At 71.7% G+C, this 47,422-nt stretch carries 47 protein-coding genes and 2 pseudogenes; 28 read left to right on the plus strand and 21 right to left on the minus strand.

Annotated features, from left to right (window positions below; all coding sequences use genetic code 11):
* The 6 genes from GEV07_19230 to holA form a co-directional block, all read left to right on the plus strand.
* Nucleotides 1-118 (plus strand): IS982 family transposase (locus tag GEV07_19230; GenBank protein MQA04757.1); only part of this gene is annotated, 118 nt, incomplete at its 5' end.
* 46 nt (nt 119-164) lie between these two features.
* Complete coding sequence (locus GEV07_19235; protein ID MQA04758.1) at nt 165-962, plus strand: pyridoxal-phosphate dependent enzyme; 798 nt, start codon at nt 165-167, stop codon at nt 960-962.
* 671 nt (nt 963-1,633) lie between these two features.
* Nucleotides 1,634-2,920 carry a ComEA family DNA-binding protein gene (locus GEV07_19240; protein MQA04759.1) on the plus strand — a complete coding sequence of 429 codons (1,287 nt, stop codon included), beginning with the start codon at nt 1,634-1,636 and terminating at the stop codon, nt 2,918-2,920.
* Nucleotides 2,917-5,292, plus strand: a complete 2,376-nt coding sequence (locus tag GEV07_19245; GenBank protein MQA04760.1) for a DUF4131 domain-containing protein — start codon at nt 2,917-2,919, stop codon at nt 5,290-5,292. Before GEV07_19240 ends, GEV07_19245 begins: the two co-directional genes overlap by 4 nt.
* Before the next feature lie 50 nt (nt 5,293-5,342).
* Nucleotides 5,343-5,870, plus strand: coding sequence for a pyridoxamine 5'-phosphate oxidase family protein (locus GEV07_19250; GenBank protein ID MQA04761.1), 528 nt, complete (start codon nt 5,343-5,345; stop codon nt 5,868-5,870).
* Between the two features lie 50 nt (nt 5,871-5,920).
* A complete protein-coding gene (holA, locus tag GEV07_19255; GenBank protein ID MQA04762.1) occupies nt 5,921-6,901 on the plus strand; it encodes a DNA polymerase III subunit delta in 981 nt (326 codons plus the stop codon).
* Nucleotides 6,902-7,436: 535 nt separating this feature from the next.
* Here holA and rpsT read toward each other — a convergent pair.
* The 3 genes and pseudogenes from rpsT to GEV07_19270 all read right to left on the minus strand — a co-directional run bounded on the left by rpsT (nt 7,437) and on the right by GEV07_19270 (nt 9,487).
* On the minus strand, nt 7,437-7,706 hold the full coding sequence (gene rpsT, locus GEV07_19260; GenBank protein MQA04763.1) for a 30S ribosomal protein S20: 270 nt from the start codon (nt 7,704-7,706) through the stop codon (nt 7,437-7,439).
* Between the two features lie 754 nt (nt 7,707-8,460).
* A pseudogene (locus GEV07_19265) lies at nt 8,461-8,553 on the minus strand (peptidoglycan-binding protein).
* Nucleotides 8,516-9,487 carry a phosphotransferase gene (locus GEV07_19270; GenBank protein ID MQA04764.1) on the minus strand — a complete coding sequence of 324 codons (972 nt, stop codon included), beginning with the start codon at nt 9,485-9,487 and terminating at the stop codon, nt 8,516-8,518. The pseudogene GEV07_19265 and the gene GEV07_19270 overlap by 38 nt, the downstream one beginning before the upstream one ends.
* A 7-nt stretch (nt 9,488-9,494) precedes the next feature.
* Between GEV07_19270 and lepA the strand changes: the two genes are divergently transcribed.
* Nucleotides 9,495-11,459, plus strand: a complete 1,965-nt coding sequence (gene lepA, locus GEV07_19275; protein MQA04765.1) for an elongation factor 4 — start codon at nt 9,495-9,497, stop codon at nt 11,457-11,459.
* 40 nt (nt 11,460-11,499) lie between these two features.
* Here the strand turns inward: lepA and GEV07_19280 are convergent, their stop codons facing one another.
* A complete protein-coding gene (locus GEV07_19280; protein ID MQA04766.1) occupies nt 11,500-13,596 on the minus strand; it encodes a DUF839 domain-containing protein in 2,097 nt (698 codons plus the stop codon).
* A 136-nt stretch (nt 13,597-13,732) separates the two neighbouring features.
* On the opposite strand from GEV07_19280, the gene GEV07_19285 reads away from it, so the two are divergent.
* A complete protein-coding gene (locus tag GEV07_19285; protein MQA04767.1) occupies nt 13,733-14,953 on the plus strand; it encodes a coproporphyrinogen III oxidase in 1,221 nt (406 codons plus the stop codon).
* 17 nt (nt 14,954-14,970) lie between these two features.
* Here the strand turns inward: GEV07_19285 and GEV07_19290 are convergent, their stop codons facing one another.
* From GEV07_19290 to GEV07_19305, 4 genes are all read right to left on the minus strand, one after another.
* Nucleotides 14,971-15,477, minus strand: coding sequence for a DUF4870 domain-containing protein (locus GEV07_19290; GenBank protein MQA04768.1), 507 nt, complete (start codon nt 15,475-15,477; stop codon nt 14,971-14,973).
* A 67-nt stretch (nt 15,478-15,544) separates the two neighbouring features.
* Entirely contained in the window at nt 15,545-16,393 is an 849-nt protein-coding gene (locus tag GEV07_19295; GenBank protein ID MQA04769.1) for a DUF3097 family protein, read from the minus strand.
* Nucleotides 16,394-16,446: 53 nt separating this feature from the next.
* The gene (locus GEV07_19300; GenBank protein ID MQA04770.1) at nt 16,447-17,217 is read right to left on the minus strand and encodes a DUF4870 domain-containing protein; all 771 of its coding nucleotides are present in this window, start codon (nt 17,215-17,217) and stop codon (nt 16,447-16,449) included.
* Between the two features lie 1,074 nt (nt 17,218-18,291).
* Nucleotides 18,292-18,834 carry a methylglyoxal synthase gene (locus GEV07_19305; GenBank protein MQA04771.1) on the minus strand — a complete coding sequence of 181 codons (543 nt, stop codon included), beginning with the start codon at nt 18,832-18,834 and terminating at the stop codon, nt 18,292-18,294.
* Between the two features lie 122 nt (nt 18,835-18,956).
* Between GEV07_19305 and hrcA the strand changes: the two genes are divergently transcribed.
* From hrcA to GEV07_19325, 4 genes are read left to right on the plus strand one after another with little or no spacing between them, the layout of a single operon-like run.
* Nucleotides 18,957-19,973 carry a heat-inducible transcriptional repressor HrcA gene (gene hrcA, locus GEV07_19310; GenBank protein MQA04772.1) on the plus strand — a complete coding sequence of 339 codons (1,017 nt, stop codon included), beginning with the start codon at nt 18,957-18,959 and terminating at the stop codon, nt 19,971-19,973.
* Between the two features lie 29 nt (nt 19,974-20,002).
* Complete coding sequence (gene dnaJ / locus GEV07_19315) at nt 20,003-21,127, plus strand: molecular chaperone DnaJ (protein ID MQA04773.1); 1,125 nt, start codon at nt 20,003-20,005, stop codon at nt 21,125-21,127.
* 12 nt (nt 21,128-21,139) lie between these two features.
* Nucleotides 21,140-21,874 (plus strand): 16S rRNA (uracil(1498)-N(3))-methyltransferase, encoded by a 735-nt coding sequence (locus GEV07_19320; GenBank protein ID MQA04774.1) that lies wholly within the window; start codon nt 21,140-21,142, stop codon nt 21,872-21,874.
* Between the two features lie 60 nt (nt 21,875-21,934).
* The gene (locus GEV07_19325; protein ID MQA04775.1) at nt 21,935-22,390 is read left to right on the plus strand and encodes an Rrf2 family transcriptional regulator; all 456 of its coding nucleotides are present in this window, start codon (nt 21,935-21,937) and stop codon (nt 22,388-22,390) included.
* A 10-nt stretch (nt 22,391-22,400) separates the two neighbouring features.
* Here GEV07_19325 and GEV07_19330 read toward each other — a convergent pair whose 3' ends face one another.
* Nucleotides 22,401-23,543, minus strand: a complete 1,143-nt coding sequence (locus tag GEV07_19330; protein MQA04776.1) for a hypothetical protein — start codon at nt 23,541-23,543, stop codon at nt 22,401-22,403.
* Entirely contained in the window at nt 23,540-24,082 is a 543-nt protein-coding gene (locus GEV07_19335; GenBank protein MQA04777.1) for a SigE family RNA polymerase sigma factor, read from the minus strand. The genes GEV07_19330 and GEV07_19335 overlap by 4 nt, the downstream gene beginning before the upstream one ends.
* A gap of 200 nt (nt 24,083-24,282) precedes the next feature.
* On the opposite strand from GEV07_19335, the gene GEV07_19340 reads away from it, so the two are divergent.
* From GEV07_19340 to GEV07_19375, 8 genes are all read left to right on the plus strand, one after another.
* Nucleotides 24,283-24,633, plus strand: a complete 351-nt coding sequence (locus tag GEV07_19340; protein ID MQA04778.1) for an HIT domain-containing protein — start codon at nt 24,283-24,285, stop codon at nt 24,631-24,633.
* A 149-nt stretch (nt 24,634-24,782) separates the two neighbouring features.
* Entirely contained in the window at nt 24,783-25,820 is a 1,038-nt protein-coding gene (locus tag GEV07_19345) for an AAA family ATPase (protein MQA04779.1), read from the plus strand.
* 36 nt (nt 25,821-25,856) lie between these two features.
* Complete coding sequence (gene ybeY, locus GEV07_19350; GenBank protein MQA04780.1) at nt 25,857-26,309, plus strand: rRNA maturation RNase YbeY; 453 nt, start codon at nt 25,857-25,859, stop codon at nt 26,307-26,309.
* A 78-nt stretch (nt 26,310-26,387) separates the two neighbouring features.
* On the plus strand, nt 26,388-27,749 hold the full coding sequence (locus GEV07_19355) for a DUF21 domain-containing protein (protein ID MQA04781.1): 1,362 nt from the start codon (nt 26,388-26,390) through the stop codon (nt 27,747-27,749).
* A 24-nt stretch (nt 27,750-27,773) separates the two neighbouring features.
* Nucleotides 27,774-28,079 (plus strand): cytidine deaminase, encoded by a 306-nt coding sequence (locus GEV07_19360; protein MQA04782.1) that lies wholly within the window; start codon nt 27,774-27,776, stop codon nt 28,077-28,079.
* Nucleotides 28,076-29,011: a GTPase Era gene (locus GEV07_19365; GenBank protein ID MQA04783.1), complete on the plus strand. Its 936-nt coding sequence runs from the start codon at nt 28,076-28,078 to the stop codon at nt 29,009-29,011. The genes GEV07_19360 and GEV07_19365 overlap by 4 nt, the downstream gene beginning before the upstream one ends.
* Nucleotides 28,977-29,864 carry a CPBP family intramembrane metalloprotease gene (locus tag GEV07_19370; protein ID MQA04784.1) on the plus strand — a complete coding sequence of 296 codons (888 nt, stop codon included), beginning with the start codon at nt 28,977-28,979 and terminating at the stop codon, nt 29,862-29,864. Before GEV07_19365 ends, GEV07_19370 begins: the two co-directional genes overlap by 35 nt.
* 14 nt (nt 29,865-29,878) lie before the next feature.
* Entirely contained in the window at nt 29,879-30,358 is a 480-nt protein-coding gene (locus GEV07_19375; GenBank protein ID MQA04785.1) for a DUF664 domain-containing protein, read from the plus strand.
* Nucleotides 30,359-30,362: 4 nt separating this feature from the next.
* Here the strand turns inward: GEV07_19375 and GEV07_19380 are convergent, their stop codons facing one another.
* Nucleotides 30,363-30,902 (minus strand): MarR family transcriptional regulator, encoded by a 540-nt coding sequence (locus GEV07_19380; GenBank protein ID MQA04786.1) that lies wholly within the window; start codon nt 30,900-30,902, stop codon nt 30,363-30,365.
* 86 nt (nt 30,903-30,988) lie between these two features.
* On the opposite strand from GEV07_19380, the gene GEV07_19385 reads away from it, so the two are divergent.
* Nucleotides 30,989-31,714, plus strand: a complete 726-nt coding sequence (locus GEV07_19385; GenBank protein MQA04787.1) for an SDR family oxidoreductase — start codon at nt 30,989-30,991, stop codon at nt 31,712-31,714.
* Here the strand turns inward: GEV07_19385 and GEV07_19390 are convergent.
* From GEV07_19390 to GEV07_19400, 3 genes are read right to left on the minus strand one after another with little or no spacing between them, the layout of a single operon-like run.
* Nucleotides 31,711-32,166, minus strand: a complete 456-nt coding sequence (locus tag GEV07_19390) for an SRPBCC family protein (protein MQA04788.1) — start codon at nt 32,164-32,166, stop codon at nt 31,711-31,713. The two genes, GEV07_19385 and GEV07_19390, sit on opposite strands and share 4 nt — an antisense overlap.
* 3 nt (nt 32,167-32,169) lie before the next feature.
* On the minus strand, nt 32,170-32,424 hold the full coding sequence (locus GEV07_19395) for a hypothetical protein (GenBank protein MQA04789.1): 255 nt from the start codon (nt 32,422-32,424) through the stop codon (nt 32,170-32,172).
* Nucleotides 32,421-33,437 (minus strand): peptidase M4 family protein, encoded by a 1,017-nt coding sequence (locus GEV07_19400; GenBank protein ID MQA04790.1) that lies wholly within the window; start codon nt 33,435-33,437, stop codon nt 32,421-32,423. The genes GEV07_19395 and GEV07_19400 overlap by 4 nt, the downstream gene beginning before the upstream one ends.
* A 293-nt stretch (nt 33,438-33,730) precedes the next feature.
* Here GEV07_19400 and leuA point away from each other — a divergent pair, with 293 nt between their 5' ends.
* Nucleotides 33,731-35,416: a 2-isopropylmalate synthase gene (leuA, locus tag GEV07_19405; protein MQA04791.1), complete on the plus strand. Its 1,686-nt coding sequence runs from the start codon at nt 33,731-33,733 to the stop codon at nt 35,414-35,416.
* Nucleotides 35,417-35,466: 50 nt separating this feature from the next.
* On the opposite strand, the gene GEV07_19410 is transcribed toward leuA, so the two are convergent.
* From GEV07_19410 to GEV07_19430, 5 genes are all read right to left on the minus strand, one after another.
* A complete protein-coding gene (locus GEV07_19410) occupies nt 35,467-36,792 on the minus strand; it encodes an MFS transporter (protein ID MQA04792.1) in 1,326 nt (441 codons plus the stop codon).
* Nucleotides 36,793-36,808: 16 nt separating this feature from the next.
* Nucleotides 36,809-37,231 carry a zinc-binding dehydrogenase gene (locus tag GEV07_19415; GenBank protein MQA04793.1) on the minus strand — a complete coding sequence of 141 codons (423 nt, stop codon included), beginning with the start codon at nt 37,229-37,231 and terminating at the stop codon, nt 36,809-36,811.
* A 134-nt stretch (nt 37,232-37,365) separates the two neighbouring features.
* Nucleotides 37,366-37,800, minus strand: a complete 435-nt coding sequence (locus GEV07_19420; protein ID MQA04794.1) for an alcohol dehydrogenase catalytic domain-containing protein — start codon at nt 37,798-37,800, stop codon at nt 37,366-37,368.
* Nucleotides 37,797-38,696: an aldolase gene (locus GEV07_19425; GenBank protein MQA04795.1), complete on the minus strand. Its 900-nt coding sequence runs from the start codon at nt 38,694-38,696 to the stop codon at nt 37,797-37,799. Before GEV07_19425 ends, GEV07_19420 begins: the two co-directional genes overlap by 4 nt.
* Before the next feature lie 23 nt (nt 38,697-38,719).
* Nucleotides 38,720-39,640 (minus strand): ribokinase, encoded by a 921-nt coding sequence (locus GEV07_19430; GenBank protein ID MQA04796.1) that lies wholly within the window; start codon nt 39,638-39,640, stop codon nt 38,720-38,722.
* A 171-nt stretch (nt 39,641-39,811) separates the two neighbouring features.
* Between GEV07_19430 and GEV07_19435 the strand changes: the two genes are divergently transcribed.
* From GEV07_19435 to GEV07_19445, 3 genes are all read left to right on the plus strand, one after another.
* Nucleotides 39,812-40,597 (plus strand): DeoR family transcriptional regulator, encoded by a 786-nt coding sequence (locus GEV07_19435; GenBank protein ID MQA04797.1) that lies wholly within the window; start codon nt 39,812-39,814, stop codon nt 40,595-40,597.
* A gap of 45 nt (nt 40,598-40,642) precedes the next feature.
* Nucleotides 40,643-41,374 carry a DNA repair protein RecO gene (gene recO / locus GEV07_19440; GenBank protein ID MQA04798.1) on the plus strand — a complete coding sequence of 244 codons (732 nt, stop codon included), beginning with the start codon at nt 40,643-40,645 and terminating at the stop codon, nt 41,372-41,374.
* A 121-nt stretch (nt 41,375-41,495) separates the two neighbouring features.
* On the plus strand, nt 41,496-42,299 hold the full coding sequence (locus GEV07_19445; GenBank protein ID MQA04799.1) for an isoprenyl transferase: 804 nt from the start codon (nt 41,496-41,498) through the stop codon (nt 42,297-42,299).
* Here GEV07_19445 and GEV07_19450 read toward each other — a convergent pair.
* Both GEV07_19450 and GEV07_19455 read right to left on the minus strand, forming a co-directional pair.
* Nucleotides 42,296-43,762, minus strand: a complete 1,467-nt coding sequence (locus GEV07_19450) for a hypothetical protein (GenBank protein MQA04800.1) — start codon at nt 43,760-43,762, stop codon at nt 42,296-42,298. The genes GEV07_19445 and GEV07_19450 overlap by 4 nt on opposite strands.
* Before the next feature lie 15 nt (nt 43,763-43,777).
* Nucleotides 43,778-44,101, minus strand: a pseudogene (locus GEV07_19455) (hypothetical protein).
* A gap of 234 nt (nt 44,102-44,335) precedes the next feature.
* Here GEV07_19455 and GEV07_19460 point away from each other — a divergent pair.
* The 3 genes from GEV07_19460 to dusB all read left to right on the plus strand — a co-directional run bounded on the left by GEV07_19460 (nt 44,336) and on the right by dusB (nt 47,262).
* On the plus strand, nt 44,336-44,653 hold the full coding sequence (locus tag GEV07_19460; GenBank protein MQA04801.1) for an antibiotic biosynthesis monooxygenase: 318 nt from the start codon (nt 44,336-44,338) through the stop codon (nt 44,651-44,653).
* 67 nt (nt 44,654-44,720) lie between these two features.
* Nucleotides 44,721-46,100 (plus strand): glycine--tRNA ligase, encoded by a 1,380-nt coding sequence (locus GEV07_19465; GenBank protein MQA04802.1) that lies wholly within the window; start codon nt 44,721-44,723, stop codon nt 46,098-46,100.
* Nucleotides 46,101-46,110: 10 nt separating this feature from the next.
* A complete protein-coding gene (gene dusB, locus GEV07_19470) occupies nt 46,111-47,262 on the plus strand; it encodes a tRNA dihydrouridine synthase DusB (GenBank protein ID MQA04803.1) in 1,152 nt (383 codons plus the stop codon).
* The last annotated feature ends 160 nt before the right edge of the window (nt 47,263-47,422 follow it).

Consider the following 47,422-nt stretch of genomic DNA (forward strand, 5'->3'; position numbering starts at 1 on the left):
ACCCACCGGAGTCTTCACCCGCATCGCCCAGCGACTCCTCGCCCTCACCTCCGGCATCTGGACCAACTGGACCACCGGCGTCACCAGCAAACGATCACTAACCGCCTACGACCACTGACCAAGGAATCAACCATCTAGGCGCTGCCGTACCGGACGCAATAGTAGTGCTACCAGTCGCCTACGGCGACTGCCTATCCGGCATCCACTGCGGCTTCGCCGACCTCCAAGCAACCGGCCACATCGACCGCGTACCGCGCCTGGTAGCCGTCGAGCTGTTCCACGCCCTAGACCAGGCCCTCACGTCCCTCGCGCCCACTGCGCCCGCCGGGTCCACCGCGCCCGCCGGGTCCACCGCGCCCGCCGCCATTGGCAACCACGGCAACCACTGCGACGACGACCACGGCAGCGGTGGCCAGGGCGGTGCTGGCGCTGAGGGCGTCCACGGCGGTGATGGCGGCGACGGCGTCCACGACGGCCACGGCGGCCACGGCGGCCACGGCGGCCACGGCGGCCACGGCGGCGGTGACGGCCGTACCGACGTCGGTGGCGTCCACGACGGTGGCGGCGGCGAGCCAGCACTTGGGCCGGTGCCGATCACGAGCACGGCGGCGTTCTCCATCGGCGGTCCGTACAACACCCGCCAGGCCGTACAAGCGATCTGCGCGACCGGCGGGCGAGCGGTGCCGGTCACCGAGGAACAGCTGCTCGCCGACCAACGACAGCTGGCAGCGACCGAGGGCCTGTTCGTCGAAGCCGCCTCCGCCGCAACCATCGCGGCCGTCCGCAAGCAAGCCGCGGACGCCTGGCTAGCCCCGCACGAGACCGTCGTCTGCCTACTCACCTCGACGGCCCTGAAGGACCCAGCGTCCGCCGCCTCCCTCCCGACCGCCACTGCCGTCGACCTAGCCCATACCACCCCCGCCGCCGCGCTCGACGCCCTGGACCGCAAGCACGTGCACTAGCCAGTCTCTCCACGCTGCGCGGACGTGCGGTTGCCCACACGTCCGCGCCCGCCAGCGCTGGCTCTGGGCTGTCCGCGCGTCCCGCGCCGCCCGTAATGCCTGCCGAGCCCACGGTGCCCGTCGACCGCGCCCGCCAGCGCTGGGTCGTGGGCTGTCCGTCGCTCCGCGCCGCGGTAGTGCTTGCCCGGGCCGCGGTAGCCGTCGGCCTCGTCGCCCGCGCCGGCTGTGGTGCTTGGCGAGTCCACGATTCGCGTCGGCCGCGTTTGCTCGTGCCGGCCGTTGTGCTTGACGAACCCACGGTGCCCGTCGACCGCGTCTGCCCGCGCCGGCCGTGGGCTGTCTGCCGTTCCGCGCCACCGTAGTGCTTGCCCGGGCCGCGGTAGCCGTTGGCCTCGTCGCCCGCGCCGGCTGTGGATTTGTCCCTGCCTCCCGACCGTGGTGTTCGCCCGAGCCCCTCTGGCTCGCGACTTCGCCCACCACCCCGACGGCCGCGCTCGACGCCTCCGACCCCACAGCGCCCTAGCCCCCACGCTGGCACCGGGTCGACTCACGTCCCGCACTGGTCGTCGTGCTGAACTCCTCGATTCGAGGGGCACCACTCGCCGGCGCGGCCGTCCACAGGTTCTCCGCGGCCCCTTGGGTCGCACCGTCCGGCTGCCGATGTCACGGGTATGCCAGGGAAGAAGACTGAGCGCGCAACCTCCCGGGTGAATCGGGTGATGCCGGCGGCTGCCACCGGTTGGCTGCCGGCCGAGGCGGTTACAGAGCCTGCGGCCGGTGCTACGACTCGCGGCAAGCTGCGTGCAGAACCGGAGCCACAACTACCTCGACGCACCCACGCCGCCCCGCCCGCCGCGGCACGCCGGGGTGACCGCAACGGTTCGGACGGTGTGGCGCATGGGGGCGGTGATGGCTCGCCTGGCAGGGCGCGCCGGGGCGGCCCCAACGGACCGTCCGGCGTGGCCCGTCGGGGCCGCGCCGACCCGCCTGCAGAGGCGCGCCAGGGTGCTCGCAACGGTTCGGACGGTGTGGCCGATGGTCGTGATGACTCGCCTGGCAAGGTGCGCCGGGGCGGCCGCAACGGTTCGGACGGTGTGGCCGATGGTCGTGATGACTCGCCTGGCAAGGTGCGCCGGGGCGGCCGCAACGGTTCGGACGGTGTGGCGCCTCGGGGCCGCGACAACCCGCGCAGCGAGCCACCCCCCGACGTTCCGCCAGACGAGGCCCGCCGGGACGACCAGGTTGAGCCGCCGGGCCGACGGCGCCCGGCCCACGCGCCGGGGCCCGACCTCCGCACTGCCGTCCGTACGGCGGTCGCGGCCAAGCTGCCGGCCACGCTGCGCGGCGCGAGGTACAGCCCCGGCAGGCGGGGCTGGCGTGCGCTGGTCGTGGTCGCACTGCTGGCCGCGCTCATCAGTGGCGGCCTGTGGTGGCGGGGCAGGTCGGTACCTGCCGAGGTGCCGCCAGTGACCGCCGCGACCAGCCAAGCCCCGGCGTCGAGCACATCGTCCGCGCCGGCGAAGCGGATCGTCGTCGACGTCGCGGGCAAGGTACGCCGTCCCGGCATCGTGCGCCTGCCGGCGGGGTCACGCGTCATCGACGCGATCCGTGCGGCGGGTGGACTGCGCCCGGGCGCCAAGACCGTCGGGCTCAACCTGGCGCGCAAACTGTCCGACGGCGAGCAGATCCTCGTCGACGTGCCTGCCGCAGTGTCCCAGGCCGCTACCGTGCCGCCAGGTACCGGCGGGCCGGCGGGCACGGCCGGGCCGAAGATCGACCTCAACGCCGCCGATCTGACCCAGCTCGAGGAGTTGCCCGGTGTCGGTCCTGTCCTGGCGCAACGCATCATCGACTACCGCACCAAACACGGCGGCTTCCAGGCCGTCAACGAACTGAAGGACGTGTCCGGCATCGGTCCGGCGCGTTATGCCGACATCTCGTCGCGGGTGCAGGTATGAGCACTACGCGTGGATTGGGGGTGGTGCCGAGCCAGGTACCGGACCTACGCCTCGGCGGTGCGGCCGTGGCAGGTTGGCTGGTCGCCCTGGGCTTGCTCGGCACGTCCGCCGGCACCGCCATCGCGGTGAGCATCGTGGGGGTGATCGTGACGGTGGCCACGCGAGTGTTGTTGCGGTCCCGGCCACGGCTGCGGTGGTCGGTCCCGGCGGTCCTCGCCTGTGCCACGGCAGCCGCGGCGTGCACGGCTGCGCACCTGGCGGTGCTCGGCTCCGGGCCGATACCGCGGTGGGCCGCGGCTGGGAGCAGTGTCCACGCCGAGCTCGTCGTCTCCGGCGACCCCATGCTGGTCAAGGAGAAGCCTGCCGCGAGCTGGCAGCGGCGCTCGGTCACGGTCCGCGCGAGCCTCCGGCGGGTAGCGCGGCAGGGGGACGCCTACACCGGCCGGCAGCCGGTGCTGGTGATCACCAGCGAACCGGGTTGGCGACGGCTCACGCCCGGCCAGCGGCTGAGGGTGACGGGAACGCTGGCGAGGCCGCTGGACGACGGCACGTTCGCTGCGGTGCTCTACGCGCGGTCGCCGCCGCGGCCGGTGGGGCGACCGCCACCGGTGCAGCGGGTCGCCGCCGGTTTGCGGGCCGGGTTGCGCGACGCGGTTGGCGTGCTGCCGGGAGAGGCGCGCGGGCTGATACCTGGCCTGGTGGTCGGCGACACCTCGTTGCTGTCGACGCGGCTGGAGGACGAGTTCCGCCGGACGGGGCTGACGCACCTGCTGGCAGTCTCCGGCTCCAACCTCGCCATCGTCACCGGCGCGATTGTGTTGGCGGGACGCTGGTTGGTGCTGTCGCCACGGTTGCTCGCCGGGTTGGCGGCAGGCGGCATCATCGGCTTCGTCGTGCTCGCTCGTCCCGAACCGAGCGTGCTGCGCGCGGCGGTCATGGGGGGGATCGGGCTGCTGGCACTCGGCTACGGGCGACCCCGGCGAAGTCTGCCTGCCTTGTTCACCGCGGTACTCGTGCTGGTCTACGCCGACCCTGCCCTGGCCCGGTCCTTCGGGTTCGCGTTGTCGGTGTTCGCGACGTTCGGGTTGATCGTGCTGGCTCCGCCGTGGCGCGATTGGTTGGTGGCGCGCGGTGTGCCGCGGCTGTTGGCCGAGGCGATCGCGGTACCGGCCGCTGCCCAGGCCATGTGCGGGCCGGTGATCGTGCTGCTCGCCGGACAGGTCAACGTGCTCGCGGTGCTGGCGAACCTGCTGGCAGCACCCGCCGTCGCGCCGATCACCGTGCTCGGCGTGGTCGTCACCCTGGTGCACCCGGTCCTGCCCGGCGTCGCCGAGCTGCTGGCCTGGTGCGCGTGGCTACCGGCGTGGTGGGTCGTCCAGGTGGCGAGGAACGCGGCTGCCGTGCCCTGGGCTGCGGTGGACTGGCACGGCGGGGTGCTCGGTGCGGTGGGCCTGGCGGCCCTCACCGTGGCCGTGTTCGTGCTGGCGCCACACCGGATGGTGCGCGCGCTGGTCGCGGCGGCGCTCGTCGGGGCGCTGACGGTGGTCGGCACCGTGCACCTGGTGGCACCGGCATGGCCGCCGAAGGGCTGGCGGGTCGTGGCGTGTGACGTCGGGCAGGGCGACGGCCTGGTGCTCCGGGTGGCCGACGGCAGCGCCGTCGTGGTCGACACCGGGCCCGAGTCGGCGCCGATCCGGACGTGTCTCGACCGGCTGCGGATACGGCAGGTGCCGCTGGTGTTGGTCAGCCACCTGCACGCGGACCACGTCGCCGGCCTGGCCGGCGTGCTGGCCGGCCGCAGTGTCGGAACGGTGGTGACCACGCCGCTCGGGCACCCGCAGGAACAGTGGCGGCAGCTGCGCCGCTCGACGGCGCGCGCCGATGTCGAGCTGCACCGGGCGACGGCGGGTACGGGCTGGCAGCTGCCGGGCCTGCGCCTGCAGGTGTTGTGGCCGGAGCCCGGGGTGGTGGGCGTCGACAGCGCGGGGGAGAACGATGCGAGCCTCGTCGTGCGGGCCAGCTGGCCCGGGCTCACCATGCTGCTCACCGGTGACATCGAACCGGACGCGCAGCGACGGTTGCGCGCCGCCGGTGTCGAGCTGCGCGCCGACGTACTGAAGGTGCCGCATCACGGTTCGGCCCGGCAGGATCCCGGGTTCCTCACTGCGACCCGTTCGCGCGTGGCGGTGATCTCCGCGGGCGCGGACAACGCGTACGGCCATCCGGCCGCTCGCACGCTGCGTTCGCTGCGCCTGCGACGGATGCGCGTACTGCGTACCGACCGCGGTGGCGACGTGGCGGTGGTCCGTACGTCCAGCGGACAGCTCGCGGTCGTGACGCGCGGTGGCACGGCTGCTGCGGCCGACCCGTGACGATGTCCGTGTGGGGTTGGATTGTCGGTGCCGTGCGACAGGCTGAGGGGATGTTCGAAACCCAAGCCGAGCTCGACGAACTTCAGCAGCTACTCGACAAGTCGTTGGCGCGCTCGACGGCGCACCTGCAGTCCATCGTCCGACCGGACCGGTCGCTGACGGCTGCACAGCTGGTGCGGGTCAGTCAGGGCATGTGCACGCTCGCGCTGTCCACGGTCACCGCCGCCGGGGAGCCGCGGATCAGCGGCGTGGACGGTCACTTCCTGCACGGTCGCTGGGTATTCGGCACCGAGAGGTCCGCGGCGAAGTCTCGGCACCTGGCGGCGCGTCCGGCGGCGAGCGCAGCACACCTGCGCGGTGACGACCTCGGCCTGTTCGCCCACGGCGTGGTCGAGACGCTGAACCCCACCGATGGCGCGGAGGATGCAGAGTGGCCGGCCGTACTCGACTACGTCACCGAGTACTACGGCGAGTCGCCGATGGGGTGGGGTGACGTTGTCTACTACCGGCTGCGTCCGCAGTGGATGGTGGCGTACGGCGATCCGGCGAAGCTGTTCGAGGACGCCGAGGTCGCGTAGCTACTGACGCAGGTGGCCGTGCGGTCGGTGCCGCGTGGGATGCTTGGCCCGTGGCCGCTACCCGCGACGATCCGCTCGCTCCCGTGACCCTCGTGACCGGTGGTGAGGAGCTACTGGTCGACCGTGCCGTCGCCGAGGTGGTCGGCGCGGTGCGCAAGCGGGACCCGGGCGCGGAGGTGCACGAGCTGACCGCCGGTGAGCTGGAGCCCGGACGGTTGACCGAGCTGGCCAGCCCGTCCCTGTTCGGGGAGCCCCGCGTCCTCGTGGTGCGCGGCACCGAGACCTTGGGCAAGGACCTCACCGCTGAGCTGACCGAGTTGCTGCAGCAGTCGGCGGACGACGTGACGGTCGTGATCGTCCATGCCGGCGGCAACCGCGGCAAGGCCGTGCTCGAGCTGGCCGACGGGGCAAGCGCGCGGCGGGTGGACTGCCAGCCGGTGAAGCGGCAGGCGGACCGGTTGAAGTTCGTCGCTGCGGAAGTGCGCCGGCTGGGCAGCACGTTGACCGACGACGGGGCGCGGGCACTGATCGACGCGGTCGGCGCCGACCTGCGCGAGCTCGCGCAGGCGTGCTCCCAGCTGGTCGCGGACTCGGACACCGCGAAGATCGACGCGAACGTCGTCGCCAGGTACTACACAGGACGGGCCGAGGCGACCAGTTTCACCGTCGCCGACCGGGCGCTCGAGGGTCGTGCTGCGGATGCTCTCGAGCAGCTGCGCTGGGCGATGGCGGTCGGGGTGGCGCCGGTGCTCGTCACCGGTGCGCTGGCGCAGAGCATGCGGTCACTCGTCCAGGTGCGTGCGGCGGGCGCGAAGCGTCCCGCTGACCTGGCCAAGGAGCTCGGCATGCCGCCGTGGAAGGTCGACCGGGTGCGTAAGCAGGTGCGCGGATGGACCGATGACGCGATAGCCCGCGCGATCCATGCGGTGGCAGAGGCGGACGCCCAGGTCAAGGGCGAGGCCGCGGACGCGTCGTACGCCCTGGAACGCGCAGTGGTGACGATCGCGCGGTGCGCGCGTACAGCAGGCTGACGCCCCGCGGGTCTGGCGCTCCGCGCGTCTGGGCCCCGGCGAGGCGACCGGCAGCGGTGAGTCCCGGTGGGTGGAGTCGCTGGCGGTGAGGTTGCTAGTAGTCGGGCGGCCTGGTGGTCGAGCTGGGCTCCGGGCGGGGTGACCCGGCAGCGGTGAATTCCGGGGTGGGTTCGCTGGTAACGGGCTTGCTAGGAGTGTCGGGCGGCCTGGTGGTCGATCTGGGCCCGCGGGGGTGACCCGGCAGCGGTGAAGTCCCGGGGCGTGCTCGCCGGCAGTGACCTTGCTAGAAGTGTCGGGCGGCCTGGTGGTCGAGCTGGCCCCGGCGTCGGCGAGCTGAGCCCGACCCGGTTTCGGGCGATGCCGCTGTAGTCACTGACCGGATAGCCGCACGTTTCACGCGGAGGCCGGGCGGGATGGCCGGGTCGGGGCGGTGAGCCACGCAGCAGTGCAGCTGTCCGCGGGGCTGAGATGACCGGGCCGGGCTGATCGCGCTCGGGGTGCGCGCCGTACCGATGAGCCGGGGCGGGCGTGCGCCTTACTTGCTGGCGAGCACGTTGGCCTGCTTGACCAGGGCGGACTTGCGGTTCGCGGCCTGGTTCTTGTGGATGACGCCCTTGCTCGCGGCCTTGTCGAGGCTGCGGGTGGCGGTACGCAGCAGGGTGTTCGCCTGCTCGACGTCACCGGCCTCGGCGGCTGCGCGGAACCTGCGCACCGATGTCCGCAGCGCGGAGCGCACGGCCTTGTTGCGCTGCCGTGCGGCCTCGTTCTGCTTGTTCCGCTTGATCTGCGACTTGATGTTCGCCACGCGCGAGCCTTCGGTGTGATCGTCGGTAAGGAGGACAAACGTGGCGAGAGCCACGCGTTGAGCAAGATTACCAGCGCCGCGTTGCCGACCCAAAATCGGGCCCACGCCCCCCCGCCACCAAGCGACCGCGGCCGCTGGCTCGGGCTGGGCTCGGCCTCACCACTGGCCTGCGGTCACCACTGGTCCTGCGTTGTCCGTTGTGCGCACCGGGCGGCCCGGCCCACCACAGCGGGCCCCGCCGGCCGCGGTGCCGTTGGCCCAAGCCAGGCTTGCTCACCGCCCAGCCCGCGGGGCTCGAGGTGGGCGACCAGTCGACGGGGGCCCGCTGTCCCGCCGAAGGTGGGGTAGGGCCGCCATCAGCGATGCGGCTCGCCATCGCCAGTTGACCGGCGTGAGCGGTTCCCACGCCGTCGGCGGTCCACGGGCCGCCCTAGGACGGCGCGGCTCGCCATCGCCAGTTGACCGGCGCAACGGTTCCCACAACCATCGGCGGTCCGCCGGCCCGCCCCCAGGGAGGGCGCGGCTCGCCACGGCCAGGTCCCGTCCATGGTGGCCCAAGGTGGGCCTGTCGGCTCGGAGGGCTTTCGCGGCGAGGTTGCGGGGTCCACCGGTCCCGTCCATGGTGGCCCAAGGCGGGCCTGTCGGCTCGGAGGGCTCCCGCCGCGAGGTCGTCGGGTTCGCCGGGCCGCGCCGGCCCCACACAGCCGTTGCCCTGCCGGTCGCGGTGCCGCTGCCCAAGGGGCCCGTCGGCTCGAAGGCCCGCCGCGAAGTCGTCGGGCCGGGTCGGGCGGGCCGGGCCGGCTGGGGGCTCAGGGCCAGGTGGGTAGGCGGGCGCGGAGCCAGGTGGTGGCGGTGTGTGCGTACGCGCGCTGGAACGGGCGGATGGTGGGTAAGCCGGGCGGGGCCGGCTGGCGGCAGCGTTGCTCGAACATGGCCGCCGCCGCGAGGACGGCCCACGTGATGTCCTCGCGGTCGACCGTACGGGTCAGGGGGTGTTCGGCGAGTAGGCGCTCGACGTCGTGGCCGCCGTGGGCCTGGACTTCGAGCATCAGGTACGTCGGGTCCAGCCAGCCGGGGCCGGTGCCGGCGTTCGCCCAGTCGAGCACGCAGACGTCGCCGGACGGGGTGAGTAGGAGGTTGTCGGCGCGTATGTCCAGGTGGACGAGCGCGGTGCCGTCCGGCGCCGGGCGCTGCGCCCACGCCACCAGGTCCGGCAGGTGCTGGCGCAGCCACGGGTCGAGGTCGGTCGGTGGGTCGGCGGCCAGCTCCTGCCAGAGGTTCGCCATGGCCGCCAACTCCGCGCCGAGGGAATAGCAGTCCGGCACCGGGTTCGGGTCGAGCAGCTCGCCGAGCTCGGTGACCGTGTCGAGCACCAGGGCTAGCTCGTCGGCCTGCCACGGTAGCCGCGGCTGGCGGCCCTCGACGTCCTCGAAGGCCAGCACCACCCAGGTGCCGTCGTCGTAGCTGCCGAGCAGCCGGGGCACGCTCGGGTGCGCCGGCAGCGCCTGCACGATGCGGCCCTCGTAGCGGTACATCCGCACCGAGTCGGTGTTCATCGACGAGCTGACGGCCTTCGCGAACGCGCGGCTGCCGTCCGCGCACACCAGCCGCACCGCGGCGCCGGGGGAGAACCCGCCGAGCTGGGCGTGGCTCTCCACCACCGGCGAACCCAGCACGCCGGCGAGCCAGTCGTGCGCCGGCCGCGGCACCTGCGACCAGGCGGCGCGCACGCCGGCGGCCACCGGCGGGACGCGGGCGGACAACCGGGGCGCGTTCGACATACCTGCCATGATCCGGGCCGGTCGGCGGCCGGCTCAACCGAATTCCGCCCCCGCTACGGGTGTCCGGCCGGCTTGCCGAACACCGCATCGCGACTCGTGGGACCATGGGTACGTTCACACCATCCCGTACCGGAGGATCGCCGACACCACCGTGCCGAAGACGACCGATCCCGCGCGCATCCGCAACTTCTCCATCATCGCGCACATCGACCACGGCAAGTCGACTCTCGCCGACCGCATGCTCCAGCTCACCGGCGTGGTCGACGACCGGTCGATGCGCGCGCAGTACCTCGACCGGATGGACATCGAGCGCGAGCGCGGCATCACCATCAAGTCGCAGGCGGTACGCCTGCCGTGGTCCGTCGACGGCGACGAGTACGTACTCAACCTCATCGACACGCCCGGGCACGTCGACTTCAGCTACGAGGTGTCCAGGTCGCTGGCGGCCTGCGAGGGCGCGGTGCTGCTCGTCGACGCGGCGCAGGGCATCGAAGCGCAGACGCTGGCCAACCTCTACCTCGCCGTCGAGGGCGACCTGCACATCATCCCCGTGCTGAACAAGATCGACCTGCCGGCTGCCGACCCGCAGCGGTACGCGGAGGAGATCGCGCACGTGCTCGGCGGCAGCCCGGACGACGTGCTGCGGGTCTCCGGCAAGACCGGTGACGGGGTGCGCGAGCTGCTCGACCTGATCGTCACCGAGACGCCGCCACCGGTCGGCGACCCGGACGCGCCGGCGCGGGCGATGATCTTTGACTCCGTCTACGACACGTACCGCGGGGTGGTGACGTACGTGCGGATGGTCGACGGTTACCTCGCCAGCCGCGAGCGCGTGCGGATGATGGCGACCACCGCGACCCACGACACGCTCGAGGTCGGGGTGATCTCGCCGGAGCCGAAAGCGACCGAGGGGCTCGGCGTCGGCGAGGTGGGCTACCTGATCACCGGCGTCAAGGACGTCCGCCAGTCGAAGGTCGGCGACACGGTGACCTCGGCGCGCCGCCAGGCCGAGCAGCCGCTGCCCGGCTACCGGGAAGCCAAGCCGATGGTGTTCGCCGGGCTCTACCCGGTCGACGGCGACCAGTACTCGACGCTGCGCGAGGAGCTCGACAAGCTGCGGCTGAACGACGCCGCGCTGGCGTACGAGCCGGAGACGTCGGCGGCTCTCGGGTTCGGCTTCCGTTGCGGGTTCCTCGGCCTGCTGCACATGGAGATCGTGCGAGAGCGGCTGGAGCGCGAGGCCGGGTTGACGCTCATCTCCACCGCACCCAATGTGTCGTACAACGTGGTGCTCGAGGACGACAGCAGGCACGTGGTCACCAACCCGAGCGAGTTCCCCGAGGGCAAGGTCGCCGCGGTGTACGAGCCGGTGGTGCGCGCGACACTGTTGCTGCCCAGCGAATACGTCGGCGCGGTGATGGAGCTCTGCCAGGCGCGGCGCGGGGTGCTGCTCGGCATGGAGTACCTGTCGCCGGAGCGCGTGGAGATCCGCTACACGCTGCCGCTTGCGGAGATCATCTTCGACTTCTACGACCAGCTGAAGTCACGCACCCGCGGCTACGCGTCGTTGGACTACGAGGCCGCCGACGAACAGGCCGCCGACCTGGTTCGGGTGGACATCCTGCTGCACGGCCAGCAGGTGGACGCGTTCAGCGCCATCGTGCACAAAGACAAGGCGTACCCGTACGGCGTGGAGATGACCAAGCGGCTGCGCAAGCTCATCCCGCGGCAGCAGTTCGAGGTGCCGATCCAGGCCAGCATCGGCTCGCGGATCATCGCCAGGGAGAACATCCGGGCGATGCGGAAGGACGTGCTTGCGAAGTGCTACGGCGGCGACATCACCAGGAAGCGCAAGCTGCTGGAGAAGCAGCGCGAGGGCAAGCGCAAGATGAAGACCGTCGGCAGCGTGGACATCCCGCAGGAAGCCTTCATCGCCGCCCTTTCCAGCGACTCCGACGACGACAAGAAGTAGCCCGGCCCCCGACGAGACGTCGGGAACCGGGCCCTCGTGGTCAGGAACCGATGCGGCCGCCTTCGGTGTGCCAGACGTTGATGACGGCGGGCCGTGCGTAGTCGCCGTCCGGCCAGGTGCTCGCCGGCTCGTCGAAGCTGGCGCCGTCGACCTCACCGGGGTGCTGCACGGCGATGAACGCGGTGCGGGCGTCGTCGGTGATCCACGGTCCGCAGGTCTCCGCGCCCACCGGCACGGTGAGGAGCTGCTTCACGTAGCCGCGCTCGTCGCCCTCCAGCGGCACGGCGAAGAACCCGTCGTTCTTCTCCAGCGCGTTGCCGTCGGTGGAGATCCAGAGGTTGCCCGCCGGGTCGAACGCGACGTTGTCCGGGCAGGAGATCGGCGAGACCTTCGTCTTGTCGAAGCCGGCGTAGTACGACGACTCGTCCGCCGGGTCGCCGCACACCAGCGGCAGCGACCAGGTGAACTTGGTCGACGTCGGGTCGTTGTTCGCCTCGGTCAGCTCGAGCACCTGGCCGTGCTTGTTCTCGTTGCGCGGCGCGACCTCGGTGGCCTCCGGGTTGCCCTCGGTGCCCCGTTCGGAGTTGTTGGTCAGGGCCGCGTACACCTTGCCGGTCGTCGGGTGCGGCTCGACGTCCTCCGGCCGGTCCATCTCCGTGGCGCCGACCTTGTCCGCGGCCAGCCTGGTGTGCACGGCCACCTCGGCGGCGGACATCCCGGGCACGTGCGAGGTGTCGCCGTCGACGAGCAGGATCCACTCGCCGGTGCCGTCGAACGCGCCGTCGGACGGCAGCGTGCCCGAACCGTCGATCTCGTCCGCGGAGGTGTACGCGAACCTCGCGACGTACAGCGCACCGGACGTCAGCAGCGTCTTGTTGTGCTCCCGCGCTGCCTTGCTGTCGCCGCTGCGCATCCGCCCGCTCGACACGAACTTGTACAGGTAGTCGAAGCGCTCGTCGTCGCCCATGTAGGCGACGGCGCGGTCGTTGGGCGCGAGCCGGATGTTGGCGCCCTCGTGCTTGAACCGGCCGAGCGCGGTGTGCTTCACCGGCCTGGCGTTCGAGTCGTACGGGTCGATCTCCACGATGTAGCCGAACCGGTTCGCCTCGTGCGGCTCCTCGGTGAGGTCGAACCGCTTGTCGACGCTGTCCCACTTCCGGTTGTCGTCCGGGTACCGCACCGAGGTGTCGAGCCCGTAGCGCTCGAGCGCTTCCTTGTCGTCGTCGGGCACGCCGTCGGCGCCGATGAAGTACTGGTCGAAGTTCTCCTCGCCGGAGAGCACGGTGCCCCACGGGGTGACGCCGCCGGCGCAGTTGTTCAGCATGCCGAAGACGACCATCCCCTTGGGGTCGGCGTTGGTCTTCACCAGGTCGGAGCCGGCGGCGGGGCCGGTCAGCTTGAACGGCGTGCGGGCATGGATCCGGCGGTTGTACTTCTTCGCCTGCTTCGGTGCGACCAGCTGCCACTCACCGGTGTCGCCGGACCGCTCGAGCTCCACGATGGCCATCCCGTGGGCGAGCATGGCGATCAGCTTCTGCTGGTTGGTGGCGTCGTCGTGGCTGGTCCAGCCGGGGAACATCAGTTCCTCGTTGGTGTACTCGTGGTTCACCGCCAGCAGTGCGCTGTCGTCGCCGCCGAGGCGCAGGAAGCCGATGAAGTCGTTGTTGTAGCCGAACTGCATGGCCTGGGCCGCCGGCGACTGGTTCTGCGGGTCGAAGGCGGGCGCCCCCGGCAGGATCGGCTCGCCCCACCGGACGAGCACCGCGTGCTCGTAGCCGTCGGCCACGGTGACGGCGTCGTCGGTGTTCGGCGGGACCGGCTCGAAGGTCAGCGCGGAGCCGCTCGCCACGGTGCGCGAGGTGCCGGGCGCCGCGGCTGCGGCGGGCAGGCCGAGGCTGCCGGCGAACCCCGCGGCGACGGTGCCGGCCACGGACAGCCGCAGCACGTTGCGCCGGGACAGCCGGTTGGCCACGACCTCGGTGACCAGGTCGCCGAAGTACTCGTTGCCCGACTTGTTCGGTGCCGGGTGGGAGCACGCGTTGCCGCAGCGGTACCTGCAGGTCATCGCGCTGCGCCTGCCGTAGTGCGGGACACTGTCGACCAGTGGTAGCAGCTTCTTCTCCGGCTGTCCGTTCACTGCAGGCTCCTCGACTTCTCGGTAGGTGAACCTCGCGCAGCGTAGGGAGTGCGTATGAGCACCCGACGGCAGAGGAGTGAACGGTGGGCAAAGTGGACACTCCGCAACTACCGCCGCACAGTGCGACTATAGGACGATGCCTTCCGCTGCGCCCAGTGGTGAATCCGTGCCCACCGACGGCGCGTTACCGGAATCCGCCCTCGCCAGCGTGGGACGGCGCCCGTTCGGCGTCTACGTGCACGTACCGTACTGTGCCCGCCGCTGCGGCTACTGTGATTTCAATACCTATACGGCCGCGGAGCTCGGCGGCGGCGCGTCGCGGCAGGAGTACGCGGCCGTGGCCGAGCAGGAGATCCGCCTCGCCAGGAAGCTGCTCGGCGACGCGGACATCGAGGCGACCACGGTCTTCTTCGGCGGTGGCACGCCGACGCTGTTGCCGGCCGCCGATCTCGCCCGGCTGCTCGCCGCCGTACGCGCCGAGTTCGGGCTCGCGCCGGATGCCGAGGTCACCACGGAGGCGAACCCGGACTCCGTCGACGAGGAGTCGCTCGCCGGCCTGGCGGCCGCCGGCTTCACCCGGGTGTCGTTCGGTATGCAGTCCGCGGTGCCGCACGTGCTCGACGTGCTCGACCGCACCCACCGCCCGGACGGGGTGCCGCAGGCGGTGCAGTGGGCGCGCGCCGCGGGCATCGGCGGCATCAACCTGGACCTGATCTACGGTGCGCCGGGCGAGTCCGCCGCCGACTGGCAGTGCAGTCTCGACGCCGCCATCGCCATGCGTCCCGACCACCTGTCCGCGTACGCGCTCGTCGTCGAGGACGGCACCCAGCTGGCCGCCCGGGTGCGCCGCGGCGAGCTGTCGCCGCCTGACGACGACGTGCTCGCCGATCGCTACCTCCAGGCGGACGAGACGCTCGGCCGGGCCGGCCTGCACTGGTACGAGGTGTCGAACTGGGCGACCGGCGAGCGGCAGCGCAGCCGGCACAACCAGCTGTACTGGTCCGGCGCGGACTGGTGGGGCGTCGGGCCGGGCGCGCACAGCCACGTCGGCGGCACCCGGTGGTGGAACGTGCGGCACCCGCGGGCGTACGCGCAGCGGCTGCTCGAGGGCGGGACGCCGGCGATGGCTCGCGAGGTGCTCGACGACGAGGCGCAGCGGGTGGAGCGGGTGATGCTCGGCGTACGGACTGTGGACGGCCTGCCGCTGGCCGAGCTGGACGCGCCGGCCGCGGAGCGCGCCGCCCGCGCGGTGTCCGCGGGCCTCGCCGACGCCGCCGCGTACCAGGAAGGCCGGCTGGTGCTCACCGTCCGCGGCCGCCTGCTGGCCGACGCGCTGGTTCGCGACCTGGTCGGCTGACCGTGCCAGGCCTGCCGTCAGTTGCGGATGAACGGGATGGCGATCGGGTAGACGTAGTCCTCGCCGCGGTTGGCGGCTACGGCCGCCAGGATGGAGAACACGATGCTGACCGCGGCCGCCGCAAGCATCACCAGGTACCCCACGAAGATGACGCTCAGCACGCTGCCACCCACCCACGCGATGAGCAGCGTCAGCTGGAAGTTCAACGCCTGCGCGCCGTGCCGGCCGAGGAACACCGACCGGTCCTTGTAGACCAGGTAGATGATCAGCGGCACGACGAAGCTGAACAGCAACCCGCCGAGGTGGCACAGCAGGCCCCAGGTGCGCTCGTCCTGCGGGCTCACCGGCGGCTGCGCGTAGCCCGGCGGTGGCGGGCCCGGCTGCCAGGGTCCGTACTGGCCGCCCGGGGGCCCGTAGCCGGGCGGCGGCCCGTAGCCGGGTGGCGGTCCCTGCCCGTAACCCGGTGGTGGGCCCTGCCCGTAGCCAGGCTGCTCCGGATCTGGCGGGCTACTGCCCTCCGACATCAGGTGTCCCCTCGGTACGAACGCGTCGTTGCCGGCGAGTCTACGGCGCTGCGGGTGCGCCGCGGTCTCATTCGCCGGTTTCGTCCGGGCCGACGGTGACGAAGTCGATCAGCTCCTCCACCACGGCGAGCAGCGCGGGTTCGAGGTCCACGTACGTCTGCACCTTGTCGAGGATCCGCTGCCACGCCTGGCCGATGTCCGCGGCATCCTCGGCCGGCCAGCCGAACGCGTGGCAGATGCCGGTCTTCCAGTCGGTGCCGCGCGGTATCTCCGGCCACTGCGGGATGCCGAGCACCCGCGGCCGCACGGCCTGCCAGATGTCCACGAACGGGTGCCCGACGACGAGCACGTGCGGAGACGTCACGGCAGCCGCGATCCGGCTCTCCTTGGAGCCGGTGACCAGGTGGTCGAGCAGCACGCCGATCCGGCGGTGCGGGCCCGGCTGCACGTCCGCGATCGCCTCGGCGAGGTCGTCGATGCCATGCAGCGGCTCGACCACCACGCCGGCCACCCGTAGGTCGTGTCCCCAGACGCGTTCGACCAGCTCACCGTCGTGCACACCCTCGACGAGGATGCGGCTCGCCCGCGCGATGCGGGCGCGGTGGTCGGTGACGGCGATCGAGCCGGACGCCGACCTGGCCGGCTGCTTCGGGGCCGCCGCGGCGGGGCGGGTGATGGCCACCGGCGCGCCGTCGACCAGGTAGCCGTGCCCCCACGGGAAGTTCCGCCGCTTGCCGTGCCTGTCCTCGAGGACCATGGCGTCCTTCGACCAGTCGACGACGGCGCCGCAGAAGCCGTCGCCCACCTCCTCGACGACCAGCCCGGGCTCCGCAGGAACCTCGGGGACCTGTCGCTTGGCTGCCCGCCGCCAGTCACCGGCGAGCACATCGGTTCCGTAATCCTTGCTGTGCCGCACCACGCCGCCGACATTAACCCGAGCGCGGCGGCGACCGGCCGAGGCGCGCTGGCCTACGCCACGAACCGCACGGTGAACGGGTAGTGGTACTCGGCGCCGGCCTCCGCGGCCATGGCGGCCTGGATGCCGAAGACCAGGCCGACGATCCAGACCGGGACGAGGACCAGGTAGCCGGTGAACAGCACCCCGACGATCGCCGCGCCGACGTAGCCGAGCGCCAGCGTGAGCTGGAAGTTGACGGCCTCCGCGGAGTGCATCCGCGCGAACGTCGAGCCGCGGCGTGCGACCAGGTAGACGAGCGCGGGCAGCAGGCAGCCGCTCAGCACGCCGCCCAGGTGGACGAGGAACGCGGCGGTGCGGCCGGGTGCCTGCCGGGCGGGCGGCGCGGAGTAGCGCGCCCGGCGCACCGAGGTGCGGTGGCCGAGCTCGTCCGGTGCCGCGACGTCGTCGGTGTCCGGGACGTCGAGGTGGTCGTCCGGCGGTGGCCACGCCTCGACCGGCCGCGGCCGCGGTGCCGTCAGCGGCGCTGCCCCGGTGTCGACGAGCTCGTACACCGCGTGCCGGTCGGGTGCGGGGGCGTGGGCGTCCCGGTGCTGCGGCGGTGCCGTGTAGGCGAGCGCCTCCTGGTCGTAGAGCAGGTACGCCGTCTGGCCGTCGCGGGCCTCGGCCGGCAGCGGCCGGCCACCGTGCCCGGTGTCGAGCGGCGCCTCCGGCACGTGCAGGGCGGACGTGTGCAGCCTCGGCGCCGACTGCCTGTTGCCGCGCCACGCCGCGGGGAACCGTCCGGTCGCCGGCTGTTCCGTCGCCGGATGCGCGGTAGGCACCTGCGGGTGCCCGGGCCCCGGGGGCTCCGCCTGCGGCGCCGGCGGGACTGCGGGAGCCGCCGTGCCGGCGTCGGCGACCGGCGCGCCCGGCGGCGGGCCGGCGGCAACTGCGGGCCGTACCCCGGCCCAGCCCGCGGGCTGCGACCCGGTGGACCCGGCCGGTCCGCCGGTCGTCGCCGGCGCGGCGGGCTGGCGCCCGGCGGGTCCGGCGCTCGCCGGCGGCACGGCCGGTTGCGGCCCAGTGGTCCCTGCCCGGTGCGACCCCGGCGGTACGGCGGGCTGCGGGCCGGTGGAGTCGGCGCGGTGCGACCGCGGCGGTACGGCGGGCTGCGGGCCGGTGGAGTCGGCGCGGGGCCGGCCGGGCGGTACGGCTGGCTGGGGTCCGGTGGACCCGGTGTGCTGTGGCCCGGTGGCGTCGGGGGGTCCGGTGGTCGCCGGGGGTACGGCTGGTTGCGGGCCGGTGGTGCCAGTCCCGTGCCGGCCGGGCGGTACGGCTGGCTGGGGTCCGGTGGACCCGGTGTGCTGTGGCCCGGTGGCGTCGGGGGGTCCGGTGGTCGCCGGGGGCACGGCCGGCTGCGGGCCGGTGGACCGGCCCGGTGGGGCGGGCGGCACCGGGCGTGGTGGCATCGCCGACGTGGGGGCGGTCGGGGGGCCGGTGTCCGTCCAGCCCGGGCGCGGTGGGGTCGACCCCGTCGGTCGGGGTGGCAGCGGGGGCGGCGTCGGGGCGCGGTGGCCCGACGCCGGACGGGCGGGCTCGGCTACGCCGAGGGCGTTGAACCTCGGCGCCGGTGCGTCCTGGTCCTGCGAAGCGTCCTGGTCCTGCGAGGCGCCGGAGGGTCGCTCCTGGGCAGGGTCGGATTCCCCGGCCCTGTCGGGAAGGTGGCGCTCGGTCATCGTGGTTGGGGCTCCCGCGTAACTGTTGCTCGTCCGAGCCTAGTGCTTTCCCGGGCAGCGTCCAGTGCCCGTCGACGGACGCAACGGGCAGCCCGGACGTTTGTGGCGTTTCGCCCTGACGGTACGCAGCCAGGGGTGCACGTACCGCTACGGTCGCGACGGCCAGGACGGCCGGGACGGTCAGCGCGCGGCGGCGACCTCCGTCGCCACCTGGTGCCGGTCGCCGAGCTCGGGGAGCACCCGCTGGTATCCGCTGGTCAGCAGCGGGGAGGAGATCATCAGGTCGGCGCTGGCGAGGTTGCAGGCGACGCCGATGTTCCACACCGCCGCCAGCCGGAGCAGTGCCTTCACGTCCGGGTCGTGCGGCTGCGGTTCCAGCGGGTCCCAGAAGAAGACGAGCAGGTCGATGACGTTCTCGGCGATCTTTGCGCCGATCTGTTGGTCACCGCCCACTGGGCCGCTGAGGAACCTGGTCACCGGCAGGCCGAGCTCGTACTCGAGCATGGTGCCCGTGGTGCCGGTCGCGTACAGATGGTGTTCGGCCAGGGTTTGCCTGTTGAACTCGGCCCACTGCAGCAGCTCGACCTTCTTGTTGTCGTGCGCCACCATCGCGATGTGCCTGGCGGTGGCCTTCGTGGGTGCGTGATCGTTGTGTTCCACGCTGCCAGTCTCCGAGGTAGCCGGGGGCAGCTGCGTGAACGGCGTGCTACGTGTCCGTAACATGATCCCGCCGGCTCGCGGACCTACCCTCGGTAACGGCGGGCACCGCGGAATCGCCGTAGACTGGCACTCGAAAACGACGAGTGCCAGTCGGTTGGCGTGCCGGGGCGGGAGGAGGTGACCAGGTGGTCGACGAGCGCAAGCTCGACGTCCTGCGAGCGATCGTGCAGGACTACGTGCAGACCCAGGAGCCGGTCGGCTCCAAGGCTCTGGTCGAGCGGCACGAGCTGAACGTCTCCTCCGCGACGGTACGCAACGACATGGCGGCGCTTGAGGAGGACGGGTACATCGCCCAGCCGCACACCAGCGCCGGGCGGATCCCGACCGACAAGGGTTACCGGCTGTTCGTCGACCGGCTGATGGACGTGAAGCCGCTGTCGGGCGCGGAGCGCCGCGCCATCCAGCGGTTCCTCGACGGCGCGCTCGACCTGGACGACATCGTCAGCCGCACCGTGCGGATGCTCGCCCAGGTGACCAGGCAGGTCGCCGTGGTGCAGTACCCGCTGCTGGTGACCGCCGTCGTGCGGCACGTCGAGGTGGTGTCGCTCACCGACACCAGGTTGCTCGTCGTCGCCATCGCGGACACCGGTCGGGTCGACCAGCGGATCGTGGAGCTGTACGAGCCGACCGACAAGGAGACCGTCGACGTCATCAGGCATCGGCTGAACCACGTGGTCGTCGGGGCCAAGCTGAGCGAGGTACCGGACCGGCTCGCCGACTTCGCGGAGGGTTTCGCCGAGCCGGACCGCACGGTGGTGACCGCCGTGCTCTCGGCGTTGCTCGAGACGCTCGTGGAGCGTCACGAGGAGCGGGTGGCGGTCGGCGGCACGGCGAACCTGTCGCAGTTCGCCGTCGAGTACCCGCAGGCGATCCATCCGGTGCTCGAGGCGCTGGAGGAGCACGTCGTGCTGATGAAGTTGCTCGGTGAGGCCACCAATCCGGCGCTCACCGTGCGGATCGGGCAGGAGAACAAGCTGGCAGGCTTGCATGCGACGTCGGTCGTGTCGATGGGCTACGGTGTCGGAGACGAACCGGTCGCGAAGCTGGGCGTGATCGGGCCGACTCGGATGGACTATCCAGGCACGGTGGGCGCCGTTCGAGCAGTGGCGCAGTACGTCAGCAGGATTCTGGCGGGCAGTTGAGCCATCCCTGATGTGAAAGATCGTGGCTAGTGGCAAGTGATTACTACGCGGTGCTCGGCGTCCGGAAGGACGCGACCAGCGACGAGATCAAGAAGGCGTACCGTCGGCTCGCACGTGACCTGCACCCCGACCGCAACCCGGACCAGGAGACCCAGGAGCGGTTCAAGGAGATCACCGTCGCCTACGAGGTGCTCTCCGACCCGCAGAAGCGGCGCACGTACGACATGGGCGGGGAACCGTTCGCAGGTGCCGCCGCCGGTGCGGGCGGCTTCGCCGGGTTCCCGTTCAGCGACATCATGGACGCCTTCTTCGGCGGCGGCGCGGGCGCCGGCCGCGGCCCGAAGCCACGTACGCAACGGGGCCGCAACGCCCAGGTGAGGTTGCAGGTCGACCTGGCCGAGGCCGCGTTCGGCACGACCCGCGAGCTGCAGGTCGAGACGGCTCAGCTCTGCAACACCTGCGGGGGTGCCGGCACCGCGCCTGGCACGCACCCGGAGACCTGTGACATGTGCAACGGTCGCGGTGAGGTCAGCCAGGTCACCCGGTCGTTCCTCGGCCAGATGATGACGTCGCGCGCGTGCCCGCAGTGCGCCGGCTTCGGCACGGTGATCAAGTCGCCGTGCGCCGAGTGCGACGGCGACGGCCGGGTGCGGGTGCGCAAGCCGCTCACCGTGGAGATCCCCGCCGGCGTGGAGACCGGGAAGTTCGTGCAGCTGCGCGGCGAGGGCGAGGTCGGGCCTGGCGGTGGCCCGCCCGGTGACCTGTTCATCGAGATCGTCGAGCGCCCGCACCCGGTGTTCCAGCGCAAGGGCGACGACCTGCACTGCACCGTCGAGGTGCCGATGACGTCGGCCGCGCTCGGCGCGAGCGTGGAGCTGGAGACCCTCGACGGCGTCGAGGAGGTCACCATCCGCCCCGGCACCCAGGCGGGGGAGGTCGTGCAGCTGCGCGGCAAGGGTGTGACGCACCTCGGCCGCAGTGAACGCGGCGACATCCTCATCCACGTCAACGTGGTGACCCCGAACCGGCTCGACGAGCGGCAGCGCAAGCTGCTGGACGAGCTGTCGAAGCTGCGCGGCGAGGAAGGCAAGATCCGGGTCGAGCCGGGGCAGCAGGGCTTCTTCTCGAAGCTGCGCGACGCGTTCAGCAGGTAGCGACGCGTCGTCGTGTCGACCCCGCCGCTGTTTCACGTCGAGACCGATCAGCTGCATGCCGACACGGTCGTGCTCGACGGTCCAGAGGGCAGGCACGCGGCGCGGGTGCGCCGGCTCACGCCGGGCGAGCGGGTGTTCCTCGCCGACGGCCGCGGCCTGCGGGCCCTGTGCGAGGTGACGGCCGTGGACCGCGACACCGTCAGCTGTGCCGTGCTCGAGCGCGCCGAGGAGGCCAGGTCGCGCCCGTGGCTGGTGGTCGTGCAGGCGCTGGCCAAGGGGGACCGCGCGGAGCAGGCGATCGAGACGATGACCGAGGTCGGCGTCGACGAGATCGTGCCCTGGCAGGCGGACCGGTGCGTGGTGCGGTGGCGCGACGACCGGGTCGCGAAGTCGACGGCGCGGTGGCGTACGACGGCGGCCGCGGCGGCGAAGCAGGCGCGGCGGGCGTGGACGCCCGTGGTCGCCGAGGTGGCGGAGACTGCGGACGTGGCGCGCCGGGTCTCGGCGGCCGCGCTCGCCGTCGTCCTCGACGCCGAGGGCGCGCCGCCGACCGACCTGGCCGTGCCCGCCGACGGCGAGGTCGTGCTCGTCGTGGGCCCGGAAGGCGGCCTCACTGCGGACGAGATGGGCACGCTGCTCGACGCCGGCGCCCGCTGCCTGCGCCTCGGCCCGACGGTGCTCCGCAGCGCCACGGCGGGGACCGTCGCGGCCGCCACGGTGCTCGCCCGCAGCCCGCGTTGGGCGTAATCCGCGCCGCCAGCAGAGGGGCGGGCCGGCAATCCCCACCCGGGAGTGCAGAATGAGCACGTGCATATTTCCGCGCGGGTCGACTATGCGATGCGGGCACTCGTGGTGCTCGCGAGTTCCGAGAACGAACGGCTGAGCTGTGAGGCGCTCGCCGAGGCGCAGCAGATCCCGGCTAGGTTCCTCGAGGGCATCCTGAACCAGCTCCGCAGGGCCGGCATCGTGGTCAGCCGCAGGGGGAACGAGGGCGGCTACCTGCTCGGCCGGCCGGCGCGGGAGATCATGGTGGCCGACGTGATCAGGGCACTGGACGGCCCGCTGGCCGAGGTGCGTGGCATGCGCCCCGAGCAGAGCGAGTACAAGGGTCCGGTGGAGCCGCTGAAGACCGTCTGGGTGGCCGCCCGCGCGAGCCTGCGCGGCGTGCTCGACCACGTCTCGGTCGCCGACATCGCGACCGGTCGGCTGCCCAAGAAGGTCGAGCGGCTCGCCAACTCCCCGGAGGCCTGGGCGGTCCGCTAGCTACCGGCGGCTACTCGGAGACGGTGAAGGTGACCGTCTGGACGTGCTGCCTGGTGCCGTCCGACTGTTCGTACGTGGTGAGCTGGTACGTGCCGGGGTCGAGCTGCACGCGGTGGCTCCAGCTGGTGAACGCGGTGGTGCCGGTGCCGACCGACCCGCTGTTCACGACCTGCCCGTTGCGGGAGATCTCCCAGTTGGCCTGGCTGTCGTCGTACGCGCCGTGGCCCTTGATGGTCACCGGCGACAGGTTGGTCGTGCCCTCGCTCGGCGCGTTGACGGTGTTGAACGGCTGGGTGAGCGCCGGGTCGCCGCGCTGCATGCCGGCCGAGTTGACGGACAGCTTGCCCCAGAACGTGGAGATCTGGGTGCCGCCGACGTAGATCTGCACCGTCGTCGCCGTCGGCGTCGCGCCGAGGGCGGTGTAGACCACCTGCTTCAGCGCGGCCCGCGCCGCCTCCGCGGACGAGTCGTTGCCCGCCGTTCCCGCCGCGCTGGACAGCATCACCTTGACGGTGCTGCCGACGAGGTCGGCGTCCTCCAGCTGGGTGCCTGCCGGCCAGACGCCGGCGCCGGAGCGCTCCAGTCCCGAGCCGGCGTCGTAGATGGCCTGCAACGCGCCTTCTGCCCGCTCCTCCTGCCGGTTCTGCTTCGAGCCCTTGACGGTGACCTGCTGGCTCGACTGGCTCAGCTGGTACCCGCTGCTGCCCTTGACGATGTTGTAGACGGGCACAGTCACCGTCTCCGGCGGACGCTGCGTCTTCGTCTGCGTCGGTGTCGTGGACGTGTCGGAGTGCGTGGGCTCCTCGTCGGTCGTCTTCGACGACGACGGGCTGGTCTTGGTCGGGGTCGACGTGACCGCCGGGCTGCTCGACTTGTCGCCGCCGATACCGAACGGTGCCTGCCCCGCTGAGACCTGGCCGACGCCGACCGCGGCGGTCAGACCGATGGCGATGACGCCGACCGAGGACACCGCGGCGAACGCCGGTTTGGCCAGCCACTGGGTGCGGAACCGGTACCACAGCGACGCGGTCTGCTTCGCCGCGATGTGTTTCCTGATGTTGGTGAGCCCGTCGCCGCGCGGCGTGACGTCGTCGGCGGAGGCGGCCATTGCGGCGCGCAGACGCTCCTCGAGCGGATCGCGTTCGTCGCTCATGCCTGCCCACCTCCCCGCTCCACCCGGGACTGCACCGTCTCGTCGTCCAACAGCTCACGCATGGCGGCCATCGCCCTGGCCGCGTGGCTCTTCACCGAGCCGCGGCTGATCCCCATCGCCTCGGCGATCTGCGCCTCGGACAGGTCGCTGTAGTAGCGCAGGATCAGCGTCTCGCGCTGCCGTACGGGCAGCCGGTCGAGCGCGGCGAGCACGGTGTCGCGCTCGAGGGAGCCGATCGCGCCGTACTCCGCGCTCGGCGCGTCCGGCCCGGGGTTCGGCGCGTACTTGATCTCCACCTTGCGGCGGCGTAGTGCCGACCGTGCCTTGTTGACCACGGCTTGGCGCAGGTAAGGCAGTGCTCGCTCCTGGTCGCGCAGGCGTCGCCACGCACCGTGCATGGCGACGAAAGCGTCCTGCACGATGTCTTCGGCCGTCTCCAGGTCACGAACGAGTAACACGGCGAGTCTCACCAGGGACCGGTAATGAGCGCCGTACAACTCGGTGACGGCCTCATCGGCTTCCCACTGCGACTCGACCACGAGCTCCCGTTCCGCTCCGAGCGGTACCGTGGCGATGGTCACGAACGTGCGACGCCCCGATGCCGCTGCTGGTTTACCGTGACCGTCGACTACCTTGCCATCCCGACGGGTACTGCCTACCGCGGGGCGGTGGCCCGGTCGCCGGTGAGGCTACCGTGACCGGGGCGGTGAGGTGAACGTCATCGACGGTGAGGGGTGGACTGGCTGTGGCCGACTGTCTGTTCTGCAAGATCGTGACCGGTGAGGTGCCCGCGACGGTGGTCAAGGAGACCGATCGCGTGCTGGCGTTCCGCGACATCAACCCGCAGGCGCCGACGCACGTGTTGACCATCCCGCGCGACCATCACCAGGACCTGGCGGCGCTGACGCGCGCAGACCCGGACCTGCTCGCCGAGGTGATGGAGGTCGCCGTCGGGGTGGCGGAGAGCGAGGGCATCGTGGACCCCGGGTACCGGGTGGTCTTCAACACCGGCGCGGGCGCGGGGCAGACGGTGTTCCACGTACACGCGCACCTGCTCGGCGGGCGCGGGCTCGGCTGGCCGCCGGGCTGACGGCGGCGTCGGCAGGCGCGGTTGGCACGGCCGTAGGGCCCGCCGGAAAGTGAGTCGGTCACCCGACGACAAAGGCACTACCATGGAACTATCACGTTGCCACCCGCATCGAGGCGGGCGCAGAGAGAGGCGGGCCCCAGAAACCGCGCATGACGAATACCCAAAGCGAACGGACGCAGACGAAGATCGTCGTTCCCGGTGACCACAACATGGTCGCCCTGCTCGGCTCGCGCGACGAGCTGCTTCGGGTGGTCGAGCGCGCGTTCGAGTCCGACATCCACGTCCGTGGCAACGAGATCACGGTGACCGGGCCGGAAGAGGAGAACTCGCAGGTCGTCGCGTTGTTCGACGAGCTGCTCACCCTCCTGGCACGGGGCACCTCACTGACCCCAGACGCGATCGAACGGAGCGTGGCTATGCTGCGCAGCGCCGAGCCGGAACGGCCGGCGGACGTCCTCACCGTCGACATCCTGTCCAGCCGAGGCAGGCGGATCCGGCCGCGGTCGGTCAACCAGAAGCGCTACGCCGAGGCGATCGACGACCACACGGTGGTCTTCGGCATCGGCCCGGCGGGCACCGGGAAGACCTACCTGGCCATGGCCAAGGCTGTCCAGGCGTTGCAGGCGAAGGAAGTCAACAGGTTGATCTTGACCCGCCCGGCCGTCGAGGCCGGGGAGCGGCTCGGCTTCCTGCCGGGCACGCTGTACGAGAAGATCGACCCGTACCTGCGGCCGCTCTACGATGCGCTGCACGACATGATGGAGCCGGAGTCGATCCCGCGGCTGATGGCCGCTGGCACCATCGAGGTGGCGCCGCTGGCATACATGCGGGGGCGCACGCTCAACGACTCGTTCATCATCCTGGACGAGGCCCAGAACACCTCGCCGGAGCAGATGAAGATGTTCCTCACCCGGCTCGGCTTCGGGTCGAAGATCGTCGTGACCGGCGACATCACGCAGATCGACCTGCCTACCGGGCAGCGCAGTGGACTGAAGGTGGTCAGGGACATCCTCGACGACGTGGACGACGTCCACTTCACCGAGCTCACCAGCCACGACGTGGTACGTCACCAGCTGGTGAGCCGCATCGTGGACGCGTACGAGCGGTACGACAACGGTGCCGGTGCCGACGCCATGCCGTTCGCCGAGCGGACCGCGGCCCGTGCGGGGCGCAGACGTGACAGCTGAGCCTCCGGATAACCGGCGAAGGCGAGGGGTGAGCCGGTGAGCGTCGAGATCGCCAACGAGTCCGGCCACGAGGCCGACGAGCAGGGGCTCGCCGAGCTGAGCCGGCACGTTCTCGACGAGCTGCGGATCAACCCGCTCGCCGACCTGTCCGTGCTGCTGGTCGACGTGGCCACCATGGCGCGGCTGCACGTCCAGTGGATGGACGAAGAGGGCCCGACCGACGTGCTCAGCTTCCCGATGGACGAGCTGCGGCCGGGCCGCGACGGCGCGGTGTCCGCCCCCGGCCTGCTCGGCGACGTCGTGCTGTGCCCCGAGGTGGCGGCCAAGCAGGCCGCGGAAGCCGGTCACGCCACGGCGGACGAGCTGTACCTGCTGTGCACGCACGGCATCCTGCACCTCCTCGGGTACGACCACGCGGAGCCCGCCGACGAGAAGGAGATGTTCGGGTTGCAGCACAAGTTGCTGGCGAGCTGGCAGGCAGCGCGATGAGCGACCCTCCGGAACGACCCGGGACGCCTGGACGCGGCCGCCGTAGAGCGGCGGAGAGCCGGGGGAGGCGTTGCGCGGATGAGTGAGGGAGCGGCCTGGTTGCTCGTGCTCGCGGCCTGCCTGGTCGTGGTCGCCGGTGTGTTGGCGGCGTCGGAGACCGCGCTGTCGCGGGTTTCCCGGGTCGACGTGGAGGAGGGTGTGCGGTCGCGGCGCAAGGGCGCCGCGCGGCTGCGGCAGATCGTCCGCGAGCCGGCGCGCTACCTGAACCTGGGCCTGCTGTTGCGGAAGGCGTGCGAGGTGACGGCGGCGGTGCTCGTCGCCGTGGCCCTGTTGACCACGTTCGACCGCACCGGGCTCGCGGTGGTCGTCGCGGCGGCGTGCATGCTCGTCGTCTCGTACATCGGGGTCGGGGTGGCGCCGCGCACGCTCGGCCGCCAGCACGCGCCGGCCGTCGCCCGCGCGGTCGCGCCGACGATGTTCTGGCTGGGCCGGCTGCTCGGGCCGCTGGCGCGCCTGCTCATCCTGATCGGCAACGCGCTGACGCCGGGCAAGGGCTTCAGGCACGGGCCGTTCGCGTCCGAGGCCGAGCTGCGCGACCTGGTCGACCTGGCCGAGGAGAACCGGCTGATCGAGGACGGCGAGCGGCAGATGATCCACTCCGTCTTCGACCTCGGCGACACCCTCGTACGTGAGGTGATGGTGCCACGTACGGAGGTGGTGCTGATCGAGCGGCACAAGACGCTGCGGCAGGCGATGTCGCTGGCGCTGCGCAGCGGCTTCTCCCGGATCCCCGTGGTCGGCGAGAACGAGGACGACATCGTCGGCGTGGCGTACCTGAAGGACATCGTGCGCCGGGTGCACGACGTGCCAGGCGCCGAGACCGAGCGGGTCGACCAGGTGATGCGCGAGCCGTACTTCGTGCCGGACAGCAAGCCCGCCGACGACCTGCTCCGCGAGCTGCAGGCGACACGCGTGCACCTCGCCGTGGTGGTGGACGAGTACGGCGGCACCGCCGGCCTGGTGACGATCGAGGACCTGATCGAGGAGATCGTCGGCGAGATCACCGACGAGTACGACGTCGAGCTGCCGCCGGTGGAGTGGCTGGACGGCGACCGGCTGCGGGTGACGGCGCGGCTGCCGGTGGAGGACCTCGCCGAAGAGCTCGGCGTCGAGCTCGGGGACGAGAGCGTGAGCACCGTCGGCGGGCTGCTGGCCCAGGCACTCGGCCGGGTGCCGATCCCCGGCGCGTCCGCCCGGCTGGCGGGGATGCGGCTGACGGCGGAGGGCGCCGTCGGCCGGCGCAACCGGATCGGTAGCGTGCTCGTGGAACGACTGGCGGCTACTCAGCAGCAGACCCGTGCCGGGTACGGTGACACCACCGACACCGAAGACGCTGCGAAGGACCACGCCGATGGCGCCAGTCACCTCAATGTCCGCTAGCGCAGTCACCGCCGGGGGAGAGTCATGACTGAGCAGCTCGCCGACCCGGAGGACGCCAAGCTGGCCACGTTGGCGCGGGCCGCGCTTGGGCGCGCCTCGGCAGCCGAGGGCGCGGCCGTGCGGGACGACATCGGCCGCACGTACGTCGGCACCGCGGTGCAGCTGCCGACGCTGCAGCTGACCGCCCTGCAGGTCGCCGTCGTGCAGGCGGTGTCGAGCGGCGCGCAGGCGCTGGAGGCTGCCGTCGTCGTGACCGACGCACCGAACGTCGACGACCGGGTCGTACGCGACCTCTCCGCCGACGCGCCGGTGCACGTCGTACGGCCATGAGCGAGCGCGGTGCGGCGACCGCGGACCCGGCAGGTACGCAACGACCGTTCGTCGCCGGCTTCGCATGTCTGGTCGGACGGCCGAACGTCGGCAAGTCGACGTTGACCAACGCGCTCGTCGGGCAGAAGGTCGCCATCACGAGCAACCGGCCGCAGACGACCAGGCACACGGTGCGCGGCATCGTGCACCGCGACGACGGCCAGCTGGTGCTGGTCGACACCCCCGGGCTGCACCGCCCACGCACGCTGCTGGGCGAGCGGCTGAACGACGTCGTGCTCGGCACGCTCAGCGAGGTGGACGTGATCGGGCTCTGCCTGCCCGCGGACGAGCGTTCCGGGCCGGGCGACCGCTACCTCGTCGAGCAGCTGCGCGCGGTGCCGGACACGCCGGTCGTCGCCGTCGTCACGAAGACCGACCTGGTCGACCACCACAAGGAGCTGCCGCGCCGGCTGGTGGAGGCCAGCCAGCTGCTTGACTTCGCCGAGGTGGTGCCGGTGTCGGCGACCGAGGGCGTGCGGACCGACGTGCTCGCGGACGTGCTCGTCGGGCTGCTGCCCGAGGGCCGCCCGCTGTACCCGGACGGCGAGCTCACCAACGAGCCCGAGCAGGTGCTCGTGGCCGAGCTGATCCGCGAGGCCGTGCTCGAGGACGTGCGCGACGAGCTGCCGCACTCCATCGCGGTGTCGGTCGAGGAGATGCAGCCGCGAACCAACAAGGAGCTCGTGGACATCTACGCCACTGTCTACGTCGAGCGGCCGAGCCAGAAGGGGATCGTCATCGGGCGACAGGGCGTGCGGCTGCGGGAGGTAGGCGCTCGCGCAAGACAACGGATCGAGGCGATGCTGGGTACCTCGGTGTACCTGGATCTCCACGTCAAAGTACTCAAGGACTGGCAACGTGACCCACGACAGCTCCACCGACTCGGCTTCTGACGCCGGCGCCCCCACCGCGTCGGTGCCGCCGAACCGCGGCCCGGCCCAGCCGCCGGGGATGCCGCCGCAGCACGGCGAGTACCCGACGCCGTACGGCGCGGCGTGGACCGGCATGCCGGCCGGTGGTCCGCCGCAGCCGCCGGCGGTTCCGGCGCCGCGGCGGCACTGGGGGATGCCGAGCGCGCTCATCGGCCTCGTCCTCTTCATCGGGATGCAGCTGGTGGTGGGCGTCTCGTTCGCGCTCGCCTGGGTCCTCACCGGCAACGAGAGCGACCCGCCGGCGCTGGCGATGGGCCTGGCGACGCTGCTGCCGGCGTACCTCGCGCTGCTGCTCTGGCAGTTCTTCGTGGCCAGGCGGCGCGGCGACGGCATGCGGGCCGACTACGCGTTGCGCTTCCGCTGGTACGACATCTTCACCGGGATCCTCGGCGGCTTCGTCGCGATGGGGGTGGTGCTCGGCGGCACGCTCGGGATGTCCGAGCTCACCGGCGTCGAGCCGTCCAGCAGTGTCGGCACGACCGTGCTGGAGAGCACGGAGACCGGGCCGGTGCTCTACGTCTTCCTCGTGGTGATCGCGCTCGTCGGGCCGCTGGTGGAGGAGCTGCACTTCCGCGGCATGTGGTGGCGGGCGCTGCGCAGCCGGATGGGCCCGGTGCTCACCCTGGTGCTGACCAGCCTGCTCTTCGGCGTGATCCACCTGGAGCCGGTGCGCATGGTGGGCCTGCTGCTCGGTGGCCTGGTGCTCGGCCTGCTCCGGTTGCTGTTCGACCGGTTGGCGCCGTCGCTGATCGCACACATCCTGATCAACTCCGTGTCGGCCGGCTCGCTGTTCTACGAGCTGGTGCTGAAGTAGCGTGCGTGCCCGTCATGACAACGGATGAGGAGATCGGGTTCCCGCAGGGGAACGCCGACGAACGAGAGCTGTTGCTCGGCTGGCTCGGCTACCTGCGCGGTGCGATCGTGCGCAAGCTCGACGGGCTCACCGACGAGCAGGCGCGGTGGACGCCGCGCGACGCGTTGATCCCGCTGCTCGGCGTCGTCAACCACCTGACGCACGTGGAGTGGCGGTGGATCGACGGCGGCATGTACGGCGAGCCGTACAGCAGGAGCGAGGAGGAGTTCCGTCCAGGCAGCGAGCTCACGGTGGCGGCCGCGCTCGAGGCGTACCGACGCCGCGCCGAGGCGACCGACGCCGCCGTCCGGTCGCTGCCGCTGACCCAGCCGTGCCTACGCGGCGCGGGGCGCGACCTGCGCTGGGTACTGCTGCACCTGGTCAACGAGACCGCAAGGCACGCGGGCCACGCGGACGCCACCCGCGAGCTGCTCGACGGTGCCACCGGCGAGTAGCCCGCTAGGTACCGACCTGCGTGTGGCTGGGGCGGCCGAGCTCCGCCTCCAGGGCGTCGAGGAACACCTTCAGCAGCCGGGTCAGCTCGGCCTGCTGGTCCGGGTCCAGGCAGGAGACCAGGTCCGCCTCGCGGCCGAGTACCTGGTCGACGAGGGTGTCGACGAGGTCGTGTCCGGCCGCCGTCAGCGTCACGGTCACCGCGCGGGAGCCCGCGACCGACCGGCGGGTCACCAGGCCGCTGCGTTCCGCGCGCGATATGCGCTGCGAGATCGCGCCTGCGGTCACCCGCGAGCGCGCGGTGAGCTCGCGGGTGGTCAGCTCGTACGGTGGCCCGGCGCGGCGCAGCACACTCAGCAGGTCGAGCGTCGCCGGGTCGGCGCCGGCCGCGGCGAGCACGGCCCGCCGGTCCTCGCCCAGCATCTTCGCCAGCCGCCAGATCCGCGTCACGATGCCGATGCCCTCGACGGGGGTGCCGGGCCGCTCGCGCAGCCAGCCGAGGGCGGTGGCGTCGACGGGGTCGTTCTCGTCCAGGTCCTCGGTCATCAGCCGCCATCGTTTAGCGCTAAACTCAACTACGTATAGACCTAAACCTAACCCGGCGCCACCGGCGTCGGCGAAAGGAGTGCCCGATGGGGCGGAACGTGATCGTGACCGGTGGCGGCACCGGCATCGGCCGGGCGGTGGCGGCCAGGTTCGCCGCGGACGGGGACGCCGTGCTCATCACCGGCCGGCGGGCCGGGCCGCTGCAGGCGACGGCGGAGGAGCTGGGCGCGGGCGTACGGTTCGCGGTGAGCGACGCGACCGACCCCGCGCAGGTCGAGCAGCTGCGCGGGGAGCTGCCCGCGACCGTGGACGTGCTGGTCAACAACGCCGGCGGGAACACCGACTTCGACCAACCCGCGGTGACCGACCTGAAGTCGCTGGCGGCGAACTGGCACACCAACCTGGCGGCGAACCTGGTGTCTGCGGTGCTGCTGACCGCCGCCGTACGCGACCGGCTGGCCGCCGGTGGCGCGGTGGTCAACATCGGCTCGATCGCCGCGGACAAGGGCGCGGGCGCGTACGGTGCCGCGAAGGCGGGGCTGGCGTCGTGGAACGTCACACTCGCCGCCGAGCTCGGCCCTTCCGGCATCACCGCGAACGTGGTGTCGCCCGGCTACATCGCCGACACCGAGTTCTTCCGCGACCAGCTGACCGACGAGCGGCGTGCCTCGCTGGTCGCGGCGACGCATACCGGCCGCGCCGGAGCCCCCGCGGACATCGCCGACGCCGTGCACTTCCTTGCGTCCGCGGCGGCCCGGCAGATCACCGGCCAGGTGCTCAACGTCAACGGCGGCGAGCGCACAACCCGCTAGGCCGCTTCCGCGGCCGTCTTCAGGTTCGCCAGCGTCTCCACGATGCCCGCTCGGTTCAGCTCGCGCCTCGTACCGAACGCCCGGCCGAGCGCCGCGCGGACACCGGGCGGGCGCAGGTCGGTCCACTCCTCGGTCACCGTGCACGCGCCGGCGTCTGTGGGTGCGATCCGGTACGCCCACCGCGCCGCCGGCATCGGGCCGAGCCGGATCGCGAAGACGAACGCGCTGCCCGGGTCCGCCCGTACGACCGTGCCGGTGGTGCGCCAGCGTTTCCAGCCGCTGCGGTTGTACCCGGTGAACCCGGCGCCGGCCGCCGGGCCGGTGGCGTCGCCGCGCCAGCGGACGAGGGTGCACTCCGGGCTCCACTCGCCCATCCGCGGCAGGTCGCTGACGAGTGCGTAGACGACCGCCGCCGGCGCTTCGACGTGGACCGTCTCGCTGAGGTCGGGCATCGGTCAGGTGAGGGTTCTGTCCAGGCGGCTCTTGGCGTCGGCCGGCAGCGCGCCTTCGGGGACGGTGAGCTCAGGCCCGTCGTCCAGCGAGACGTGGTAGACGAAGGTGTCCCTCGCCTGGCCGGGTCCGCGGGTCGCCGCCGTACGCAGCGTATCCACGAACGCGCGCAGCTCCGGCTGCGACGCGTCACCGAGGTCGGCCTCGCCTGACCTGCTGAGGCCGGCGAACCCGCCGCTGCGCCGTACCCGCATCCTCACGACAGCACCTTGACGTCCGTCCATGCCTTCTTGACCGCGTCCTGCACCTCTTTGTCGAGGCTACCCGCCTGGTCGACGGTCAACTCCGCGAACGTGGCGAAGTCGGCGTCGGTGGCGAGGTCGCCGGAGGTGAGCACCTGGTACCAGACCAGCCCGGCGCGCTCCCACGCGTTGCCGCCGAGCGCGGTCGCGGCGAGGTAGAAGGCGTGGTTCGGGATGCCCGAGTTGATGTGCACGCCGCCGTTGTCGTCGGTCGTGTCCACGTAGTCGTCCATGGTCGCCGGCTGCGGGTCCTTGCCCAGCTGTGGGTCGTCGTACGCGGTGCCGGGCTCGGCCATCGACCGCAGCGCCTTGCCATTGATGTCCGGGCCGAGCAGCCCCTTGCCGATCAGCCAGTCCGCCTGGTCGGCCGTCTGCTCGAGCTTGTGCTGCTTGGTCAGTACACCGAACACGTCGGACATCGACTCGTTCAACGCGCCGGCCTGGTTCTCGTACGCGAGGTTGGCCGTGTACTGCGTGACGCCGTGGGTGAGCTCGTGCGCGGTGATGTCGAGCGGGCCGGTGAACGCGAGGAACACGGTGCCGTCACCGTCCCCGAACACCATCTGGTCGCCGTTCCAGAAGGCGTTCTGGTACTCCTCGCCGTAGTGCACGGTGGCCAGCAGCGGCAGCCCGCGCCCGTTGATCGAGTTGCGGTCGTACGCCTCGGAGAAGAACCGCCAGGTCGCACCGAGGTGTGCGTACGAGTCGTCCACGGCGTCGTCGCCTGTCGGTTCCTCGTTCTCCTCGCGGACCACGTCGCCCGGCAGCGTCTCCGCGTTGTTGGCGTCGTAGATGGTGCGGTTGGGCTCGTTCTCCTCCGTCACCTTTGCTGCCCGGGCACGTGCGGTGCGCACCGCTTGGTCGGTCTGCAGCGTGTGTAGTGCCCGGCTCGACATGGCGGTGTCGTCGGCTCGGCCGAGCGCGTCGAGGAGGAACGGCGGGACGATCGAGCAGCAGATGGGAGCAGTCATGCGCACACGATGACACGGTGTGGCGAGCCGGCGGCAGGCAGTTGCGGGAACTTTCACGCAGCGCGCCACGCAAAGGCGGACGTCTCGGGTGTCGGACGCCCGGGGTACACACGCTGCGTGACGGAAGGTACAGTGGCTGACGTCATGCGGTATGCGTTCCTCCTGCTTCGCTGCCGCGGCGGGGCTTAGCCAGGCCGGTCCACCCGCCGCGGGGCGTTGTTGCGTCCGGCCGAGCCGAACGCCCTTTCCGTGGAGGAAGACCGATGACCCGCATCGAGCAGCAACCCAGCGGTATGCCCATCCATCGCTACCGCCCGTTCCCGACCGTCGACCTGCCGGACCGGCAGTGGCCGACGAGGACCATCACCACCGCCCCGCGCTGGCTCTCCACCGACCTGCGCGACGGCAACCAGGCGCTGATCGACCCGATGACCCCGGCGCGCAAGCGCACCATGTTCGACCTGCTCGTCCGCCTGGGCTACAAGGAGATCGAGGTCGGGTTCCCGTCCGCCAGCCAGACCGACTTCGACTTCGTCCGGGAGCTGATCGAGCAGGACAAGATCCCCGACGACGTACAGATCTCCGTGCTCACCCAGTCCAGGGACGAGCTGATCGAGCGCACCCTGCAGAGCCTCGCCGGCGCGCGCCGCGCGACCGTGCACCTCTACAACGCGTGTGCGCCGGTGTTCCGCAAGACCGTCTTCGGCTTCGCCGGTGACGGCAGGGACGACTGCAAGCAGGTCGCCGTCGAGGGCACCGAGCTGGTGATGAAGTACGCCGAGCAGTACCTGCCCGGCTGCGACTTCGGCTACGAGTACAGCCCGGAGATCTTCATGGACACCGAGCTGGACTTCAGCCTCGAGGTGTGCGAGGCGGTGATGGACGTCTGGGAGCCGGGCACCGACCGCGAGATCGTGCTGAACCTGCCGTGCACGGTGGAGCGTTCCACGCCGAACGTGTACGCCGACCAGATCGAGTGGATGAGCCGGTCGCTGACCCGCAGGGAGCACGTGTGCCTCTCGGTGCACACGCACAACGACCGCGGCACGGCAGTCGCGGACGCCGAGCTGGCCGTGATGGGCGGCGCGCAGCGCGTCGAGGGCTGCCTGTTCGGCAACGGCGAGCGCACCGGCAACGTCGACCTGGTAACGCTCGGCATGAACCTGTTCAGCCAGGGCGTGGACCCGCAGATCGACTTCTCCGACATCGACGAGATCCGCCGGGTCGTCGAGTACGTGAACCAGCTGCCGGTGCACCCGCGGCACCCGTACGCAGGTGACCTGGTCTACACGGCGTTCTCCGGTTCGCACCAGGACGCCATCAACAAGGGTTTCGCCGCGCTGGACCAGGTGGCGGAGGAGACCGGCATGCCGGTGAGGGACTGCCACTGGGAGGTGCCGTACCTGCCGGTCGACCCGAAGGACGTCGGTCGTACGTACGAGGCCGTGATCCGGGTGAACAGCCAGTCCGGCAAGGGCGGCATCGCGTACATCATGAAGGCCGAGCACCAGCTCGACCTGCCGCGCCGGCTGCAGATCGAGTTCAGCCACCTCGTCCAGGCGGAGACGGACAACGAGGGCGGCGAGATCGAGCCGGGCCCGATGTGGGACATCTTCCACCGCGAGTACCTCGCCGTGACCGGCCCGCTCGAGATCCACGGGCACCGGATCTCGTCCGCGGACGGCGGTCACGACGCGCTCACCGTGGACGCCACCGTACGCGGCGAGCGCACCACGCTCGAGGGGCGCGGCAACGGCCCGGTCGCAGCGTTCGTGGACGCGATCGGCAAGGCCGGGTTCGACCTGCGGTTCCTCGACTACAGCGAGCACGCCATGTCCGCCGGCGACGACGCGAGCGCGGCGGCGTACGTCGAGTGCGAGATCGGTGGCCGCACCTTCTGGGGCGTCGGCGTCGACGAGAACATCGTCACCGCGTCGCTGAAGGCCGTGGTCTCCGCGATCAACCGCGCGGCGGCGTAGAGCACGTACGACGAGGGCCGGGCGATCGCCCGGCCCTCGGTGTGTGTCGGTCAGCTGGCCACCGGCTCGGCCGGCTGCGCGTGCCGCGCGGCGCCTGGCCGGTGCGTCTCCTTCGTGACGAGCAGGCAGCCGGTGGTGATGAGCGCGGTGAGCACGAGCATGCCGGCGACCAGCCACGGCGCACCGCCCCCGGCCTTCAGCAGCCAGGCCGCGGTGAACGGCATCAGGCCACCGATGAGCGCCGAGCCCTGGAACGCCAGCGACAGCCCGGTGTAGCGGACGTTGGTGCCGTACAGCTCGGTGAAGTACGTCGCCTGGGCCGCGAACATCAACGTGTTGCCGAACACGTACATGCCGATGAGCGCGACGCAGATGAGCGCGGTCGACTTGGTGTTCAGCAGCATGAAGAACGGGAACCCGGCGACGACCACGAACAGGGCACCGGCCAGGTACACGGGTTTGCGGCCGACCCGGTCCGAGATGGCGCCGAAGATCGGCGTCACCACGATGCCGATCGCGGCGGCCACCAGCATCGCGTTGAGTGGCACGGTGTCGCCGAGCAGCAGGGTGCCTGAGATGTACGAGATGGCGAACGCGTTGCCGAGGTTCGACGTGACGGTCTCCGCCAACCGCGCGCCGAGCGTCACCAGCACCGTGCGGGCGCTGCCGCCGCGGAACACCTGCACCAGCGGCACGCGCGCGACCTGGCCCTCGTGCTTCACCTGCTCGAAGTCGGGCGTCTCGGAGATCTTCGAGCGGATGAACAGGCCGATGCCGAGCAGCGCCACGCTGATCAGGAACGGTATCCGCCAGCCCCAGCTGTACAGCTGGTCGTCGGGGAGCAGGCTCACCAACGCGAACGCTCCTGTGGACAGCAGGATCGCCGTGGACGCGGAGGCCTGCGGGATGGAGCCCCAGAAGCCGCGCTTCTCCGCGGGCGCGTGCTCGACCACCATCAGCGCGGCGCCGCCGTACTCACCGCCGAGCCCGAAGCCCTGGCCGAGCCGGAGGATCACCAGCAGGATCGGTGCCCACACGCCCGCAGCGGCGTGCGAGGGGAGCAGCCCGATCAGGAACGTACAGCTGCCGACGATGGCGAGCGTGGCGATCAGCGTCTTCTTCCTGCCGACTCGGTCACCGAGGTGACCGAAGAAGATCCCGCCGAGCGGCCGCGCGACGAAGCCGACGCCGAAGGTGGCGAACGCCTGGATGGTGCTGAACGCCGGGTCGCTGCCGGGGAAGAAGACCTTGCCGAACACCAGCGCCGCGGCGGTGCCGAACAGGAAGAAGTCGTACCACTCCATCAGCGCGCCGGCGAAGCTGTCGAGAGCCACCTTGCGCATCGACGGCGGTGGGGATGTGGAAACGTTCGACATCGAACCTCCTTGGGGCTTACGAGGGCCAGGTGACGGTGACCTTCACCTGGTCCGGGTCTGCGGTGGCGGCGAACGCCGCGGCCGCCTCGGTCACCGGGTACTCGGCGGTGACGAGGGCGGCGATGCCGGAGTCCGTGGTCGCGAGCAGCTGCAGCACGGCGTCGATGTCGGCGCCGACGTAGAGCCCGGTGCCGCGCACGTCGATCTCCCAGCGCTGCAGCCGGGCGAGCGGCAGCGCGGTGTCGCCGCTCGGCACCCCGACGACCACGACCGTGCCGCCTGGGACGGTGGCCGCGCCGGCCGCGCCGAGCGTGCTCGCCGCGGCCACGCAGTCGAACGTGGTGTCGACGGTGAGCTCAGGCAGGTGCTCGGGCGCGAACGCCGCCGTCGCGCCGAACTTCGTCGCGAGTGCGCGTTTCGACGCGGTCGGCTCGACCACCGTGACCTCGCCCGCGCCGCGTCAGCGCAGCGACTGCAGCACCGCGAGGCCGACCGGCCCGGCGCCGATCACCAGCACCCGGTCGAGGTTGGGCGCGCGCCCGCTGGCGTGCCAGCCGACGGCGAGCGGCTCGGTCAGCACGGCCGTAGCGTGTCGATGCCGGTGGGCACCCGGTGGCAGTAGGCGGCGTCGACGACGACCTCGCCCCTGGCCAGGCCGGGCACCCTGAAGCCGCGTACGGCGGCGTTCGCGCACTGGTTGACGACCCCCGCGCGGCAGCGCTCGCACTCGCCGCACCACACCAGCGGGTTGACCACCGCGAGGTCGCCCGGCGCGACCGCGGTCACCTGCGTACCGACCGCGAGCACCCGCGCGACCACCTCGTGGCCGGTCACCACCGGCGGTTTGGCGAACGGGTGCCGGCCGTGCAGCACGTGGACGTCGCTGCCGCAGATACCCATGTGCACCGGCGCGCCGAGCACGTCGGTGTCGCGCTCGAGCGCTGCCGGCGGCGTCGGCTCCACCAGCACCTGCCCACCGGTGCCGAGGACGATCTGCGGCCCGGTCAACGGTTCGTCACGACCTGGTCGACGATGTCGCCGAGCTCCCGCAGCCTGGGTACGGCGTAGGTCTCTAGCGCCGCGGCCTGGTCGTCGGCGCCGATGACCTGGCGCCACACCGCGCGGCCGGCGAGGAACCCGGAGGCGCCCTCGCCGCAGGCGAGCTCGACGGCGCGCGGGAACTGCTCGTGCGGGACGCCGGTGGACAGCACCACCCACGGGCCGTCGATACTGCGGGTCAGCTCGGCGCAGCCGCGGCGCACGGCGGCCTCGTCGCCCCCGCCGTGCAGCGGCACCTCGGCCTTGTAGAGGTCCTGGCCGCGGTTGCCGAGCTCGCGGGCGGCCGCGAAGACGCCCTCGTTCCAGTCCTCTGGCGTCCACGTCGAGCCGTCGCGCGGGCCGCGCGACACCGGCTCGACGATGCTCAGCAGGCCGGCCTCCTTGCACCGGCGGACGAACTCCTCGGTCATGGCGATCCGGCCGTCAGGCGCCTCGTCCGGGCGCCAGAGCACCAACAGCTTCAGCGCCACCGCACCGGCGGCCTTCACCTCGCCGGGCACGACGGCCTCGTCGATCTGCACGGTGGCGACGAACTCCCGGTCGTCGCCGGCGAACTCGTCGGCGGCGGCGATCAGGCCGCAACCGGGTGCGACGGCGTCCGCCTCGAGTACGGCGTCCAGGCAGAACTGCCGGTCGAGCAGCACCCCGGAGGCGTACGGCGACAGCTGCCGCACGGTCTCGACCTTGAACGCGGTGAGCTCGGCGTCGGCGACCGGGCGGCCGTAGCGTTCGGCGAACATGGCACGCAGTGCCTCCCGCTGGTCGACCGCGAGCATCGCGAAGCCGCCCGAGGGGCGGGTGAGCGTGTCGAGGTCGGTGGCGGCGGACCCGGTCGGGCTGGGCATGTGTCTCCTCTGGTGTGACGTGGTCATGACTGTGCTGAACCGATGGCTTCGGTCGGCCGGCGGGCGGCCAGTTCGAGCGTCCGGTCGTGGTCGGGGATCGCGGAGCGACCATCCAGGCCGCGGCACGACAGCGCGGCCGCGGCGTTCGCGTACGCGAGTGCGGTGGGCAGGTCCATGCCGCGGCTGAACGCCGCGACGAGCGCGCCGTGGAAGACGTCACCGGCGCCGAGCGTGCTGCGCACCTCGATGTCCTCGTGTGCCGGCACCCGGTAGTGCCCGCCGGCGTCGGCGGCGTACGCGCCGCGCGGCCCGTCGGTGGCCACCACCCAGGTTGCGCCGTCGGCGAGCGCGGCGTCGAGCAGGTCGTCGGTGTCCGCGCCGCCGTAGAGCTCGCGCAGCGCCTCGACGGTCGGGGCGTAGAGGTCGACGACGGGTGGGCACGGCCGCGGGTCCAGGTTGCCGGCGTCGTACGAGACGAGCGGGCGGGTGGGCAGGCCGGCCAGGGCAGCCTCGACCACCGGCAGTCCCTGGTGGTCGACGTGGATCCACCCTGGCGTGCCGATCTCGTCCGCGGACAGCAGGGGCGCGGCGCCCGGGCGGGCGCAGATCGACCGCGAGTCGGTGGCGGAGTCGACGAGCACGACGCAGCTGGTCGAGCCGGCGTCCTCGCGGGTGCGTACGAGTGTGGTGTCGACGCCCTCGGCCTCGAGCCCGGCGCGGATGGCGACACCCGCGTCGTCGTTGCCCACGGCCGCGGCCAGCCTGGCCGGCCGCCCCAGCCGCTGGTACGCCACGGCCGCGGTGGCCGCGGGGCCGCCGCCGGCGACCACCAGGTCGTCGACGAGCACCCGGCCGTCGAACGCCGGCGGGCGTGGCAGGGCAGTGACCACGTCCCAGGCGGCGACGCCGACGAACAGCGCCGGCTCAGGGTACTGCTCGGTCATCGGTGACCTCACAAGGTGCGAACAGATGGTGGAATATTAACAATCTCGAGCCTTCTGTCAATGGCCCGATCGTGCTGCACTTGCTAAAGTCTGTTCAGACAAGGGCGTCTGTGCTTCGAGAGGGAGTACGAGATTTGGTGCACTTCTCACATCTTCGTCGCTGGCGGCGTCGTGCCTAGCCCCTCACTGCGGTACGCGGGGGCGCCGGCGCGCCGCGACGCCGTCCTGGCCAGGCTCCACGAGCGCGGCTTCTGCACCGTGGCCGAGCTCGCCGCACACCTCGAGGTCTCCGAGATGACCGTACGCCGCGACGTGCGGCAGCTTGCGGCGGTCGGCGAGCTGCGGATCGTGCACGGCGGGGTGAGCCTGCCGGAGCACACCGTCGCCGCGGCGGGGTTCGACACCAGGCTGCAGGTCAATGTGGCCGCGAAGCGGCGGCTGGCCGCGACCGCGGTGCAGCTGATCGAACCGGCCGACGCGATCGCCGTCGACACGGGCACCACTGCGCACGCGCTGGTGAACGCCCTGCCGGACGCGTACGACGGGACGGTGGTCACGCACTCGATCCCGGTGATGCAGACGCTGCTGGCACGGCCGGACGCGAGGTGCGTGGGGCTCGGCGGCGACCTGTATGCGCCCAACCGGGCGTTCATCGGGCCGGCCACCGTGGAGGCGGCGGCACGGGTGCGGGTGCGGTGGTGCTTCCTCGGCACGTCGGCCGTGGACGAACGCGGCTGCTACGGGGTCGCCGACCTGGAGCGTGCCACGAAGAAGGCGCTGATGGACATCGCCGACCACGTGGTGCTGCTCGCCGACGGGGAGAAGTTCCAGCGCTCCGCCCCCGTCCTCCTCGCCGCTCTCGGCCGGTTGCACGCGGTGGTCACCGACGTCGAGCCGCCGGCCGCGTTCCGCGCCGCCGTGGCCGAGGCGGGCGTGCAGCTCCTCGTCGCCGGCTGACCGCGCTTCCTGCGATCGCCGGCCGCGGCATGGGACGATGAGGGCGTGAGTCTCTACCGTGACGAGGCAGTCGTGCTCCGTACCCAGAAGCTCGGCGAGGCCGACCGCATCGTCACCTTGCTCACCAGGCGCAACGGCCGGGTGCGGGCGGTGGCCAAGGGGGTGCGCCGCACCACGTCGAGGTTCGGCTCGCGGCTGGAGCCGTTCACCCACGTCGACCTGCAGCTGTACGAGGGCCGCTCGCTGGACATCGTCACCCAGGCCGAGGCGCTGCGCCCGTACGGCCAGCACATCGCCACCGACTACGTCAGGTACACCTCGGGCACCGCGATGCTGGAGACCGCAGAACGGCTGACGCCTGAGGAGCGCGAGCCTTCCGTCCAGCTGTTCCTGCTCCTCGTCGGCGGTCTGCGCACGCTCGCCGACGGCTCGCACGCCGCCGTGCTCGTCCTCGACTCGTTCCTGCTCCGCGCGCTGGCGGTCGCCGGTTGGTCGCCGTCGCTCGGCGACTGCGCCAGGTGCGGTACCGGCGGCCCGCACCGCTGGTTCTCGGTGGCGTCAGGCGGCACGGTGTGCGGCGACTGCCGGCCGGCGGGGTCCGTGACCGTCGCCGCGGAGACCGCGAGGCTGCTCGGCGCGCTGCTCGCCGGCGAGTGGGCGATCGCCGACGGTAGCGAGCAACGGCACCGGAGGGAGGCGACCGGGTTGGTCGCGGCGTACCTGCAGTGGCACCTGGAGAACGGCCTGCGGTCGTTGCGGATGGTGGACCGCACGTGAGCCGCGAAGGAGCTGAGGAGCTGGCCGTAGGTAGGGGCCGCGGATGTCAGCCGTACGCTCGTCGCGACATTGCCGCGGCACCTGCCGGAGGCCAGCGCTCGAAGCGGTCGCGGAGGCGCAGATGAGCCCCCGCAACACCCGCGACGTACGTACGCCGAGCCCGCACCCGTCAGGTGCCCGGCCGCCGGCCATTCCCGCAGACCTGGTGCCGAAGCACGTCGCGATCGTGATGGACGGCAACGGGCGGTGGGCGAAGGCGCGCGGCCTGCCCAGGGTCGAGGGCCACAAGCGCGGCGAGGCGGCCCTGCTCGACGTCGTCGAGGGGGCGATCGAGCTCGGCGTGCGCTGGATCTCCGCGTACGCGTTCTCCACGGAGAACTGGAAGCGGCCGCCGGACGAGGTGCGGTTCCTGATGGGGTTCAACCGCGACGTCATCAGGCGCCGCCGCGACTACATGCACGAGCTCGGGGTGCGGGTGCGCTGGGCGGGCCGGCCGCGCCGGCTGTGGCGCAGCGTCATAAAGGAGCTCACCACCGCCGAGGAGATGACCCACGACAACCGGGTGCTCACCCTGACCATGTGCGTCAACTACGGCGGCAGGTGCGAGATCGCCGACGCCGCCCAGGCCCTCGCCCGCGACGTGGCCGCCGGCCGGGTGAACCCGGAACGCGTCGACGAGCGGCTGTTCGCGAAGTACCTCGACGAGCCGGACATGCCCGACGTCGACCTGTTCCTTCGTTCCTCCGGCGAGCAGCGCACGTCGAACTTCCTGCCGTGGCAGTCCGCGTACGCCGAGCTGGTCTTCCTCGACACGCTCTGGCCGGACTTCGACCGGCGTGACCTGTGGCGCGCGTGCGAGATCTACGCCAGCCGCGACCGCAGGTACGGCGGCGCTGTGCCCAACTTCGCCCCGACGGACACCTAGCCCTCCTTGCCCTGGCCGGGCGGGAAGTACGCGTAGACCGGTTCGCCGCTCTCCTGGCCCAGGTAGATGTGCCGCCAGCCGTTGACCAGCTTCGGCTCGCCGAAGCCGCTCTTGATGTAGACGAAGGTGGCGCCGCTGCGCTGCGCCTTCGGCCACTCCCGCTGCAGCTCGTTCCGCCACAGCGTCAGGTTCGGCAGCGACACCAGGTTGTCGCCGGTGTGGCAGCGCAGCGTGTACGCGAACGCCGGAGCCTGGTGTCCCGCCACCCGGCACGGCGGCTGGACGCCTTCGCGCGCGATGACCTCCGCCCACCGGGCGCGCTCCAGCCGGCTCTCGTGGATCGCGCCTCCCATCCGCGTGGCCTCCTGCCACTGCGCGCCCGCGTACTGCAGGACGGCCAGCACACAGACGCCGATCACCGCGGTGCGGGTGTTGCCCTCCCACCTGGTGGCCAGCTTGTGTAGCGCCGCCGCGGCGACGACGGTGAGCAGCCCGGCCATCGGCAGGTGGTAGCGGGCCGAGGCGTAGGCCAGCAGCACGTAGTAGGGGAGGATGATCAAGAACGCGGCCGCGAAGGTGAGCAGCCACTTCGGCTCCGGCCAGCCGTTGCACACTCCCCGGACGACGAGCACGACCACGACCGCGGCCGCCAGGTAGGCGAGACCGGTGGCGACGGTGCCGACCGGGGCCTTCGTCAGCTGCGTCCACACCGCTTCGAACGCCTGCACGGCGAGCGGGTCGTGGCCGACGTCGGCGGTGTCGCTTGTGGCCGTCAGCCGACGGATGGGGCCGCCGAACTGGATCACCGAGGCGATGGTCCACGCGATGCCGCCGATGGCCAGGCCGGCCACCATCGTGCCGATCGTGCTCAGCGCGCGCGGCCGCCACCGCCGCGCCAGGAGCACGCCGACGCCGAGCACGCCGGCGAGGAAAACCGCGTCCGTCGGACGCATCAGCGACATGAAACCCAGCGCGGCGATCAGGCCGCTGCGCGAGCGCCAGCCGTCCTGCTCGACGGTGCGGACGAAGTACGCCATCGCCGCGACCGTCCCCAGCCCGGTCAGCAGGTTCGGCATGAGCATGTGCCCGTTGGTCAGCGCCAGGGCGCTCGTCGCGAACAGCACCGCGGCGATCTGCGCGACCTTCGCGTTCACCGGCACCCAGGCGCGGAACGCGAGGAAGACGCCGAGCGAGGTGAGTACGGCGACGTAGCCGCGCAGCACCGGCAGCTCAGCCGTGAAGCTCGTGACCGGGCCGAGGATCAGCGGCATGCCGATCGCCCGATGCGGCGACGGCGCGATGTGCGGCACGACGCCGGCGAACTGGCTGGAGTAGATCGACTCGTCCCAGCTGATGAAGTAGTTCAGCGGGAGCAGCACCAGCTGCCCGAACGCGAACCAGCAGGCGATCACCGCGAGCCAGAACGCAGGTGGGCGCTGTCGTATGACCGTCACCAGACGCATGACGACCTGCACGGGCTAGCCCTGGATCACGCTGTACGCCGCGAACGCGAGCACGACGGCGATCGACACCACGCGGAACCCTCGGTGACCGGCGCTGAGGTTCGGCCAGGACAGGAACGCCAGCCAGCTCAGCAGCAGCGCGAGGATGCCGAGGAACACCGCGCCGAGCACGCCCTGCAACAACAGGGCCGCGGCGAGCAGGCCGAGCATGAGCACGAACGGCACCCAGCGGGGCAGTCGGTGCAGGAACATCAGCACCACCGCGCTACCGCGTTCGAGGGAGCGGCGCAGCGGCGACGCGTCCGGGGTGGCGAACGTGTCGCCCGCGGGTAGTGGGCGCTCCCTGGCGGGCGTACGGTTCGGCGTGGCCGGTGGCCGGTGGCCGGCAGCTGACCGCCGCCGGTTCGGGTGGCCGGACTTCTTCGCCATGACTCCTCGTTGCTCCGGGTTCTCTCGCCCACACTCATCCTCGCGTACGACCGTCGGCCGTACGCCGGTGGGTGCCCGCCCGGCCGGCGGACGCGTACTCCACCATGGAGGCGGCGAGCAGCCGGTCGAGGAAGGGCGTGGGACATGCTGGCGGTGACCAAGCACACGGTGTCGGCAGCCGACGAGGCGGGCTTCCTCGAGCGCGCCGGCGAGCTGGTCGACGCGCTGCGCCCGTGCCACGGGCACGTCGCGACGAAGATCGCCAGGGCGGCCGACGAGCCGAGCCAGTGGCTGATCGTCAGCGAGTGGGAGAACGTCGGGTCGTACCGGCGGGCGCTGTCGGCGTACGACGTGCGGGTGCGCGCCGTACCCCTGCTCGCCACCGCGCACGACGAGCCCAGCGCGTACGAGGTGCTACTCGACACGGAAACCGGTTCGAGGTCCAGCGACCGCGCACAGTAGCCTCGTAGCAGACCTCCTGGAAACAACCGCCGCCGCCGACCGCCAGCCGGATGGAGAGATAGGACTCGTGGCAGCCGACCGTACCGAGAAGATCGTCAACCTCAGCAAGCGCCGTGGCTTCGTCTTCCCCTGCGGGGAGATCTACGGCGGTACGAGGGCGGCGTGGGACTACGGTCCGCTCGGCGTGGAGTTGAAGGAGAACATCCGCCGCCAGTGGTGGCGGTCGATGGTGCAGCTGCGCGGCGACGTCGTAGGCCTCGACTCGTCGGTGATCTTGCCGACGAAGGTCTGGGAGGCGTCCGGCCACCTGGACGAGTTCGTCGACCCGCTCACCGAGTGCCAGTCGTGCCACCGGCGGTTCCGGCCGGACCACCTTGAGGAGGCGTACGAGGCGAAGCACGGCCGGGCGCCGGAGAACGGCCTCGACGACGTGCCGTGCCCCAACTGCGGCGTGCGCGGCGCGTTCACCGAGCCGCGGATGTTCCACGCGATGCTCAAGACCTACCTCGGCCCGGTCGAGAGCGAGGAGGGCCTGCACTACCTCAGGCCGGAGACCGCGCAGGGCATCTTCATCAACTTCCTCGCCGTGATGCAGTCCTCCCGGTTGAAGCCGCCGTTCGGCATCGCCCAGGTCGGCAAGTCGTTCCGCAACGAGGTGACCCCTGGCAACTTCATCTTCCGCACCAGGGAGCTGGAGCAGATGGAGATGGAGTTCTTCGTCGAGCCTGGCACCGACGAGGAGTGGCACGAGACCTGGCTGCAGATCCGCACCGACTGGTACACCGACCTGGGCGTCAGGCGGGAGAACCTGCGGCACTACGAGCACCCGCAGGAGAAGCTCTCGCACTACTCCAAGCGCACGGTCGACATCGAGTACCGGTTCGCGTTCGGTGGCAAGGAGTTCGAGGAGCTCGAGGGCATCGCGAACCGCACCGACTTCGACCTCGGCACGCACGCGAAGCACTCCGGGCAGGACCTGTCGTACTACGACCAGCAGAAGGGCGACCGCTGGACGCCGTACGTCATCGAGCCGGCGGCCGGCCTCGGCCGTGCGATGTTCGCGTTCCTGCTCGACGCATACATAGAGGACGAGGCGCCGAACGCGAAGAGCGGCGTGGACAAGCGCACCGTGCTGCGACTCGACCCGCGGCTCGCGCCGGTGAAGGCGGCCGTGCTGCCGCTGTCGCGCAACGAGCGGCTCTCCCCGGCGGCCCGTGACCTCGCGGCGACGCTGCGCCAGCGCTGGAACGTCGACTTCGACGACGCCAGCTCGATCGGCCGCCGCTACCGTCGGCAGGAGGAGATCGGCACACCGTACTGCGTGACCGTCGACTTCGACACCCTGGACGACCAGGCGGTGACCGTACGCGAGCGCGACTCGATGGCGCAGGAGCGGGTGGCGATCTCCCAGGTCGAGTCGTACCTGGCGGAGCGGTTGCCGGGCTGACGCCGTACCGATGAGCACGTCTACACAGCTCCTCGACGCATCCGAGTTCACCCCGCTGCAGGTGGGGCCTTACCCGGTGTGGCCACCCGTCGAGCTCGCGCCGATGGCCGGGGTGACCAACGCGCCGTACCGCACGCTGTGCCGGGAGTACGGCGCCGGCCTGTACGTGAGCGAGATGATCACCGCGCGGGCGCTCGTGGAGCGGCACCCGGAGACGCTGCGCATGGTGGCGTTCGAGCCGGGCGCGGCGCCGCGGAGCGTGCAGCTGTATGGCGTCGACCCGGCGACCGTGGCACGTGCCGTCGGCGTGCTCGTCGACGACGACCTGGCCGACCACGTGGACCTGAACTTCGGCTGCCCGGTGCCGAAGGTGACCAGGCGCGGCGGCGGGTCCGCGCTGCCGTACAAACGGCAGCTGCTGCGCAACATCGTGCGTGCGGCGGTGCGAGTGGCGGGCCCGGTGCCGTTGACGGTGAAGATGCGCAAGGGCATCGACGACGACCACCTGACCTTCGTCGAAGCGGGCCGGATCGTCGAAGACGAGGGCGCTGCCGCAGTCGCGCTGCACGCGCGGACGGCCGCGCAGCACTACTCCGGCACGGCGGACTGGCCGGCGATCGCCGAGCTGAAGCAGGCGGTGTCCATCCCCGTGCTAGGCAACGGCGACATCTGGGCGGCCCATGACGCCGTCGCCATGATGCGGCAGACCGGCTGCGACGGCGTCGTCGTCGGCCGCGGCTGCCTCGGCCGGCCGTGGCTGTTCCGCGACCTGGCGGACGCCTTCGCCGGCCGGCCCGCCACGGTGCGGCCAACCCTCGGCGAGGTCACGGACGTGATGCGCAGGCACGCCGCACTGCTCGCCGCGTACGTGGGCGAGGACAAGGGCCTACGCGAGTTCCGCAAGCACGTCGCCTGGTACCTCAAGGGCTTCCCCGTCGGCCCCGACCTGCGGCGCGTGCTCGGCATGGTGAGCACCCTCGCCGACCTGGACCGGCTGCTCGGCCGCCTGGACCGCACGATCCCCTGGCCGGTAGACCACGAGGCCGTACCCCGCGGCCGCCAAGGCAGCCCCCGCCGCGTAAACCTCCCCGACGGCTGGCTAGACGACCCGGACGACCCGACCCCACCCCCAGGCGCCGAAACCGCCATAAGCGGCGGCTAACCCACGACCGTCGGCCAAACCCTCCCGGGCACGCCCCGCACCGGCGTGACTGCCCGCCCCGATGCCAGCATCCCCACCCCGCGCGGCCGGCGCCTGCCCGGCCCGCACTTGCCCGGCTGCGCCCGCCCGCCTGGCCGGCCACACTTGCCCGGCTGCGCCC

It is taken from the genome of Streptosporangiales bacterium, from assembly GCA_009379825.1.
GTDB lineage: Bacteria > Actinomycetota > Actinomycetes > Streptosporangiales > WHST01 > WHST01.

Coding starts and splice junctions, on each gene's coding strand:
- GEV07_19330 (MQA04776.1), bottom strand. CDS start 23,543: ATGAGCGACGAACGCGATCCGCTCGAGGAGCGTCTGCGCGCCGCAATG.
- leuA (MQA04791.1), top strand. CDS start 33,731: ATGCCCATCCATCGCTACCGCCCGTTCCCGACCGTCGACCTGCCGGAC.
- GEV07_19345 (MQA04779.1), top strand. CDS start 24,783: ATGACGAATACCCAAAGCGAACGGACGCAGACGAAGATCGTCGTTCCC.
- GEV07_19450 (MQA04800.1), bottom strand. CDS start 43,762: ATGCGTCTGGTGACGGTCATACGACAGCGCCCACCTGCGTTCTGGCTC.
- GEV07_19410 (MQA04792.1), bottom strand. CDS start 36,792: ATGTCGAACGTTTCCACATCCCCACCGCCGTCGATGCGCAAGGTGGCT.
- GEV07_19285 (MQA04767.1), top strand. CDS start 13,733: ATGCCTTCCGCTGCGCCCAGTGGTGAATCCGTGCCCACCGACGGCGCG.
- dusB (MQA04803.1), top strand. CDS start 46,111: ATGAGCACGTCTACACAGCTCCTCGACGCATCCGAGTTCACCCCGCTG.
- GEV07_19445 (MQA04799.1), top strand. CDS start 41,496: ATGAGCCCCCGCAACACCCGCGACGTACGTACGCCGAGCCCGCACCCG.
- GEV07_19245 (MQA04760.1), top strand. CDS start 2,917: ATGAGCACTACGCGTGGATTGGGGGTGGTGCCGAGCCAGGTACCGGAC.
- GEV07_19270 (MQA04764.1), bottom strand. CDS start 9,487: ATGTCGAACGCGCCCCGGTTGTCCGCCCGCGTCCCGCCGGTGGCCGCC.
- GEV07_19365 (MQA04783.1), top strand. CDS start 28,076: ATGAGCGAGCGCGGTGCGGCGACCGCGGACCCGGCAGGTACGCAACGA.
- GEV07_19460 (MQA04801.1), top strand. CDS start 44,336: ATGCTGGCGGTGACCAAGCACACGGTGTCGGCAGCCGACGAGGCGGGC.
- lepA (MQA04765.1), top strand. CDS start 9,495: ATGATCCGGGCCGGTCGGCGGCCGGCTCAACCGAATTCCGCCCCCGCT.
- GEV07_19250 (MQA04761.1), top strand. CDS start 5,343: ATGTTCGAAACCCAAGCCGAGCTCGACGAACTTCAGCAGCTACTCGAC.
- GEV07_19240 (MQA04759.1), top strand. CDS start 1,634: ATGCCAGGGAAGAAGACTGAGCGCGCAACCTCCCGGGTGAATCGGGTG.
- GEV07_19385 (MQA04787.1), top strand. CDS start 30,989: ATGGGGCGGAACGTGATCGTGACCGGTGGCGGCACCGGCATCGGCCGG.
- GEV07_19360 (MQA04782.1), top strand. CDS start 27,774: ATGACTGAGCAGCTCGCCGACCCGGAGGACGCCAAGCTGGCCACGTTG.
- GEV07_19290 (MQA04768.1), bottom strand. CDS start 15,477: ATGTCGGAGGGCAGTAGCCCGCCAGATCCGGAGCAGCCTGGCTACGGG.
- GEV07_19380 (MQA04786.1), bottom strand. CDS start 30,902: ATGACCGAGGACCTGGACGAGAACGACCCCGTCGACGCCACCGCCCTC.
- GEV07_19390 (MQA04788.1), bottom strand. CDS start 32,166: ATGCCCGACCTCAGCGAGACGGTCCACGTCGAAGCGCCGGCGGCGGTC.
- GEV07_19375 (MQA04785.1), top strand. CDS start 29,879: ATGACAACGGATGAGGAGATCGGGTTCCCGCAGGGGAACGCCGACGAA.
- GEV07_19305 (MQA04771.1), bottom strand. CDS start 18,834: ATGTTACGGACACGTAGCACGCCGTTCACGCAGCTGCCCCCGGCTACC.
- GEV07_19400 (MQA04790.1), bottom strand. CDS start 33,437: ATGACTGCTCCCATCTGCTGCTCGATCGTCCCGCCGTTCCTCCTCGAC.
- GEV07_19425 (MQA04795.1), bottom strand. CDS start 38,696: ATGCCCAGCCCGACCGGGTCCGCCGCCACCGACCTCGACACGCTCACC.
- GEV07_19355 (MQA04781.1), top strand. CDS start 26,388: ATGAGTGAGGGAGCGGCCTGGTTGCTCGTGCTCGCGGCCTGCCTGGTC.
- GEV07_19430 (MQA04796.1), bottom strand. CDS start 39,640: ATGACCGAGCAGTACCCTGAGCCGGCGCTGTTCGTCGGCGTCGCCGCC.